Consider the following 57,671-nt stretch of genomic DNA (forward strand, 5'->3'; position numbering starts at 1 on the left):
TTATTTTTTATTCATAATTTCATTCATTACACTTAAAATTATGGAGCATCCTTCTTTTATTTCTTCTTCAGAAATGGTTAATGGTGGTGTTATCCTTATGGCGCATCCTTCAAACAATAGCCAGAATAAAATGAGGCCTTTTTCCTGACAGTTTAAAATAACCTGATTCGTTATTTCTGCTGCTTCAGTCATGGCGGCAAGCATTAATCCTTTTCCTCTAACTTCCTTTATCAAAGGGTGTACCAAAAGTGACCTAAAGAGCTTTTCTTTTTCCAGTGCTTCCTGCATTAAATTTGTCTCAGTTATTTCTTTCAAAGTAGCCAGACAGGCTGACGCAATGACAGGATGCCCGCCGAAAGTGGTGATGTGACCCAGTTTTGGATTTTCAGTTAAAAGATCCATTTTTACTGCAGAAGCGGTAAAAGCACCAACCGGCATTCCGCCTCCCATTCCTTTTCCCATAACGACAATATCCGGAATAACATCATAATTTTGAAAACCAAAAAGTTTTCCCGTTCTGCCGAATCCTGGCTGAATTTCATCTACAATCATCATGGCACCAACCTGGTCACAACGCTTGCGTACTTTTTGCAGAAAATTATCCTGTGGCTGAATAAACCCTGCGCCACCCTGAATAGTTTCCAGTAAAATTGCGGCAGTTCTGGTGGTTATTTTTTGCAAATCACTTTCATTATTAAAAGTAATAAAATCTACATCAGGAAGCAATGGCCGGAAGGCCTGTTTTCTCTCTTCAAAGCCCATTACGCTCATGGATCCCATTGTGTTTCCGTGATAGGCATTATGACACGAAATAAGCTGACTACGTCCTGTTGTTCGTTTGGCTAATTTCAAGGCGCCTTCAATTGCTTCTGTACCGGAATTAACTAAATAGGTTTTGTTTAAGGATTCGGGCAGGAGAGAAGCTAATAATTTGCAATATTGAACGGCTGGACTTTGTGAATATTCGCCATACACCATTACGTGTGAATATTTGTCTAATTGATCTTTTATAGCCTGATTCACTCTTGGATGCTGATGTCCAAGCGTACAGGCTGAAACTCCTGCAACAAAATCTAAATATTTTTTATTGCTGGTATCGTAAATGTAAGAGCCGATGGCATGCGAAACTTCCATTCCGAGTGGGTATGGAGATGTTTGTGCCTGATATTTTATAAAATCCGGATTCACTTGTTGTTTGTTTAAAAAGTTTTAAGTTAACTGAAAACTGCGACTGCGACTGAAAACTTATTTTTTAGCTTTAGGATTCTTTTTGTCGTAATTCAATGTTTCTTTCCGTACTTTCATAGGGACATTTTCTTTAGCTTTTTCTTCTTTTCCTTGTTTGACTAATTTGTCATTTAGTTCATTATCTTCTGCAGAAAAAATATCATCTTTTGATTTTATTCGTTCATCACCACGCCAGACCAGCCCTTTAAGCTTACGCGCATTTTCGGGCAGATCAATTTCGGGATAGATATCGCCATCGACATTATTGAAAAAAGTAATGGTTTCAACTGCATTGTTTTCTAAAATCATATTGATTTTACTGCTTACATTTTTATTGATTCCAATAAGTTCGTTGGCATCATTCCTCATGTAATAAATAACTTCAGTATTTTTTATCACGTCAACATCGTGTAATTTTCCTTCTTTGAATTTTCCAAATAAATTGATTCCCTTGACCTGATTGAAACCGGTGCCAAGTGTATCCCGTGAGACGAGAAAAGTGTTATTGAGTACTTTTAGGGAATCTATTTTTCTGGTTGTATTGTCACCAATTAAATGCATAAGGTCTCCTGTAATTTGGCTGTCGCCATTCCATAGTATCGGATTTCCTATTAATTTAGTTAGTGCAATTTTTGTATTGGAATGAAGTGAATCGCATTTTCCACTCATATCGGTTTTAAAAAAGCGTACATTGTGGAAGGCCCTGATAACGCGATCACCTTCTTTACCCGTGACCATCAATTTTTTGCCATGAATATAAACCGAATCATTGTCTACAAAGTTCACAGCAACAGCCCTTTTAGTTACATACATGGAGTCTTTCAGTTTGAATACTTCTGCATAATGTCCCTTTACAACGCCACGATTGACGGAATCAGTAATTTTTACGTTTCGGGTAGCGGAGGCAAATTCGGTATTTCGGTTGTAATATAAACTATCTCCTTCTATAAGCCGGTCATCATATTTTATATAGGATTTTCTTAGAAAATGAGCCAGATTCTTTTTGGTATCATAAAATCCTTTTTCCGTATAAATGTAATTGGCTTTACTTGTAATTGTGGATGGCCCAAATAAATAGGAGTGACCTGAATTACTGTAATAATCCAGATGATTTGATTTTATGACATATTTTGGATTGGTGATCGTAACTGCAGTTAAAAACTGGAATTTTTTTTGAGCGACATAATACCTTCCTGAGTTGCTTACCAAAGTGTTGTCTTTATTAACTATAGTACCTTTTGTATTGTAAAACACTTCCTGCACATTTCGGTCAAAATTAATAGTATCGGTAGCCAGGGTAGCATCAGGAGAGCTCATAACAGCATCTCCGGTGGCAAAAGCTTTTTTGACATTTCCATTGTATTCAGCATATCTGCTGTTTAAAAATAAAGTGTCACCTTGCACCAATTGAACATTTCCAAAAGCTTTAAGATAGTTTTCTTTCTGAAAAAAGTAGGCCTTGTTACAGGTTAATACGACACCATCATGGTTTACTTTAACATTTCCGGTAAGCAATGTTGCGCCTGGTGCTACCGTTTCGTTGATGTCTACAAAATCAGAATTTTCAACAATAATTTTTTTAGGTGCCTGTGCAAAAATGACTTGAGCATTTAATAAAAACAAACAACAGGATATGAAAAAGAGTGATTTCTTCAATTTATTTTTAATTTTTGTCAAATTTATAAAAAAGTTACAACCTTTACTGATATTAAGATTTATTTAATGCTAAAATTAAGTATTGACAGATTTGAATTTATCAACAAAAAAGCAAACTCCTTCGTTGTAGTTCTTTTAAAAAAGCAAACTTAGAAGTAAATCTTTCGACAAAACTTTTAATTTTTAAAATTTAACCTAATTTTAAAAAATGATTCTGATTTTGTATCTATTTAAGATATTACAAAATTGGCTAAAAAATAATAGTATGAGCAACATAAAAAAGTTTGTTTTCGTGATTTTGCTAATGATTCTGGTAACTTCCTGTAAAACAAAAGATATAAATAAGAATGCAGCTTTAGAATATTCAAACAATAACAAAATTGTTGTCTATCAGGTTTTTACACGATTGTTTGGAAATAAAAATACAACCAACAAGCCATGGGGTAGTATTGAAGAAAATGGAGTAGGAAAATTTAATGATTTTACAGATAAAGCACTGCATGAAATAAAAGATTTAGGTGCAACTCATATTTGGTACACCGGAGTTCCGCATCATGCATTAGTTAGGGATTATACAGCTTATGGAATTTTAAATGATGATCCGGAAGTAGTAAAAGGCCGTGCAGGATCTCCTTACGCAGTAAAAGATTATTATAATGTAAATCCTGATTTAGCAGTTAATCCGGCAAACAGACTGCAGGAATTTGAAACTTTAATCGCCCGTACACATAAAGCAGGTTTAAAAGTAATAATTGATATTGTTCCGAATCATATTGCAAGAAAATACGAGGGAAAAAATAATCCTGAAGGCGTAAAAGATTTTGGCAGCGATGACAATGTGAATATTGAATATGATCGTAATAATAATTTTTATTATATTCCAAATACCCGTTTTGAAATTCCTTATGGTGATTTTCCATTAAATGGAGAAAAGAATCCGCTCATTGATGGTGTATTTGATGAAAATCCTGCAAAATGGACAGGAAACGGGTCCCGTAAAGCAAAACCGGATCAAAATGACTGGTATGAAACTGTAAAAGTAAATTACGGAATTCGGCCAGATGGTTCAAAAGATTTTCCTGAACTTCCTGTTGGGTTTGATCAAAAGCCCTATCAGGAACATTTTGCTTTTTGGAAGGATAAAGACGTACCTGATTCCTGGAAAAAATTTAAATCGATTGCTTTATACTGGACAGATAAGGGAGTTGATGGTTTTAGGTATGATATGGCCGAGATGGTTCCGTACGAATTTTGGAGTTATATGAATTCTGCTGTCAAAGTTCAAGATCCGAATGCTTTTTTATTGGCAGAGGTTTATAATCCGAAAGAATATCGTAATTATATTCATTTAGGGAAAATGGATTATTTGTATGATAAAGTAGAAACTTATGATAAGTTAAAAGATATTATTCAGGGAAAATCATCTCCGGACGGACTTTCAGATATTCAAAAAGGAATGGCTGATATTGAGCATCATATGCTTCACTTTTTGGATAATCATGATGAGCAACGGTTGGCAAGTCCTGAATTTGCCGGAACGCCAGAACGAGGAAAGCCTTTAATGGTTGTTTCTACTACGATCAGTACATCTCCAACCATGGTTTATTTTGGTCAGGAAGTGGGTGAGGCCGGAAATGAAAATGCAGGCTTTGGAACCCGTTCCAGAACTTCTATTTTTGATTATATTGGAGTTCCCAATCACCAGCGTTGGATGAATGAAGGAAAATTTGATGGAGGACAACTTTCCCAATCAGAAAAAGAATTGCGTAATTTTTATAAAAGGCTTTTAAATTTCTCAATTAAAAGTTCTGCATTGATGGGGAAATTTGAGGAAATTCAAACCATAAATCGTCAAAATACAACTGGTTATGACGACCTTATTTATTCATTTACCCGTTGGTCAGAAAATCAAAAACTAATCGTTGTGGTTAATTTTTCTTCTGATAAAATAAGTGAATTTAATATAGAAATTCCACCAGAGATTATTTCAAAATGGGATTTAAAAGACGGAGAATATCAGCTTAAAGACCAGTTATATTTACAGAATACTACTTTATTGAAAATAGAAAAAGGCAAAGGAATAGCAGGAATTAAAATTTTACCTTCAGAGTCTTTTATCTATGAAGTCAAATAAATTAAAAAGCTCTTTTAAAATCACAATAGTGGATTTCAAAAGAGTTTTTTTATATAAATTAAAGCTTACCCTTTAAAGCTGCCGCATCAATATCGCTGTGTGAAACATCGTAAACAGCTTTTCCGTTTTGGATTAAAATCAATTGCGGAGATTCATGATACACATTAAATCTTTGAGCAATTTCATTCGAAATATCACGATGTGCAATTAAATCTAAAAAATAGGAGTGAACAGTATCATTTAAATCAAATTCACGCTCAAATTGTTTCAATGCCATTCGGCTAATACTGCATCTCGTGCTGTGTTTGAAAATAACAACCGGTTTTTCATTTGATATTGCTTCAATTTCCTGCAATTGGAGTATCTCTGTTAATTCTGTCCAGTTTATATTGCTTTTTGGAGAATCTGTATTCTCTGTATTTCCGAAGATTGAATTTAAAAAACTCATAATTTGTCTCGTTTTGTGACTTTTTGACATTAAAAAATGATATAAATCATAGTTTTAATGCCATTTTGTCTTTATTTTTGCTATGGAATATAATTTGAATATTTTCAGCAAAGTTATATTATTTGAGTTAAAAAAATAATGTAATAAATTTTATTTGTAATGCTATTGAATAAATATAGAACCCTAAATCATAATAAAAATGAACATAAATAAATTCACAACAAAATCACAGGAAGCTATTCAGCTCTCACAGCAATTGGCACAACGACATGGACAACAACAAATAGAAAATGAACACATTTTTAAAGCTATTTTTGAGGTTGATGAAAATGTTGCACCATTCATTTTGAAAAAACTCAATGTAAATGTGCCGTTATTTTTACAAATTTTAGATTCCACCATTCAAAGTTTTCCAAAAGTTTCAGGAGGAGATATCGTACTTTCGAGAGATGCTAATAAAGCGTTGAATGAGGCTGAAATTATTGCACAAAAAATGAGCGACGAATATGTTTCTGTCGAACATTTAATTTTGGCGATCTTTGATTCAAAAAGTAAAGTTGCCCAAATTTTAAAAGATCAGGGTGTTACCGGAAAAGCGTTGAAAGCCACAATTGAGGAACTTCGAAAAGGCGAAAGAGTAACTTCGGCTTCTGCAGAAGAAAATTATAATTCACTAAATAAATACGCTAAAAACTTAAACGAATTAGCGCGTACAGGAAAGTTGGATCCTGTTATAGGGCGTGACGAAGAAATTCGTCGTGTATTGCAAATCCTTACCCGCAGAACTAAAAACAATCCCATGTTAGTAGGTGAACCCGGAGTTGGTAAAACTGCTATTGCTGAAGGTTTAGCACATCGAATTGTAGATGGGGACGTTCCGGAGAACCTGAAAGATAAAATCGTTTTCTCATTAGATATGGGAGCGCTGATTGCGGGTGCAAAATACAAAGGCGAGTTCGAAGAGCGTTTAAAATCAGTCGTAAAAGAAGTTACGGCAGCCGAAGGTGATATCGTTTTATTTATTGATGAAATTCATACGCTTGTGGGAGCGGGTGGAGGCGAAGGCGCCATGGATGCGGCCAACATTTTAAAACCGGCTTTAGCTCGTGGAGAGTTAAGGGCGATTGGAGCAACAACATTAGATGAATATCAAAAATATTTTGAAAAAGACAAAGCCCTGGAACGTCGTTTTCAAAAGATTTTAATTGATGAACCGGATACGGAAAGCGCGATTTCTATTTTACGTGGAATCAAGGAAAAATACGAAACACATCATAAAGTTCAAATCAAAGATGAGGCGATTATTGCGGCTGTAGAACTTTCTCAACGTTATATTACAAATCGTTTTTTACCGGATAAAGCGATTGATTTAATGGATGAAGCAGCTTCTAAATTGCGAATGGAGATCAACTCGAAACCGGAAGAATTAGATGTTTTAGATCGTAAGATCATGCAGTTAGAAATCGAAATTGAAGCGATTAAACGTGAAAAAGAAGAGAGTAAGCTTAAAATCTTACGAATGGATTTGGCGAATCTGAAAGAAGACAGAAACGTAATTTATACGAAATGGAAGTCGGAAAAAGACGTTGTAGATGGGGTTCAGGCTGTAAAATTAGAAATAGAAGATTTTAAACACGAAGCAGAACGTGCAGAACGCGACGGCGATTACGGAAAAGTAGCTGAAATTCGCTACGGAAAAATCAAAGAAGCACAGGAACGCCTTGATGCTTTATTAAAACAATTACAAGAATATCAATCAGGTAATTCTCTAATAAAAGAAGAGGTAACACGTGAAGATATTGCTGAAGTCGTTGCAAAATGGACCGGAATTCCGGTAATGAAAATGCTTCAGACAGAGAGAGAAAAATTATTACATCTTGAAGACGAATTGCATAAACGTGTTGTGGGCCAGGAAGAAGCGATTGAAGCTGTCAGCGATGCTGTTCGTAGAAGTCGTGCAGGTTTACAAGATATGAAAAAGCCAGTTGGAACCTTCTTATTTTTAGGAACAACCGGGGTTGGTAAAACGGAGCTGGCAAAAGCTTTGGCCGAATATCTTTTTGATGATGAAAATGCCATGACGCGTATCGATATGAGTGAATATCAGGAACGTCATAGCGTGAGCCGCTTAGTTGGTGCACCTCCGGGATATGTTGGTTATGATGAAGGTGGTCAATTGACCGAAGCTGTTCGTAGAAAACCCTATTCTGTAATTTTGTTAGATGAGATCGAAAAAGCACATCCGGATACTTTCAATATTTTATTACAAGTTCTTGATGAAGGCCGACTAACAGATAATAAAGGACGTCTGGCTGATTTTAAGAATACCATTATCATCATGACATCTAATATGGGAAGCCAGATTATACAAGAGAAATTTGAGAATTTAAAAGGTGGGGTTGAAGCCGCAACCGAAGCTGCGAAGGTCGAGGTTTTAGGATTATTAAAGCAAACAGTTCGCCCGGAATTTATCAATCGTATTGACGAAATAGTAATGTTTACACCTTTAACGGTAGATAATATTTCTAGAATTGTGAGTTTGCAGCTTAAGAGCGTTACAAAAATGCTGGCTTTACAAGGTATCACAATGGATGCTACTCTGGAGGGTATAAAATATCTTTCAGATAAAGGTTTTGATCCTCAATTTGGTGCAAGACCAGTAAAACGTGTCATTCAGAGAGAAGTGCTGAACCAATTGTCAAAAGAAATTTTGGCAGGTAACATTATTACAGACAGTATTATTTTGATAGATGCCTTTGATGGGAAATTGGTTTTTAGAAATCAGACTCCAGTGACAGAATAATTTTTTTTTTAATTTAGCACAGCAACACCAGTCTCAAACAGGCTGGTGTTGCTATTTAAATGAATCTGTGAATCCTGAAACTTTTTTTTAAAGTAATATAAAAACAATATCTAATTAAGTTCTCAAATTTACCAACTGAAAAATAACAATAACAAAAACAAATAACATTAAAGCAAAATATTATGAATAACATTTTTAGAGGATTATTAGCAGGTTACGGTGCAAAAAAAATAGGTGGAGGATGTTTTGGTACTATTTTGGTTTTTATCATTATTTGGGTGCTTTTAGGTCAATGCAGTTAAATAATTTTATAAAAGATATTACAAAAAAGTAGTAGATTAGTGCCTGAAAAAATAATTAAAACCACATTTTAATAATTGCTCTGTACCAATTAATTATGTAGTTCTTAAAAATAAATAAAACTATAATGGCATCAGGTTTTTTCGTATTATTAGACGATATCGCAGCAATAATGGATGATGTTGCAGTAATGAGTAAGGTTGCAGCTAAAAAAACTGCTGGTATTCTGGGAGATGATTTGGCAGTTAATGCAGAAAAAGCCTCAGGATTTATTTCTTCAAGAGAGTTGCCTGTCTTATGGGCAATTACAAAAGGTTCATTCCTTAATAAATTAATCATTTTACCTATAGCATTTTTATTAAGTGCTTTTTTCCCCTTAGCAATTATTATAATTCTAATTTTAGGAGGGCTATTTTTAGCCTACGAAGGAGCAGAAAAAATATTTGAATATTTTTTTCCACATAAACATGAAGAAATTGAGATTATTACCCAGACTTTTTCAGAAGAGGAAATTTTAGCTCTTGAGAAGGAAAAAATAAAATCAGCGATTGTAACAGACTTTATTTTATCAATAGAGATCGTAATTATTGCATTAGGGACTGTATTAGAAAAGCCTCTTTTATCGCAAATTCTCGTGGTATCGATAATTGCAATAATTGCTACGGTGGGCGTTTATGGACTTGTAGCCCTCATTGTAAGAATGGACGAATTTGGACTTAAGCTTATTAAATTTAGCAGCAGAGAACGCAGTATTTCAAAAACAATAGGAAATATTCTGGTGCAGGCATTACCAAAAGTAATTAAAAGTTTAACTGTTATTGGTACAATAGCTTTGATATTAGTGTCAGGAGGTATATTCGTACATAATATTGATTATATTCATCATCTGTTTCCTCAGATCCCTTCAATACTAAAAGAATTTATAGTTGGACTTGTATTTGGATTTGTCGTTTTGGGAATTGTGAATTTATATAAAATGATTTTCAGGAAACAAGTATTACATTAAATATTATAAAAAAATCAAAAAAATACCAGCCGATCAGGAGGGCACTGAAAAACATCCCTTATTTTGATCAGGTTTATTTTTTAGACAATAAAAAAACGCTTATAACAGGATTTTAAAAGATCCGTTATAAGCGTTTTCGTTTTATACATATATTTTATTTGAAGCTCTATGCGTCTATTTTTTGGCTTATATGGCATATTTTGGATAATGCGCATTTAGCTTGTGATTTCTTATATTAATTTCAGTATTCTTTTTAAGTTAACCGTAAAAATAGCCATTGCTCCTTGCATTTGCATATTAGTGATACCATACGATAAAGCTCTATCGTAACCATGTACATTTTTTAATTCACTGTTTTTAGCCTCTATTTTGTATCGGTGTTTGGCCTTTTCTTTATAGTAGTCGGTTTCTTGAAAAGCAATTTGTTCTTGGTGTAATTCTGATTTTATCGATACCGAATATGTTTTTGTCTTTGATCCTTCTTTGTAACATCCTTCTTTTAACGGACAAGACTTGCATTTTTCGATGTCAAAATAATGGGTCTCTACTTGATTTGTTCCGACATTTTTTTTGCCCTGTTTTGATTTTCGTATTGCCATGTGCCCTGCAGGACAAACAAATCTATCGGCATCTTTATTATAATCGAATTTATCTTCGTCTTTTCTAGCCCCTTGTGCTATTGTAGAATTCAGTTTAGCTACCACTTTAATCTCTAGCTCACTTGTTCGCTTGAGATTTTCTGATCCTGTATAAGCTCCATCACCAATAATGGTATCCACATCAATTCCGTTTTGCTGACTAATCTCCAAAAGTTTAGGCAATTCTGGTCCATCTCCTTTTTCTCCTGAGGTTACTACAGCTGCTGTGATGATGCGCTCTTCAGTCATAGCTAAATGAGTCTTGTATCCAAAGAAAGAGCTATCTGCGGATTTATGACCTGTTTTTGCATCTGTATCTTTTGATAAAGTAAAATTTTCCTGAGTATCTTCTATAGTTTCTTTTAACAGGTTTAGCTTTTCTTTTACAGCAGGAATAGAACTCAAAGATTCTTCTTTTTCTATACGCTGCTCAAGTTCTTTACAATAGGCTAGTTCTTTTTCTAATTCATTGGTATCGTTCTTCTTTGGCATATGTTCCTTGAATTGGTCATCAAATAAATATACTGCTCTTCGTAGAAGTTTAGAGCGCTCTCTTAATACATCAATTGCTGAAAATGGATTGGATCTCGAGAAAGTATGTGTGGCATCAACTATAATAGACATGGATCTGATGATTCCCTTTTCAACGGCTATAGATACTGTTTTGCCAATGAGTAGATTTAATAAGTCTGTATCCTTGAGGCGAAGTTTACGGAATTTCGTCAATGAACTTGGATTAATAACACTCTCCTCTGGTGTCATTTCTAAGAAATACTTAAAAGACATATCAAAACGCGAACGCTCTACTACATCAACATCAGAAACATTATAGATTGTTTTTAAAAGCAAATACTTAAACATACGTACAGGGCTTTCTGCTGTGCGACCATTATTGGCACAGTACTTATTTAGCAACTCATCGTAGATGAATGAAAAATCTATGAGTTCGTTGATTTTTCTTAGCAGATTATCCTTTGGAACGATTAAATCATATAATGAAGAATAGGGACTAAACTGAATTTGTTGCTGTTGAATTAACATCTAAAAAACCTTATAATTACACTGAAAAGATACAAAAAAAGGAGCAGAAAACTTTTAGCTTCTATTCCTTTAATTAAAAATATATTTTTGAAAAATACTTTTTCAGTGCCCTCCCGATCAGCTGGTATTTTTTTTATCTTAAACTTGCTCCAAGTTCAGTTTCAAAAGTTTGTTGCAGTTTCGTCATGATTTTATCAATCTGAATATCTGTAAGCGTTTTTGTATTGTCCTGAATTGTAAAACTCAAAGCGTATGATTTTTTACCTTCCGGAAGTTTGTCTCCTTCATATACATCAAATAAATTGATATCTTTCAAAAGTGATTTTTCTGTTTGTTTTGCCAAATTATAGATACTTTCATAAGTAGTATTTTGGTCAATTAGCAAAGCTAAATCCCTGCGTACTTCAGGATATTTAGGTATATCAGTATATTTAATTTTTCCTGTGATTATCTTTAAAATCAAATCCCAATTGAAGTCTGCAAAAAACACATCCTGTTTGATTCCGAAATGTTTTAAAATTGATTTCTTAATAATACCCATTTCTACTAAAACATCATTGTTGTAGACCACTGCAATCCCTTCTGAGAAAATATCTGACGGAACAGGGGCGTTCAAAATTTTATCAATTCCTAAACGATTCAAAATACCGGCAACATATCCTTTTAATAAAAAGAAGTCTGTTGATTTTTGTGTATTTGTCCAGCTTTCTTTGTTTCTGTTTCCGGATATTAATAAAGTCAGGTGTTTGTGTTCTTCATATCCGTTTAAATATTTATGATATGATTTTCCAAATTCAAACAATTTCAAATCCGAATTTCTTCTGTTGATATTGTATGAAATGGCTTCTAATCCGGAAAACAACAACGATTGTCGCATTGTTGATAAATCATTGCTTAACGGATTTAGCATTGTAACATTGTGCTCCTCTTTTAAAACAGATGATAGTTTAGCATATGCAGCTGTTGTTAAAGAATTCGCCATCATTTCATTAAATCCTTGCGAGTTCAATTGCGATGCAATAGCATTTTGTACTTTATAATCCTCTGTTCTTGGAGAATTTGCAACAGTGGCATTTAATTTTGTTGAAAAGTTAATATTGTTGTATCCATATACCCTTAATATTTCCTCGATAACATCAATTTCCCTTTGTACATCAACTCTGTAAGCCGGAATTGTTAAACCCAGACCTGAATCAGAAACGCTGTTTACTTTGATATCTAAAGAAACTAATATTTTTTTGATAGTATCTTTTGGGATTTCCTGTCCGATAATTTTTGATACATTACTAAAATTTAAGAAAACAGAGAAATCTTCTACTTTTTTAGGATATACTTCTACAATATCTGATGTGATTTTTCCGCCTGCAACCTCCTGAATCAGAAGAGCTGCACGTTTCAAAGCATATTCTGTTATTGTTGGGTCAATTCCTCTTTCAAATCTAAAAGAAGCGTCAGTATTTAATTGATGTCTTTTTGCTGTTTTACGAACACTGACAGCATCAAAATATGCGCTTTCTAAGAATATAGCCGTAGTTCCTTCAGACACTCCTGATTTTTTTCCTCCAAAAACACCCGCAATACAAAGTGGGCCCTTTTCATCACAAATCATTAAATCTTCCTGGTGTAATGATCTTTCAATATCATCTAAAGTGGTAAATTTTGTACCTTCAGGAAGTGTTTTTACGATTATTTTTCCATTAATTTTTGCTGCGTCAAAAGCATGAAGAGGTTGCCCTAATTCATGTAAAACATAATTAGTAACGTCAACAATATTGTTTTTTGGGGTCAACCCGATTGCTCTTAGACGATCCCGCAGCCAACTTGGGGATTCCTCAACAGTAATTCCGGAAATGGTTACCCCGCAATATCTTGGTGCTAAAAGTGGTTCTTCAACATTCACATCAATTTTCAAGGTACGCATGTCTACTCTGAAATTGCTGACAGATGGTGTAATTAATTCTATATTTACACCATGTTGAAGCATGCCGGCCCTTAAATCACGGGCTGTTCCATAATGGCTCATGGCATCAGCGCGATTGGGTGTTAAACCAATTTCAAAAACTTCATCATTCACTACTTTAAAAACTTCTGAAGCTAGCGTTCCGGGAATAAGAGTATCATCTAAAATCATAATTCCATCATGACCTGTTCCTAAACCTAATTCATCTTCGGCACAAATCATCCCATGGCTATCCTGTCCTCTTATTTTTCCTTTTTTTATAGTAAAAGCTTCGCCATCTTTATCATATAAAACAGTTCCAATTGTTGCAACGGGAACTTTTTGTCCAGCTTCTACATTAGCAGCACCGCATACAATTTGAACAGGTGCTTCTAAACCAACATCTACAGTTGTCACTTTTAATCTGTCTGCATCCGGATGTTTCTCGCAAGTAAGAACGTGTCCTATAACAACTCCTTCCAAGCCACCTTTGACCGATTGGTATTTTTCGACAACTTCAACTTCTAATCCTAAATTTGTTAATATTTCGGATGTTTGCTCTGATGTCCAATCAGTTTTTATGAATTGTTTTAACCAGTTGTATGATATTTTCATGTTATATATTATTCTTGAATAAGGGTGTAAATATAAGGATTGATTGCGGGAGTTGGAAACAATTTTTTATTTTTTATCCCGTAATATTCTGTGCAAAACAATTTATAAAAAATAAAATAATCATGCACTTATATATTGTAAAATCGGCGGTAATTTTATTGGACTCAGATATAGTTTAAAACTATGTACTTTAGAGTATTTGCTTTAGCTTCTAAAAAAATATTAGTCACAAATTACACAAACCTTGACAAATTAATTAGTGCTAATTCGTGTAATTCGTGACTATATAAATAGTGTTACAACCTTGCACACTTTCAGTCTGCCAACCAAATCTATAGACTTTCAGTCCATGGTTAAGTTTTTGATCTAAATTAATTCTTCAACGTGTTTTTTGATGTTTTCCGCTATTTTTTGGGTAGGAAGATCGTTGGCATCGGTTCCAAACGGGTCTTCAATTTCCTCAGCAATCAATTCCAGACTTGCCAAAACATAAAATATAAAAACCACAACAGGAACTACATAATAACCTAATGCAAAAACATACCCAAAAGGCAAAGTGAGTACATAGATAAAAATGAATTTTTTTATAAAAGCACTATATGAATAGGGTATAGGGGTATTTTTTATACGTTCACAGGCTCCACAAATATCGGTAAATGAAGTGAGTTCGTTATTGAAAGTTATTAATTGGTCTCCGGAAATCTTTTTTATCGAATAAAGATCATGTATTTTTTGATACATTATTTTGGCAACCTGATTGGGCCTGTGTTTATGGTGATCGATTTCTAAATCAACATCATCAAAAAGTTGTTTGCCTGTTTCTTCATCTTTTAGATGTTTATTTAATATGGATGCATAGACCGGAATGATTTTTCTAAAAAAAGCCTTATCTTTTTCATCGGTTAAAACGGCAGAAAGTTTTATGGCAAAATTACGGCTGTTATTGACTAAATTTCCCCACATTCTTCGCCCTTCCCACCAACGGTCATAAGCAGTATTGGTTCTGTAGGCCAATAACAATGAGATTACAAAACCCAACATTGCATGCATCAATGAAATGTTTTTTACATGACTGTCTTTTGGAAGTTTCCAATATTCAATTTCGAGATAGGCAATTCCGGCAGAATATAATCCAATGAAAAACATTATAGGAATTAATTTTCTAAAGGTATCGGCTTTGCTCAGGTGAAAAATAAAGCTAAACCAGTCTTTTGGATTGTATGAAGTCATTTAAATATATTTTCAAACAAAAATAAACTAAAAACTAATATTCCCTGCTAATTCTTTTAGGGCAATTTCAGATAATTTAGCCTGATATTGAGCATTACTGTTACGCACTTTTGCATTTACATAATTTAATTGAGCTGTTCTGAATTCTAATGTTGTTATTGTTCCAATTCGGAATTTATCTAATGTTATTGATAGATTTTGTCGGGCTATTTCTTCATTATTATCTTCCAGGCCAATTAACTCAATATTGGTTAAATAGGTTTGAAAAGCAGTACTTAATTGTGTATTCAAAATCATATTTTGTTGTTCAATTGCAATTTTAGTGTTCTCAATATCTAATTTGGCAACTTTTTCATTTCGATGCTGATTGAATCCATCGAATATATTCATTGATGCACTGAAACCATAATTTAACCCCCTGGATGAAGCCTGACTGGTAAAACCCAGACTTGATTGACTTTCGGTAAAATTGTACCCTGAATTTAGCTGTATAGTAGGATAACGGCCTGCTTTTACTTGTTTCAATTGCAATTCGGCTATTCGTTTATTGATTATTTGTGCCTCTAAAACAGGATTTTGTTTTTGTGCCAAATCTAATAAATCAGCAAAAATTAATTTATTATCAACAGTAACCAGATCAGTTACTCTGAAATCAATTTTTGGATCACGCGCTAAATATTGATTGAGTAAAATTTTTGCATTGATATAAGATTCTTTTTGGCGTAACAAGGCTACCTGATCTGAATTTAAATCAACCTGGGCATTCAAAACTTCTAATTTTGAAGCTTTTCCAATAGTAAAACGATTTTGTGCCAGATCTATCCTTTGTTTTGAAATAACAATTGTTGTGTCTAAAGCCGCTAATTGCTGTTGTTGCTGTACCAGATCATAATAAGCTGAATTAACCTGCCCAATTTTTACTAAAATAGTCCTTTTTAACTCGGTATCGCCTAATTTCTGAAGCTCTTTTAATTGGTCTAATCTGGCAAACATTCTCATTCCGTCAAAGATTGTCCAATCGAGGCTTACACCATAATTCAGACTGTTGTTTTTGGCATTATCTAATGAGACATCTGTTCCGTCCTGACGTGTTTGTGATGAATTTTGAATGCTATTGTTGTCTACTACACTAGCTGTAGCAGTTGGTAACATACCGGCATTACCAATAGTTACGTTGGTTTCGTTAATTTTAGAATTATTTTTTGCAATTCTAATTTCAAAATTGTTTTCTAATGCAATTTTTATAGCATCTTCAATAGTCAAAATTTCTTGTGCACTAGTTTTTGCTATACAAAACAAAAATAAAATCAGACTTTTTAATATTGTTTTAGTTTTCATATTATGAATTATTGACTACGAATCATAATTATAAAATTAAGTTCATAGCTCTTGATATTTATTTCAAAATTAAGAATTTACGCTTTACTTTCTCTTTCATATTCTTCAATATGGTCAAATTCCGGATAATGTTTTCTGGCTTTCGACCACATCAGGTAAATTGCAGGAATTACAAAAAGGGTTAGTGCCAAAGAGAAAATAGTTCCCCCAACAATAACAACCCCCATTCCGATTCTGCTTGTAGAAGCTGCCCCAAGTGACATTGCAATTGGTAAGGCTCCTAAGGCAATTGCTAAACTCGTCATTAAAATTGGACGTAAACGCGCTTCCGAGGCTTCTAAAATTGCTTCTAATTTTGGTTTTCCCTGTTCTCGTAACTGATTGGCGAATTCCACAATCAGAATACCATTTTTGGTCACTAATCCGATAAGCATTACAGTTCCAATCTGACTGAAAATATTCCACGTCTGATTAAATAGCCATAGAGAAAACAGAGCTCCTGCTACTGCCATTGGTACAGTTAAGATGATAATTAACGGATCTATGAAACTTTCGAATTGTGCTGCAAGAATCAAAAATATCAGCAATAATGCCAATCCAAAAGCAAAAGAGGTATTGGAACTACTTTCGACAAAATCTCGTGACTCCCCACTTAAATCAGTTGTAAAACTTTCGTCCAGAATTTGGGCTTTAATCTGATTCATTGCTTGAATACCATCACTGATACTTTTTCCCGGTGCCAAACCTGCAGAAACGGTTGCGGACATATAACGGTTATTATGATACAATTGAGGAGGATTACTTTGTTCTTCAACGTTTACCACATTATCCATCTGAATCAATTCACCGTTTTTGTTTTTTACAAACATAGAAGTCAGATCCAAAGGTTTAGAACGGTCTTCCTGATCAAACTGGCCAATAACCTGATATTGTTTTCCATTTTTAATAAAATAACCAAAACGCTGTCCACTTAAAGAAAGCTGGAGGGTTTGGGCAACATCAATTATTGAAATCCCTAAACTCTCCGCTTTTTCACGGTCAATGCTTACGTTAATTTCTGGCTTATTGAATTTTAAATTTACATCAGTAATCGAGAAGACATCACTTTTACCAACTTCATTCATAAAAAGAGGAATCTTTTCCCTTAGCTTTTCAAATGTAGAAGCCTGAATAATGTACTGAATAGGTAAACCACCACGCCTGTTTACGGCAATTGTAGGCTGCTGAATTACTGATGTTTTGGCATCCGGATATTGTTTGGTCCATTTTGTTAGTTGATCCGCAATATCTTTTTGAGACCTTTCCCTCTCATCAGGTTCTTTTAGTGAAAGCCTGATAAAACCACTGTTTACTGATGAAGAACCAAATCCTGGTGAAGTAATAACCAAACTCACTTTTTTTTCCGGAATTGAATCATCAACCAATTTAGAAATTTCCTGCATGAAACGATCTGTATATTCGTAAGAGGAACCCTCTGGCGTATTCATACGCATCACAATAGAACTACGGTCATCATAAGGTGCGGTTTCTTTTGGAAGTATGGTGAAAAATAAATAGATGATACCGAAACAGGCAATCAGAATCGGAAAACTAATCCATTTTTTATCCATGAAACGTTTTAGCGAATCGGCATATCCGCTGTTTAGTTTTTCGAAAAATGGTTCGGTTTTAACGTAAAACTTCGATTTTTTCTGTTCACCGCCTTTCATTAAATAGGCATTCAGCATTGGTGTTAATGTCAGGGATACAAAGGCCGATATTAATACAGCAGAGCCAATTACGACTCCAAATTCCCGAAATAGCCGTCCTACGAAACCTTCTAAGAAAATTACAGGTAAAAATACTGCGGCAAGTGTTACTGAAATAGAAATTACTGCATAAAAAATTTCATTAGATCCTTTGATTGCTGCTTCAATTGGTGACATTCCTTCCTCAACTTTCTTAAAGATATTTTCGGTAACAACAATTCCGTCGTCGACCACCAGACCCGTTGCCAAAACTATAGCCAATAAGGTTAATACGTTGATAGAAAATCCAAACATCCACATGATAAAAAACGTAGCAATCAGCGAAACCGGAATATCTACCAAAGGCCTGAAAGCAATTGCCCAGTCCCTGAAAAACAAATAAATGATAATGATTACCAGAATAATTGAAATTCCCAGAGTTTCTGCTACTTCAAGTACTGATTTTTTTACAAAGATAGTATTATCAAGTGCAATATTGAGTTTGATATCTTTTGGTAAATCCTTTTTTAAGGCTTCATACTTTTTATAAAATTCAGATGAGATATCTAAATAATTTGCACCAGGCATTGGAACAATGGCCAAACCAACCATAGGAAGACCTGACTGACTTAATTTTGTTTCGATATTTTCAGGCCCTAATTCAGCACTTCCGATATCGCTTAGGCGAACAATTTTATCTCCTTCGGTACGAATAATGATATTGTTGAATTCTTCCGGTTTTGAAAGGTTTCCTATTGTTTTTACCGTCAATTCGGTATTGTTCCCAGTTAGTTTTCCAGAAGGTAATTCAACATTCTGTGCATTTAAGGCTGCGCGAACTTCGGCTACAGTACAGCCGTAAGCTGCTAATTTTACAGGATCTATCCATAAACGCATGGCATAACGTTTTTGCCCCCATATCTGAACGCCACTTACACCTGGAATGGTTTCCAGACGCTGTGAAATTACATTTTCGGCATAATCACTTAATTCCAGAGAGCTTCGCGAGTCACTTTGGACAGTCATCGAAATAATAGCATCACTGTCTGCATCGGCTTTAGAAACTACCGGCGGAGCATCAATATCCTGCGGTAAGCTCCTGATGGCCTGAGATACTTTATCACGCACATCATTCGCCGCTTCTTCAAGATCTTTATCCAGATTAAATTCTATGGTGATGTTACTGCTTCCCTGATTACTTGACGACGTAATGTTTCGAATTCCATCAATAGCGTTTACAGCTTTTTCTAGTGGCTCTGTAATTTGCGATTCAATAATATCAGAATTGGCTCCTGTGTAGTTGGTTCGAATAGAAACCTGTGCCGGATCAATTGACGGAAATTCACGTACACCCAGAAAAGTATAACCAATGAAACCGAATAAAATAATCAAAAGATTCAGTACAATAGTTAAAACGGGCCTTTTTATACTTGTAGTGGATAAACTCATTATGATTTGTTATTTTAGATTTTAGAGTCCAGATATTAGATTATAGAATAAAGAAAAATAGATTTTTTCTAAATTGATAATACATAACTCCTAACTCAAAACTTCTATTTTTTTACTTTAACTTTTATTGGAGCATCATTTTTTAATGACATCACACCACTTGTTATCAGCGTGTCGCCTGCTTTTAATCCGGATAAAATTAAAATCGAAGAATCTGTTCTGGTAGTAGCTTCAACCATAACTTCTTTGGCTTTGCCCATATTCGAGATAAAAACTTTTTTACCCTTTTGTACCGGAACAATAGCTTCTGATGGAACTATTATGGCATCTTTGATAGTAGTTAAAGGTAATTTTACTTCAGCAAAAGTTCCAGGAAAAAGTTTTCCATCAACATTATCAGCAATGGCGCGAATTTGTAAAGTACGGGTTGCTACGGCCACTTCGGGTTCAATAGCATATATTTTTGCATTGTAAATCTTATCTGATCCTGAAACTGTAAAATCTATTGAGGATCCTGATTTTACCTGAGAAGCATATTTTTCAGGAATTGAAAACGTAATTTTTAGTTTTCCGGTATTAACTAATTTTGCTACCAGAATAGTTGGTGTTATATATGTTCCCGGAGAAATAGAACGTAAACCAATTTTTCCTGAAAAAGGGGCTTTAACAGATGTTTTGGCAATCTGGGCTCTTATTAGTTCGCTCTGAGCCTGCATTGAAGCATAATCTGCATTTGCAACATCAAACTCTTCCTGACTGATAGCTTCTTTTTGTAAAAGTAATTTGGCTCTTCGCTGGTTTTCACCAGCTAAACCTTCTTTTGTAGAAGCTTGTCTTAACTGCGCTCTTAATTCGATATCATTAACCTTAAAAAGTACCTGCCCTTTTTTCACATTACTCCCTTCAGTAAAGTAAATTCCTTCTACAATTCCTGATACTTCACTTCTGATTTCAATTTGTTCATTGGCTTCAACAGAACCAGACAGTGCTAAATTATTATCAAACGTAGCCGTTTTTATAACAATTCCTTCTACACTAGTAGGAGTACCTTTATCACCAAACTTTTTTGACTCATCATTCTTGGCTTTATTAGATGAAATCCTGTAAGCAATAAAGCCCACAATTCCGATTATTAGTAAGGCGTAGATTAGATTTTTTACTTTCATAAAATGGGGTAATTGTGTTTTATAATATCTAGTTTAGTAAGCGTGCAAATTTAGTTTTTTGAAATGAAAACTTAAGATGTTGGCTATTATTTAACATTTGTATGTACAAGTATTTTAAGCCGGATTTTAATGTTAATTTGTTTAGACATTTCTTTTGGAAAAAGGTTTAATCAGAATATTTTTTAATTTAATTAACATGCATCAAGTAAATTAGGAAATAAAAAAAATGCAATAAAAATTTAGTATTTTATTGCATTTAATTTTTTAGTTTTCAGATTTATTAGGAATTGCTAAACTGAAGATTACTTAGATTTTTATAAATCCCGTTTTCAAGATTAATCAATTCCTGATGGGTTCCTTCCTCGGTGATTTTTCCGTTATCCAGAACTAATATTTTATCAGCATTTCTAATAGTTGACAAGCGATGGGCAATTATAATACTGGTTCTTCCTTCCATTAAAACTTCTAAAGCCTGCTGAACCAGTTTTTCGCTTTCGCTGTCTAATGATGATGTAGCCTCGTCTAAAATTAAAATACTAGGGTTTTTAAGTAAGGCCCGGGCAATTGCAATGCGCTGGCGCTGACCTCCTGATAATTTTACACCTCGTTCACCCACGAGTGTTTCAAATTTTTCAGGAAAACCTTCTACAAAATTCAGTGCATTAGCCTGTTTAGCGGCTAACATAATTTCTTCGTCAGTAGCATCTGGTTTTCCATAAGCGATGTTTTCTTTAATAGTTCCTCCAAAGAGAATTACATCCTGAGGAACGATACTCATATTTCCTCGAAGGTTTTCTAAATCATAATCGTAAATATTTTTGCCATCAACAGTAATTTCTCCTGAAGTAATGTCGTAAAAACGCAATAAAAGAGAAGAAATAGTAGATTTTCCCGCCCCACTTGGTCCTACGATAGCAATTTTTTGACCAAATTCGGCTGTGAAGTTTACATTTTTCAACACCTGGATTTCTTTACGGGAAGGATAACTAAAAGCCACATTGTTGAAAGCCACATTTCCTTTTATTTTTTCTACGGCTGATGTTTTTTGGTTTGCTTTAATATCCTCGGGAACTTCTTCTAATAATTCAAAAACACGTTCAGTAGCTCCAACTGCTTTTTGAATCTGAGCATACATTTCGGCAATCCCCCCAAAAGATGCACCGATAAAAGTGGTGTAAAGTATAAATGAAATTAAATCTCCAACGCCTTCAACTTCACCTTTAATGGTTAATGTTATTCCGTACCAGACTACAGCTACAACGCATCCAAAAAGACATAAAATAATAAACGAAGCAAAATAACCTCTGTACTGACCGCCTTTAATTGCGATTTTTACAATTTCTTTAATTTTATTCTTGTAACGTTGGATTTCGTACCATTCATTTGCAAAGGCTTTTACGTTGCTGATTCCTTGTAACGTTTCTTCAACAATTACCTGACTTTCTGCTACCTTATCTTGTGTTTTTTTTCCGTACTTACGAATAAATCTGCCAAATATTACTGCAGCAACTGCTACTATCGGTACAATAGACAACATCATCAGAGTTAATTTCGGGCTAATATTTCCTAAAATGATAAAACCACCAATAATTAAGATTAACTGGCGTAAAAACTCGGCTATTGTGGTTGTAAAAGTATCTTGTAGTTGCGAAATATCAGCACTGATCCGGCTATTAAGTTCACCAACTCGTTTTTGAGAGTAAAAGGACATAGGGAGTTTAACCAAATTTTCATACAGCGCAAAACGAATATTCGATAACGAGTTTTCGGTAAAATTCACAAAAAGAGAGATTCTGAAAAAAGAGAAAATTGCCTGGAGCATTAATATTACCAAAAGTGCTACCGCAATTTCATTGGCTCTATTGAGATTTTTATTAGTCACGCAATCTACTAACATTCCCATTAATTTAGGAAAGGCGAGGGCAGTGGCGCTGGTTAATAATAAAAAAATTAAACCCAGAAAAAACTTCCATTTATGATTTTTGCCATATTTAAAAATTCGAAGTGCTTTTTGAAGAGAGTTAGAGTCTAATTTAGCTTTAGGTAAATCATTTTCTTTGAATCGTGCCATTAGTATATACTATTTAAGGTATGCAAATGTATGATTATAGGTAATGAATACAAAAGAATATTAATATTTAGAAATAGTATTTTATTATTTAGACTTTATTTTTGAGAAAAAACATTGTTTTACCCTTAATTTAAAGAGCTGTAATAGTGCTGAATATAAAATAAGTTTGAAATTATTGGATTTTTTTTATAAATATGCTTGCAAATACAATTTCTAGCTGTATATTTGCACACCTTTAAACAAGGGCGATTAGCTCAGCTGGTTCAGAGCACCTCGTTTACACCGAGGGGGTCGGGGGTTCGAACCCCTCATCGCCCACTATGAGGGATAACAGAAATGTTATCCCTCTTTTTTTGATATATAAGGTATCCTCTTTCCTCCATTTTACTGGCATTATGAGATAACAGACCCAACATTGTAGGTGTTCGATAGATACCCTTTTCATAGTATAAATTGCCGTCGAACACCATGTTTACAAACTCGCGTTTCTGCAAAATATCTGACTTTGTATAGATATGCCTGATATCTCCTAATAAATCCAGCTTGCTGTCCAAAATCTCGAAAGCTTTCCCTTGGTTCGTATTATTATATCTTTCGATCGATGCCGTAAGGGTCAATATGTGGTCGCTGTAGGTAGAATACCACCTGTCGTAAGTGTCCTTGTTTATCTCGTCCTTAAACCACTTTTCTTCTACTGCATTTAAGCGTTGCTGTACTTCCTCCAGTTCATGTCTCTTCTCTATTGCTTTTTTCTTGTTTGCCTTTACTTCCTGTTCAAGTGTGGCGTAACAGCTATTCCTTATTTCCTTAATCCGCCTTTCAGTGACACTCATAAGGTCACATGCATTTAGGAACTGGTCATGTGCTTTTACTGCACTGATATTATTATGCTTTGAATGCTTGCATTTGTAGTAGTAGAAGTATTTTCCCGATTTCCCACGTGAAGGCGCACCTGTCAAAGGCGTTCCGCAGTGGCATTTTACAACGCCCCTCAGCGGTATTTCATCATCGACGGTTACTTTGACCTTGTCAGCCTTTTTCATTTTAGATTGTACCATTGTCCAAGTTGTCTTGTCAATAATGGCTTCATGTATCGCGGGAAAAAGACCTCCTGGCAGATCCTTGAACGGTTCAACCCTCACAAGTCCTGCATACACAGGATTTGCAAGTACGCGGTCAATAGCCATGTTTCCTTTCCTGTCAAAACCGGCCTCGTAAGCTATTTCCTTTATTTTATATAATGGCACATCGCGCTGGAACATATCATAAATCGTTTTGACAATTTTAGCTTCCTGCTCATTTACTTCAAGGTGGCGTTGTTTTCCCTCACCGACCTTGTTATAGCCGAAAGGCTTTTCCCTTGTAAGGAAACGGCCTTCTTTAGCGCGGGCTGTGTAGAGCCCGCCACGTACCTTGATGCTCCTGTTGATATTGTCCTCTTCAGCAAGCAATAATTGCAACCCTGCCCTAAAAAAACTTCCCGGCGTATCATAATCAAAGACTATCCCTTCGGTTACGCTGATGATCTGGATGCTGTATTTTCTTTGGAACCGCTTTACCATATTCATGGCTTCGCCTGCATCCCTGCTAAAGCGGTCAAGCTGATCTACGAGCAGATAATCCACTGATTTGTAATGCTTGGCAATGAATGCTTGTAATTTTATAAAATCCGGACGATCAAAGGTCTTAGCGCTTTTGCCCCTGTCGATAAAGGAATCCACCAGCTGTATATTATTATATTGCAGGTATTGGTCGGTATACAATTCCTGTCTTTCAATCGAGCCATTGCTCTGTCCCAATTGGCTAAACCTAAGATATCTGATCGCCCTCTTCATATAGTTCTTTCAATGTTAATGACATAATAATTTCAATCAATAAATTTACGAATTTTTGTTCTTTTCCCTGTTCTATCTCTTCATAAATTTTTGCGATATGTTCGTCATTATCAGTCTGTTTTGTGTCTTCGCTCTTCATTTTGCACCTCCATTTGCCTTTTGTTAAAACAATCCTTTCTAAATAGGCTATGAATTTAATGCCTCTGATGATTTAGGAGTAATTACTGTCCCACTGAGGAACTGTTTGGCGGGCTTAGTCTCAAAGCAGTATAAGTAACAGTTATAAAAAAAGAAACTCCCTTTATTTAACTTTTTTGAACTGATTGTATGACAATGCCATTCAGATTACTCTCTTCCAACCTCCCTACCATGTCCCTATTGATTTTTAAGGTGGTTTGTTTCAAATTCACTCGTAAGCTGGATGATTTTCTGAGATAAGACCACAAGCTCTGCGGTCTGCTTTTCCAGTTTATATAGATAGGCTCCGGCTTTCTTTTCAGAAAAATTGCTGTACAGTATTTTCACAACTTGATTATAATTTACCCCTATAGCTCTGAACTGGCCGTATAGTGTGGTCAGCCGCATATAAAAATCCATTGTGGCCTTGTCTATTTTTATTGTTCTAATAGTTTTTTGAAAGATACAGGCAGTAATAAAGTGTGCCATTACATTCATTCCTGATTGTTCAAACAAAGAAAGAAATCGGGCATTTTCTTCAGCGTTCAGGCTGATGGAATAGCGGAAAATGGCAGGATCTTTCTTTAGATGCCTTCCACCTTTTTTTTGACGAGAGTTATTACTATTTTCTTCCATACTTAAATCAATTCTTACAACATAAGCTAATTTACTTTGTGGACTGCCTCAGGTAGCATTTGTAGAACCGAAAGGAAGTATTTGGCTTTTACTGTCCGGGTAGAGAGTATACATTCAATGTACAACAAACATTATAGCTATAGAATTTTATGGCTTCATTTAACAGGATTGTCTAAGGTTATGGACGGATTGATTTTATGTTTTTCTAAAAAAATAAAAGATAAATAATAAAAAGAAAACGAAGGTAGGACGGGGTTGCTTGGCTATCCAAAAGACTACGGCATAATGTCTTGATCGTGCCTCACAATCCACCCTTCGGGACTTATTCCGTTTCCTTTTGGCCTGCCTGCATCCCGTCCTGTAAAATTGCTTTCTTTTTCTTTTTTCCGTTTTTCTGTTTTCTTTGGAAAAATATATTTTTTTACTTGTACAGGCTCGGCGATGTCCGTGAGGTCTGGCAAGGCAAATCTGCAAAGGTTCCCGAATCTCCGCTAAAGCATAAAAGTATTTTTTATAGTTTTAAAAGCATATTTATTTATATGTATGTATGTAGTTATGTAGGCAAGTATGTAAGCATGTAAGCAGGCTTGTAGGCTTGTAGGTAGGTAAACCTGTAGTTAAGTACTACTTTGTTTATAGCAGTAAACTTTTATTATTGAAATATGTCTGTAGAACACATCCCAGATGCACTATATTCTCATTAGACATAAAGGGGTGCTGGCGGGCAGCCTGAAGGCTACCGAAAGTTACACCTGTTTTAATTATCCGGAAAGGACTCCGATAATATTAGCCTTGTATGGTTACCTTACCAATCCAAAAAAAAGGGCTTCAAGCCCTTTCAATTAAAATCCATCTGTAATAATGTTTTCGCGGGAAAACGGCAAGTTGTGTTCTGAGCTGCTTGAAATACTTTCCGCAGCTCAAAACCACTTGCCCTTGCAGGGGCTGGAAAAAAACTCCAAAGTCGTTTTTTATTAGTTGTATCGAATGTTTTCAGTGTTAGAACAAATATTCCGGTAAATAAACAGCCTAACATAAATTAGTTTAATATCTTTTTCTAAATTACCACGGAAATACCTCACCAGATTGAGAAAAAGTTCCTGTTGGACCATTATCATCAAGTAAAGCTAATGCAACTCCTGTCTTTGCACCTTCTTCCGGTGTAAGTGGTGCCTGATCTGATCCAATGGATGTTTTAACCCATCCCGGACTTGCAGCGTTTACTTTGACATTGGTTTCCTTCAATGCATTGGCAAGAAATACGGTAAACTGATTGAGTGCTGTTTTCGAAGCACTGTACGCATAAGGCTTTAATTTATATAGCCAATGATTTTCATCAAGATGAACTCCAAATGAACCAGATAAACTGCTGATATTTACAATACGACCTGCATTACTTTTTTTAATTAGCGGCAACAATGCCTGTGTAAGTTCGACTGTCCCAAAGTAATTGATATCAAAGGTGTCGCGAAGTATTTTCATAGGTACCGATTCCACATTATTGCCGAACCACTCGCCGTCAAGAAATACTGCGGCGTTATTGACCAAAATGTCCAACACACCATACTCGCTTTCAATATAACTTTTAACAGTCGCTATATCTTCTGAATCACTGATGTCCAGTTTTACGTAGGTAACATCTAATGATAAATCGCGTAAAACCGCTTCTGCCTTTTTTCCTTCGGTTTCATTTCTTGCTCCTAATAAAACCTTGATGTTCTTTTGTGCAAGTTGTTTTGCTGTTTCAAAACCAATGCCTTTATTGGCACCGGTCACTAATGCTATCTTTGTCATTTTCAATTATTTTAAAATTATAAGACAAAGGTCGCACTAATGATAGTTCGATTTATAGCGTAATTAAAACCAATCCTTGCCTAAATCAAACTTTTTAGTTTAAAAAGTGCATAATGGCTAATCTCTTTTTAGTTTTCTATAATCTGTAGGAGCTGCCTTAGTATGCTTTTTGAAGAATGTATTAAAATGGGAAGGCTCTTCAAAGCCTAATGAGTTTGCAATTTCTGCAATATTCCAATTGGTCAGTTTCAGTAGAATCTTTGCTTCCTGTTCGATTCTTGCATTAATGATATCGCTAACGGTTCTTCCTTTTGACAGCTTCACCTGACGGTTCAAATAATTAGGGTGCAACGCTAAATGTTCTGCAAATTCGCCGGCAGTTTTTAGTTTAACAACATCTTGCGGATTGTCAATAGGAAACTGTGATTCCAATAGTCTTATAAATGAGCAGGCTATCTCTTCAGTGGTATTATTTTTCTTGATGTAGGACGCTACAGGGTCAAGCTTTTGGGCATTAAAAATAAGTTCAAGAAGGTAGTTGCGTTGCAGACTTTCTTTATAGTGACCATTATCGAGCTTTTCATCGAAAACCTTGGCATAAATGGCTGTAAAATTTTCTGCTTGGTCATCGGTCAGTGAATAAATATTTTGCCTGCCTGGTTTGTATATTGGAAATTCCAGCAAACGGTAACCACTGTTATTTTTAGTTATAAAATCTTCTTTGAAAATACAGCTGATACCTTTATAAATTCCATTTGATGTATTAATACCAAAAGGAATTTTGGAAGTTGTAAATAGCAGCGTATTGCCCGTTAGCTCAATTTTTTCATCTTCAAATTCAATATTATATTCTCCTTGTAACAAGGTGGCTGTGTAGAATGTCTTTCGGGAATAATTGAAGGAAAAAAAATGATTGTTATCCAAATTACTTAAATCGAGAATTTCAAAATTATCGACAAAACTCATCGGGTTTTCTGATGTACGATCCCCATTGTTTTTAAGTGGGATAGCCTTGCCTGGTTTAAGTTCCATGATTTAGTTTGTTTGTGCTAATTTAATAAAAAATCTGTTTGCTGGGATCTTTGTGAAAGCCATTTTTCTGTTGTAAGCGATGTTAAGGTCAATTAAAGGAGGGTTTATAGAAAATGTAACTAAGATGCTTGAAAGCTAAATTGTCATTTCTTATTTTAATCTGTGCAAAAAACACTAAATTATCATTTAGTATTTTTTTATGTTTAAGTAAAAATGACTTAAAAAAATATGCTTTTTAATGATTTTCTCTTCAAACTTAAATTTATTCTTCAACATCATCATATCCTCACTCACTTTTCTATCCAACACTTTGGCGTAGTGTTGGGTAGTTCTTAAATTTTTATGTCCTAACATTTGCTTGCACTTTCAATTGGAACTCCATTAGTTAAAGTTACTGTTGTTGCAAAAGTATGTCGAGCAATATTGAAAGTTAATTCTTTTTCAATTTCACAAATTCCAGCTATTTCCTTTAAATTAGGTATTCATTTTTTTGGTTTGATAGAATAGGAAGAATTTACCTTCATTCAAACATTGTGGATGATTTTCATATTTATTGATTATCATTTGAGTTACTGGAAGGATTGGAATTCTGTTTAGCTGCAAAATACAATACAACAATTATAAAAATCTCTACTACTAATGGTGGCATTATTGCATCTGACCAGCCATCAATTATTATGCTGTATATTCTACCAAAAAGCACTACTGATGTCAATAAAATAGTAGAATGATACCAAGTTTTATTTTTAGTGAACAGCCCCATAAGTAACATCAATCCAATTCCTACAAGTGTACCGCTTATTGCTCCCCGAAAGGTATTATGGATTAATACTCCCTTTAAATCTATGCCATACAATTCTGTGGTTTCTGAAGGAAAAAACATGTTTTTAATCCCTAATAGTAATACTGTAATACTACTTATCACTACTAAAACATTAATTATTTTTTTCATAATTTTTGTTATTTTATTTTAATAACAACCTTTCCTTTTGCTCGACCACTTGAAACATAAGCCATTGCTTCGTTTAATTCTTCAAATGGAAATACTTTATCAACTACAGGACGAATAGCATTTGTTTCTATCAATGTTCCAATTTCAGACAACTGCTTTCCATTCGCTTGCATAAATAAAAACGAATAATCTATGTTTAATTTTTTTGCTTTTTGTTTGATTTTAAAACTCAACAAACGCATTACAATTTTCAAAAACCACGATAAACCCGCCTCATTAGCATAAGCCAAATCTGGTGGACCAGCAATTGAGACTACTTTTCCGCCAGATTTTAAAATCTTTAAAGATTTTTCCAATGTTTTTTCATCTTGGCTATTCAACACCAAATCGTAATCTTTCAAAATAGTTTCAAAATCTTGTGTTTTGTAATCAATGACAACATCAGCCCCAAGATTTTTTACCAAATCAAAATTACTGACACTTGTTGTTGTAGTGACTGTTGCACCTAAATATTTTGCCAACTGAATAGCAATCGTACCTACACCACCCGAACCTGCTTGAATAAATACTTTTTGTCCATTTTTGAGCTTTGCTTTTTCTACAAAGGCTTGCCAAACCGTTAATGCAACTAATGGAATGGAAGCTGCCTCCTCCATTGAACTATTTTTTGGCTTTAAAGCCAAATCATTTTCATTGACAGCAATATATTCTGCAAATGTCCCTATTCGGAAATCGGCAGCACGAGCAAATACTTCATCGCCAACTTTGAAGCGACTCACTTTTGAACCAATTTTTGTTATAATTCCTGCAACATCGTGTCCTAAAACCAAAGGAAATTTATACGGCAAAATCATTTTAAATTCGCCACTTTTTATTTTTACATCTAATGGATTAATACTTGATGCGTGAATTTCTACCAAAACTTCATTTTCCTTCAGAATAGGTTCTGCTATTTCGGTAAGTTGGAAAGTTTCAGTTTTGCTGTATTTATTGATTATAAATGCTTTCATAATTTATTATTTTTGATATGCAGTAAGTTCTTTTCCGTTTTTTACAAATGTTAAGGTTTCTCCTATTTCATAGGCGTGAACTGCCGAACAAAAAAGGGCAATTCTATCTGATAATTTTTTCAAGTTTTCACTCTTAAAGAATTTTTCCATTTCGTTTTTATCAGTAAAGCCCAATATCAATGAAGCCTGAAACTGCACTTCTTTTGCATTATCGTGTGCTACATTGGGCGTATTCCATTGTTTTTGTTTCCAAGGGTTATACAATTTGCTTCGCAATTCTTTCAGTACACCAGTGTTTGCCATACTTGGAGCAAGTTCTTCATTGAAAAATTTATTAAAATCTTTTTCAGAAACGCCTTCCTTTTTTCTAAAAAAAAACATACTTCGAGCATCAATTTTTTCGGTTGTTTCTGCTACATTATACCATTTGGAATTTTTGGGAAAGGCTGCATAAAGTATTGTTCGTTTAAAAATATTTATTTCGTCTGCAAACGCCAATTTGTTTTGCTTTTTACCTCTAAAAATAGATAATAAATTTTTTAAAGTAACGTCAGCAACACCATCAATTTTTCGGTCGCTTGGTATTTTTGTTTCCACGCCATCAATATTATTCCACATACCAGTATTTTGTTCTGCAAAATGTATTTGTCGGTATTCATACAAACCTTTATTGACAGAAATTATTTTGGCATGAGGCCCTTTCCACCTGTCCATGCCTGCCTGACGAGGTTTGTCTGTTCGCATCCATAACAAAATTGAAGACGATAAATGTTTTTCAGACTTAACAGAGGTAACAACTTTATTCGGCTGTACACTCTGATTTTGTGCAAATACTCCTTTTACTCCTAGAAGAACTATTAGCAGTATTGAATATGTTTTTTTCATCTTACTATTTATTTAGAAACTCAATAGCTTGTGGTATAAACTCTTCATGGTATTGGAAAATACCACCATGACCAGAGTTTGGATATATTTTCAAAATGGCATTAGGAAAACGGTTTGCCATATCATGAGAGTTTGGTGTTGGCACCATTCTGTCTGCATCGCCATTAGCAATAAAAACAGGAAGTTTGAAAACACTCAAATCGGCTGGTTGTTCATGTCCCCAATCTTTAATAGCTTTTAGTTGAGCTTTCAACACACTTAATTTTACTTTTTTGTCTCGGTTTTCTGTTCTTTCTTTTAATCGTTTCAGAAAATCACGAGCAGCATCTTTACCTACTTTATTTTGTGTAAAGAATAAATAAAATTTAGGATCTCTGAATGTAAATAGTCCTTTAAAAATATCCTTATAAGTTAATCCGACCACATCACTCACGCCTTCACCACCTCTTGGACCCGTACCTGCCAGTATGGCCTTACGAACCAAAGTAGGTTCTACCAAAAGTATTTCTTGCGTAATAAAGCCACCCATCGAGAATGCCACAATATCTACTTGTTTGTAGCCCAAAGCGTGAATAAATACAATGCAGTCTTTTGCCATATCAGCAATACTTGTTCCTTGCTTGCCAGTTGTAGCACCAACGCCTCGATAGTCAAAGGAAATAATTTGACGGTGTGCGGCAATTGCATCCATAATTCTTGGGTCGCAATTATCAAGGTTTGCTGTTAAGTGATTGAAATAAATTACGGGTATATCACTTGCCTTGCCATAAGAACGATAAGCAAATTTTATTCCGTTAGCTTCCACAAACTGAGTGGGAACTGTTGCGTAAGAATAGTTTACACTTTGTGCATTTGATGTTGTCATTTTTAAGAGCATTAAAATTGTTAGAAAAAATATATTCTTCATTTTATTTCTTGTCTATAGAATTTATTAATGTATTAATATTAATGGTTGTTATTATTTGTTTTAGAAAAATAAAAGTTTGAAACGAAAAGGAATACCAAGAAGAAAAACGGCATTACTATGTTTGTAGTTGGGTCGTTTGCTGCATAATGTGCAAGTGCGGCAGCAATAAAAGTAATGCCAAAACCTGCATAAGCCCATTCTTTTATTTTACTTGGAAAGGCAGGGACAAGTAATACAATGGCTCCTATTATTTTAGCTATTGCAAGTTCTCTTCTGAAAAAGTCAGTAAAGCCTAAGTGTCTAAAACCTTCTATCATTTTAGGGGCTGTAAAATACATGTATGCATTCATAAACATTAATGCACTAAATAAACCAGTTGTTGCCCAGTAAATAATTTTGTCTTTTTTCATTTTATTTTTTGTTTATAGAATTAATAAATGCATTAATATAAGCTGTGGTCAACTCAGGGTATTGGTAATGCAGTGCATGCCCAGAATCTTGTAAAATTATATGTTGCAGTGTTGGAGCATTTTTTAAAAGCGGAAACCAATTTTCTACTGCAAATGATATATCATTATCGGAAGAAATAGCTAACACAGGTATTTGTAACGTTTTATATGCTTCTCTGAAATTATCTGTATCTTCTTCTAATTGAGTGGTAACAGCAAAATAACGTTGGAATATTTCGGGAGTAGCTGGCACTTTTGATTGGTCAAGTCTTTGAGCAATACGAACTGCTGATTCTTGAGCTGCTATTCGGCTCTTTTCAGATGTTGGTTCATAGAATAGTGTAATTATATCTTCTAAATCATAATCAGGCTTTAAAGCTTTTTCCAAAAATAATGGAGAAAGAGGGACTTCATTTTTACCCATAGGATTACTACCAATTACTATTGTGCCTAATACTCTTGTTGGATATAAAAAAGTAGTGTATTGTGAAATTAAACCGCCATAAGACCAACCTCCTACAACAAATTTATCATAGTTTAGGTAATCTGCTATTTTCACAACTTCTGCTGCTACTTCATGTAAATTAAGGGGTAACTCACCTTCGGAGTAACCAATACCTGAATAATCGAAAGTAATTACCGTATTTTTTTCTGCTAATAAATCAAGGAAAAGAGGATCCCAAGTATCTAATGTACCTCTAAATCGATTTGCTAAAATTATCGGAGTGCCATTTCCAAATTTGCGGTAAGCAATTTGTTTATTATCAATATTTGCATATTGAGTTTCTGTTGTTAATGCTTTATTTTCCATTTTATCATTATTTAATTGTTCTATTAATTCCATTGTTTAAAAATTATTTTTAAATTTGCTTGCGTTTTGCAAGTACAAATATAAATACAATTACTTGCAATATGCAAGTAATTATTAAATTATTTTTATGAAAGAAGTAAAAAAAAGGTCTGATTGCCCAATTAGCTGCACTTTAGACGTGTTTGGTGATAAGTGGTCTTTTTTAATTATTAGAGACTTACTATTCGCAAAAGAGTGTACTTATGGTGATTTTTTGAAATCAGCAGAAGGAATTGCAACTAATATATTAGCTTCTAGGCTACTTATGTTGGAGGAGAATAAAGTTATCAAGAAATTAGAGCACCCAGACAGTAAGGCAAAAGTATTATACAAGCTTACTAGAAAAGGGATTGATTTATTACCAGTATTAATTGAAATGCATTTGTGGTTTGATAAATATGATACCACTCCAGAAGACAAACGTGAAATGCTTGAAATGGTTAAGAAAGATAAAGCAGGCTTTATAGAAAATGTAACTAAGATGCTTGAAAGCTAAATTGTCATTTTTTTCTTTTAATGTGCAGTAAGGTTTCTATATTTTAAAGAATTATAGTGGTTTCCGAATCATAAAAAAGTCTGAAAAATCTTAATCTTTTTAGGCTTTTTACATTTAGTAGGCCGTTTTCTTCATTTAAAGATTATATCAAGCTTTGGAAAAACGTCAAGATAGGTATTAAGCATCTAGAGTTATGTGCCTTTTATTAGATAAATACTAACATACAAAATTAAATGATTTATAAAGAGTTTCAGCCCGACACATTACTGACCGACTTCGTTAAGAATTATTGGTGGTTTGAAAATTCTACAACCGAACAACTTGACTTTACAATTTTGCCAGACGGTTGTTTTGACCTTATAATTTCGTTTAACAACTACAAACAAGAAGAAATTTCGCTAACAGGACTTTGGACTAAACAAGTTGAAGTTTCTATTGAACCAAACAGACAGCTTTTCGGAATACGCTTTAAATTATTAGCGGTTGATTATATTTTACAACAAAACATTTCAGCTTTTTGCGACAGTGAACAAATAAAAGAAAATGACTTTTGGAGATTAGACAAGGCTTTATTTACAGATTTAGAAATTGAAACAGAAAAGTTGGATAAAATTATGCTTTCAATTTTAGATATTCATAAAGGCATTGACAGCAGAAAGCAAAATCTATTCAACTTGTTATACGGAACAAACGGAGAAAAAACGATTGAACAATATTCACAACAAGTATTTTGGACAAGTAGACAAATTAACCGTTATTTCAAAGACAGATTTGGTATTTCTTTAAAATCATACTGCAAGATTTTAAGATGCTATGCTTCATTCAAGCAAATTAAAAAAGGACAACTTTATCCCGAACAAAATTATTTTGACCAATCACATTTCATAAAAGACCTCAAAAAATATACAGGAAATAATCCAAGTGAACTTTTTGAAAACAAAAACGACCGATTTTTACAATTGGCAACAATGAAAGAAAATTAGTTTTGCATCATTAATAACATAAAAAAACAGCAAAATGAAATTCAGTAACATCAGACTTTTAGTGAATGACTTTGACAAGTCTTTCACTTTTTATAAGAACATTCTTGGTTTAGAATGTACTTGGGGTAAACTTGGCGATAATTTCGCCAGTTTCAACATTGGCTATCCATCAGGACTTGCATTGTTTAAAGCCGAACTAATGAATATAGCCATCAACAACGCAGAAGCAAAGCAAAATGAAATTTTACAAGACAAAATTGCAATCATTGTTCAAGTGAATAACGTAAACGAAACTTATAATTCGTTACAAAGTAAGGGCATCAAATTCTTGACAGAGCCGAAAGATATGACAGCTTGGGGAATTAGAGTTACACATTTTAGAGACCCCGAGAATAATTTAATTGAATTGTTTTCTGACTTGCCAAATGAAAAATGAGATGATCATTTAGCATAAGACGAAAAATATTTTTAAAAAAGTAAATGATAAAAAGAGCAAAACATAATCTCTCTTTCAAATATCTCATTTTATATTTTCGAAAAATGTCAGAACAGGTATTAAGTGTTCGATTGTGAACCCTGACAGCCCACACAAAGACAAACAAAGCCATTGGATTCCAATGGCTTTTTCGTTTAAATAACTTATAGTAAACAGTCACACTCTCTTTTATGTTTAATCTGTTACTTTTAAATGTTGAATTTGCCCATCAACAATATCAAAGTGAAATTTTAGCGTGATAGAGCTTCCTGGAAATGTTCCTGAACATTCTGCAGTTAAGATGCATGTTGTACCATTTTCGGTATATTCCAATGGTTTCATCACTGCTTGGTAATTCTTGTTTGAGTGATCGATCCAACGCTCTATTTCAAGTCTTCCTTTATGCGTTTTACCTTCGTCAAACACTTCTGCAGTTTCTGAAAACAAATTGGCATAAGTCACGGCGTCAAATTCGTTCTGTGCTTTAATCAAGTCTGTTAATACTTTTGGTAAGTTCATTGTTATTATTTTTAAAGATTATTAAATTGTTGGCACAGTACCGCCATCGATTACATATTCAGTTCCTGATAAATAACTAGCTCTCGGAGAAACAAGAAAACCAACCAATTCAGCTACTTCTTCCGGCTCAGCGGGTCTGCCGTATGGTATTCCACCCAATGCTTCCATTACACCTTGCTGCGCTTCTTCTACAGTGCTATTGGCGTTTCTTGCAATCTCAGCCAGCCAAACTTTCGATGCTCCTGTATTGATCCATCCAGGAGAAACAGTCAGCACCCGAACACCTTTAGGCGAAACTTCATTCGATAAACTTTTACTATAGTTTCTTAAACCTGCTTTTGCAGCCGCATAAGGCAAAGTGGAGTCATACAGTGGCAGTATTCCTTGGATAGAAGCTATATGAATAATAACTCCGTTTTTTCGATCTATCATTTGAGGTAAAAACCCTCTGTCCAGTCGAACCGGAGCAAGCAAATTAGCCTGTAGGGTTGATTCCCAATCTTCATCAGATAATGCAGTAAAGCCACCAGCAGGTGTTGTTGAAGAACCAAGATTGTTCACCAAAATGTCAAGCCTTCCGTAAGCCGACAGCACTTCGCTGACAACTTTTTGTGTTCCTTCTGCTTTACTCAAGTCGGACGGAATGAAATGCAGCTTGCTGTTTTCTTTTTCCGGTGCGTTTCTTGCAGTGATAATAACCGTTGCCCCAGCTTGTAGCAGCCTTTCTGAAATTGCTCTTCCGGCTCCTTTTGTGCCTCCTGTTACTAAGGCAATCTTCCCTGATAATTCATTTTGATAATCCATATTATATTGTATTTTAAATTTCTATTGTACAAATCTCGGAAGTATGTTACTTCCTCACAAGTACGGAGTTACGATTCATATAGGGATAAATTATTCCCCTATTGTACATATAGGAACATAGGATTACTTTTGTATTATGTATGAAAGAAAAATAATACCTAACTTAAACTGCGGGCTTGACCTAATAGGTGAAGTACTTTACGGCAAATGGAAGATACGTTTGCTTTGGTTTATTAATGAAGGCCATAAAAGGCCAAGTGAATTGCAGCGTAAAATACCAGATGCTTCACGCAGGGTTTTAAATATTCAGCTGAAGGAGTTAGAGGAACATGAACTTGTTTCAAAAATTATTTACCCTGTTGTGCCTCCTAAAGTCGAATATAGCCTGACAGATTTTGGAAAAACACTAATTCCTGTAATTGCAGCTATTGGGAATTGGGGAGAGGAGCATGAAGAACGTTTGCGATCACTTATTTTAAAACGTTTAGGTTAAAATTAAGATGTAGAAAAACTGATACTCATTTTGTTTTACCCTCAGTTCACTTTTTCGATCTGCACAGAGCTTATCATTCTTTAGATCAGCAATTTATGAAGGTTTAAATCTGTGGCAAAAACGTGATCTGCTAATCACTTTAGGCCTTTAAAAAACGTCAGAATTACAATTAAGTGTTCGATTGCAATCCCTGAAAGCCCACTTAAAGACAAAAAACGCCAATGGAAGACATTGGCGTTTTTTTTTCTCTAAATCGGATCAAAATTAATTACAGATTTAGGGGATCAAAATTTAGCAGTTTTGTACGCAAAGTCCTCCATTATTTTACTTTTATGGTTTATAAAAACCAAAATTACCCTGAAAATTAATTTAAAATTAATTTTACCCCCACTAAACCAATTTTACCCCAAAAGCAAATAATAAAATAGTTTGGATCAATACGAAAACCTGTGGAGTGGTAAAAATTAAGCATAAATATTAGTTAGTCTGAAAAGGAAAAATTCTACATTCCTTACCCCTCTGAATTGCGATCTAAAAGCTTTTATTTTTGCATTGAAAGATTCTGCCGAAGCATTTGGTGTTAAATCAAAACAATTTTACCCTTTTTTTGATAATAAAAACTAAATTTACCTTTATGAAATTAGTTTTACCTCAAAAAACAGAAAGTAAATGAAAAAAGTAGGGTTTACATGGCTTAAGGAAAAACTAAATATTCAAGGTTTTCAACTGACGCATGAATCATATATCGGAACAACGGATAAGACCGAATTAAGTTCAACAAATTCCGTTGTACGAACATTCAAATCGAAATATGATGTAAATATTGACCATCCAATGTCTCACTTAGAATTCGCATTGAAATATGATGATTTTAACCTCGCATTCATCAAGGAAATTTTCACCTCTGTTGATCACCAAATTATAGTTGACTACATCAGAGAAAATCCAAATAGAAAATATCCAAGAATCATTGGTTACTTATATGAGTTTACTGGAGGTAAATCTATTGAAATTGAAATTACTGCAACTAATTACGAGAATATATTAAACTCATCTCGATATATAACTGGAGATATTACAAAAATAACTAAATGGAAAGTAAATGATAATCTTCTAGGGCAAAACAAATTCTGCCCTATAATAAGAAGAACTGCTGAACTTAGCGAATTACTCGATTGGAATATTGAAGAAGCTATTGAAAATCTAAAACACGAATATTCTCCAGAAATTTTTAAACGAGCAAGCTATTATCTTTATAAAAAAGAATCAAAATCTTCCAGTGAAATAGAGAAAGAAGAACCATCACAAGACAGAATGGAAAAGTTCATAGCATTACTGGAAGAAGCAGGACAAAAAACTTTTGAAGAATCATTATCAGAAACCGAATTGGTACGTTTACAAAACATCATAGTTGATCCTAGATATGCAGATGATAGTTTTAGGAACTTTCAAAACTATATTGGTCAAACAATGAGAGACTATACACAGAAAGTACATTACGTATGCCCTCCTCCAGAATATGTAAAATCTCTGATGCAAGGGATACTCAACTTAAATAAAAAAAACAGTTCTACTAAAACAATTATAAAAGCCTCAATGGTATCATTTGGATATGTATATATCCATCCATTTGAAGATGGTAACGGAAGGATTCATCGTTTTCTTATTCATGATATTCTGGTACGTGACGGTATTGTACCTAATGGAACGATACTTCCTGTTTCTGCTCAAATACTTGCCAATATGGGTGAATACGACACTATTTTAGAGTTACTTTCTAAATTGATTGAACGAAAGGTAAAATATAATCTTGATGATACAGGAAAGATGATTGTTAATAACGCTTCAGAAATAGAAGCGATATATCGATTTCCAGATCTAACCAATCATACCGTGTTTTTGGCAAGAGCAATACAAGCTACAGTTAATAATGATATTCCAGAAGAACTGTATTTTCTTCAATGCTATGATAAACTTAAAGACGATATACAAAACATAGTTGATATGCCCGATAATAAAGTTGACCGTATGATTTTGTTTCTTCATCAAAACAAAGGAAAACTGGCAAGTCGTAAACGTGATTTTTACAAGGAGCTGAGTGATGATGAAATAGAGCAAATGCAACAAGCTTATGATCAAGTATTCTTAAAGAAAAACACATAAACGAATAAAACATTTGATCAAATAACACTATAAATCATTAGGTATTTTTAAATTCTAGAGATCAAACAATGTCTTCATCAACACCACTAGATACAACTCAACTATTCAAATCTATTTTTATGGGTAGAGAAGATGTATTTGCTGTTCGTTGGGAGAAGTCAGGAAAGTCAGGCTATACACCAGCTTATCAATATGATCCATATCATTATCGAGTACATAAAATGAATGGAGGAACTTTTCAAAATTATCCTCATAAAACTTATTTGACTTTTAACGAAAACGAAATCCAAAAACATTTAGAAGGTATTCAGCAAATAGGAGTTTACCCATTACTCACAAATAACACTTCATGGTTTTTGGTAGCTGATTTTGATAAACAAAATTGGAAAGAAGAAGCTGTAAATTTCCTAAATGCTTGTAATGAAAAAAATATTCCCGTCTATTTGGAGCGTTCACGCTCAGGCAATGGTGGGCACGTTTGGATATTTTTTGATAAGCCATATCCTGCGATCAGAAGTAGAAAGGTTTTCATTTCTATTTTGGAACAATCAGGAGCTTTTTCAATGTTTGATAAAAGCTCTAGTTTTGACCGATTGTTTCCCAATCAAGATTTTCTTTCGGGAAAAGGTTTAGGAAATCTGATTGCTTTACCACTTTTTAAACCTGCATTGAAAAAAGGAAATAGTTGTTTTATAAAACCAGAAACTTTTGAACCTTATCCTGATCAATGGCAATTTTTGAAGGAAATTGAAAGAGTTACAATAGATGTATTGGAACATTTATATCGGGAAATTTCAATGGTGCATAATTTACCCATCGCAAATAACACTGAAAAACTGACGGTTTCGCTCAAACAAAATATCTGTATTCAACGAGACAAATTAACCACTTCATTAATCAACTTTCTGAAAGAAGAACTGAATTTTGCTAATTCAGAATTTTTTATCAAAAAGAATTCTGGGAAAAAAACATTTGGAACGGAACGTTATTTTAAACTTGTTGAAGAAACAGAAAATGAAGTCATTATTCCAAGAGGTTTTATTGGAAAACTTTTGCGTTTTTGCAAAGAACAAAATCTTGATTTCGACTTTAAAGACCAAAGAAAACTAAAAGAATCTATAAATTTTTCTTTCAATGCTATTTTGAGAAATCACCAGAATAAAGCCATTGAAGCTGTTTCAAAAAAGGAATTTGGCGTTATTGTTGCTCCGCCAGGTTCAGGAAAAACACTTATCGGATTGAAGATTATTGCAGAGAAAAAACAGCCCGCTTTAATCGTTGTTCACCGTAAACAATTATTAGAGCAATGGCAGGAACGAATCCAGACATTCCTAGGAATACCTAAACACGAAATTGGCATTATTGGACAAGGAAAAGCAAAAATTGGAAAGCAAATTACTATTGCCACAATTCAAAGCTTGCCAAAACAAATAGAACAAGTTCAAAATCAGTTCGGAACTATCCTTGTCGATGAATGCCATCATATTCCAGCAGAAACATTTCGAAATACTATTGAAAAATTAGAAACGGTTTATCTCTATGGATTGACGGCAACACCATTCAGGAAATACAACGACGGAAAATTGATTTTTACTTTTATTGGTGAGATAATTTGTGAGATTGCAAGTAGCGAAATTGAAAACTTTAAACACGCTCAAGTCATTGTTAGAAATACCAATTTGGATGTTCCCTTCAATTCCAAAACTGATAATTTTGAGACGCTTTCAAAAATCCTAGTTCACGATTCAGAACGAAATAAACTTATCCTGAATGATATCAAATCAGAACTTTCCAAAGGTAAACGAATTGCTATTATTACTGAAAAAAAAGAACACATTGACACACTTTATCTTTTTCTAAAACAATCTTATGAAATCATTACCCTTAGTGGAGAAGATTCAGAAAGTAGTACAAAATCAAAATGGCAAATCTTACTACAAGGCAATTTTCAGATATTAATAACTACAGGGCAATATTTCGGAGAAGGTTCTGATTTGTCAAATATTAACTCCTTGTTTTTGGCATATCCTTTTTCGTTTAAAGGTAAATTGATTCAATACATTGGTCGTGTACAACGCTCAGAAATCAATCCGACTATTTATGATTATCGGGACATCAAAATTGATTACCTGAATAAGCTTTTTTTGAAACGAAACATCTATTACCGACAAATAGCCCGACAAGCAAGTTTGTTTGATGAGCCAACAGAATTTATTCCAGAAAATCAAAATTTGGTAATCGATAGGCAGATCAAAATATCTATAGAAGTTTTGGATTTTAGATATGGTACTATTGGTTTTGAATATATTGATAAAGAAAGTAATCAACGATTTGATTTTGAAATAGAAAATGAAGAATTTCGACCAGAGTTTGAAGTGCTTAAACCGTATTTTATTAATGTTTTAAAATCAAAATCGGTAATAATTAACATTTTTGCAGAAATAGCAAACGGTGTCATTCTTTCACAGTTAGCAACTTCCTTAGACATTGAAAACATCAACAAGGAAATTGTTGAAAATGTAAAATTTCAATTTCTTAATAAAAGTTTTATTGGTCAGAGTCCTATTTCAAAAGCAAATATTCTAACGCCTGATGAATTACCGATGGACAAAAATATTTATTCAAATACGGAGGACATATTAGAAGATTTACTAAAAGGTAGACAATACAAACATTCTAAACATATTCAGTTTTTTGCAGATAAACACGAAAGGAATGTGATGAAATTAAGGTTTGTCTTGCAACCTTTTTCATTTGTTTTTTGGTTGTTGGAGAACAAAAATATTATATTGTTTTAGAAACATTAGACACAGAGGAAGCTACTTATATTTGGCATATTCCCAAAAGTAAATCTGTACTAATTGATACTGTAAAACAAATTGACAAAGAACTAAACATTATCAGAGAAAAAGGACGACAAGCTTATTTAGAAACAAATCCACAAAATTTTTTAAGAATTGTTCACGACTATTCAGACAATAATAAAGGATATATAGTTTGGAAAGCACAAATAGAAGAAAGATTAATCTAAATATCATTGCTAATGATTTCAAAATTTTAAATCATTTTAGACTTTCAAAAAAAGTCAAAATGGGTATCAAGTGTTCGATTGTAGCCCCTGACAGCCCACATAAAGACAAATAACGCCATTGGAAGACAATGGCGTTATTTTTTGTTAATATACTTCACGAATCACTTTGTATAATTTTTTATTGTCTCAAAAACCAAATCTCAATTTATTAAAAACATCAATCGTAGTATTCCGGTTTGTGTACTATTTTAAAAACTTTTTCCTGATAGAGTAACGCATAGACATAGATGAAGAGATACATAGACGCTATATAATAGCAAGTGTATACAAGTTTTGCATGATTTTAAAAACGACAACTCTAAAAAATCATATATATCGCAGATAATAAAACCTTAAAATATGACTGCAATTGTTGGTGTACTTAATTCGCAAGGAATAGCCATTGCTGCTGACAGTGCAGTGACTGTTAGTGGAAATAATGTTAAAAAAGTATATAATCGAAGTAATAAAATATTTACGCTTTCAAAATTTCATCCAATAGGAATATCAATTTATAATCGGGCTGATTATATGGGAATGCCTTTGGAAACTATAATTAAAATGTATAGAAAGCAATTGAAAGATAAATCTTTTGGTACTGTTGCGGAATATTAGAACGATTTTTTAGCATTTTTAAAAATTCAATTAAAAAATGTTAGCACTGAACAACGTGCAGGTATTAATCGTACTACCTTGTATCATATTGAAAAAGGAAGCTCGAGCGTTTCTATTGGAGGCTATTTTAATGTATTGAGGGTACTTGGATTACAGAATGATATTTTGAAACTAGCAGCCGACGGTGAATTCGGAAGAAAATTACAGGATTTAAAACTTATAGGAAATAAAGACAATGGCTGATACAACAGATGTATGGGTAGATGCTGATTGGAAAGGTTTGGATGAGCCTAAATGTATTGGTATACTGTCTGCATAACAAGCAAAAGGTAAGAAAGCATTTAGTTTTTCTTATGATAACAAATGGATTGCTTCGCATGAGTAATTATTATTAGATCCTGACATTGTTTGGTATAGTGGGAAGCAATATCCAAACGGAAAAGAAAACTTTGGCGTTTTTTTAGATTCAATGCCGGGTACCTGGGTATATTAGGTTTCTAAAAGGTGAGCCTTGGTCTCAACCGCTAAAGCCTTCAGACGGCTATGGTGAATTGAAATCAAGGTTTCACAATTGTTGAAATATACTTTCCTAAAGATAAACCGCTTTAAAATTAATGTACAATATATTATATTCTATATCCGCCAGAAACTTCAATGCGTTGGGCATTAATCCATTTGGAATCATCTGAACAAAGGAAAGCTATGACACTTCCAATATCATCTGGCAAACCCACTCTTCCCAAAGCGGCTTCTGAAGATAAATATTTATTTACCTCTGGTATATCGCGAACAACACCACCATCAAAATCTGTTTCAATTGCACCTGGAGCAAGCGCATTGACTCTTATCTTTCTACCACCTAGTTCTAGAGCTTGATATCTGGATAATGCATCGATCGCAGCCTTCATAGCGCCATAAGCAGAGTACCCTGGAGATGAAAATCTTGCCAAACCCGAAGAAATATTCACGATACTGCTTCCTTCATTTAATAATGGTAATAGTTTCTGCGTTAAGAAATAAGGTCCTTTAAAATGAATATTTGTCATTAAATCGACGATTTCTTCCGTCATAATTTCAAAGCTCTGGTTGATTCCTATGCCTGCGTTGTTTACCAGTGCATCCAGTTTTGCAAAAGAAAATTGTGTATCCAAAATATTTTTCACTTCCGCTGTGAATTGATCAAAACCAGCCGTTGTTGAGATATCAAGGGATAATGCAAATGCTTTTTGTCCGATACTTTCAATTTCCGTTACCACCTCATCTGCAAATTCTTTTTTGGTTTGATAAGTAAGGATAATATCAAACCCTTTTTTTGCCAGTTGCAAAACTGAATCTTTACCAAGTCCTCGGCTTGCGCCTGTTACCAATGCTATTTTACTTGCCATTTTTATTGTTTTATTTGTTTTTTATAAAGTTTAAATTAGAGTATTTATATAAATCAAAAGATCAATAACCTTCTGGTTATTTAGGCTATCAAATGTGCTTCAGAACTTATTGGTATGTTCAATACTTTAGAAATTAAGCAATTTTTCTCAGCATCTTTTGTAATGGTTTTAAATTCATCTGCACTAATACCAGATACAGCCCCAGAGATTGAAAGATGCATTCCTGTTATTGCAAGACCTTCCATTGTCAAAGTAGCTTCGGTATCCAATGATGTTGGATTTAGTCCTTTTTCTGTTAATGCAAAACTAACCGCCATAGTAAAACATGCAGAATGTGCCGCGGCCAACAATTCTTCAGGATTTGTTCCTTTTTGATGTTCTTCAAGACGGGTTTTGAAACTGTAATTTGTCCTGTTTAGAATTTCACTTTGGGTGGTCAACTCCCCTTTACCTTCTTTTATAGTGCCAGACCAATGTGCTTTTGCTGTACGTTTCATCCTTTATGATATTAGATTTATAGGTCATTGTTGCCCGCTGCTATTGTTAGTTTAAGAAGCTTCCTCTGAATTGATTAGGGGTGGCACCTACTTCTTTTTTAAACAGACGGGAAAAATAAGTTGTGTTTTCAAAGCCTAACAGGTACGAAATTTCAGAGATATTGAGTTCTCCTTCAGTCAATAAATTTTTGGCTTCGCCGATTAAAAAAAGATGGATTAGCTCTAATGCTGTCTTACCTGTTTCCTCTTTAAGTAAATCGGTTAAATAACGGGACGATATATGCAGCTTTTCTGCCATTAGCGCTACCGTGGGCAATCCAATGTCTTTCGTTTTTCTTTCTTCAAAATTTGCGACAAGCAGTGCATTAAACTTCGTTACCGTTGAACCTGCTAATTGCTTTCGGTTGATAAACTGTCTTTTATAAAAACGTTGCGCATATTTTAACAAAGATTCCAAGTGGCTGATAATTATAGATTTGCTTAGCTCGTCCGTATTATTATTGTACTCTTTTTCGATATTGAAATACAAATTCCATATGATGTCCTCCTCGGAGGGCGAGAGGTGTAATGCCTCATTGACTTCATAATCGAAATAACCGTATTTCTTTATTTCGTTGTAAAGGACTGTTCCCGGCAGAAAGTCTTCATGGATAAGGATCAGAAATCCCTTCTCCTCTAGTTCCACATTTTTAAAGACCACTTTTTGATGGGGCTTTACAAAAGACATCGAACCACGGTCATGGTCATATTTTGTCTTTCCATATTGCATGCTGCCAGATTTCAGCTTCTTAAAACCTATGATGTAAAATGCCGAAGAAAATTCGATTACAGTATTACCGTCACAGCTCTCCCGTTCACCGTATGCCACGCTAAAAAGAGGATGCTCTGGTGGCTTTATGCCAAGCGCTTCGTGCAGTTCGCTTATTTTTTTAAAGTGATTCATTTTTTTTATCAATTGTAACAGCAGAACCTACAAATCCAGGTCATGCTAATTAAACTTCTGTTAACCATGTGCCGCTACTGAAACGTCCTGCCATGATTCCCATGTTTTAAGACGTTCCTCATAGGTATGCTTAACCCAAGGGTAGGTTGTTTTACCCAACAACAATCGCAATGGAGGATTTTCTGAATCCACCAGGCTAAAAACAGCTTGGACAGTTGCCTCAGGATTACCGGAATCCTGTTCATTGGCATGCTCATAAAAATCCTTTCTTATCTCATCGTAAGCATTTACAGTTGCACTTAATGCCAGCGAATTGGTACCGAAGAAATCTGTGGAGAAACCACCAGGTTCGAGTATGGTTACCTTGATACCAAAACCACTTACTTCGCCAGCCAATGTTTCAGTAAGGCCTTCGACCGCAAACTTAGATGCACTGTACAGTCCCATCAATGATACTGTGTTCAAGCCCAAAGCACTGGAAAGCTGAATAATCTGCCCCGATTGCTGCTCTCGCATGATGGGCAGAACTGCCTGTACAGTCCACAATGAACCCAGTACGTTGGTTTCAAATTGTGCCCTTACATCTTTCTCATCTAGCTCTTCTACAGCTCCAACGTGCCCAAAACCTGCATTATTTATTAATACATCGATTGTTCCAAAATGTTTTTTTGCAGCTTCAATTGCTTCAAAACTTGCTTTTTTATCAGTAACATCAAGTTTTAGAACCAATAAGTTTGATGGAAATTCTTTACTCAATGCTGTTAATACATCAAGGTTACGAACTGTTGCCACTACATTATCGCCACGTTTTAGAAATGCTTCCGTCCAAATCCTTCCGAATCCACGGGATGCTCCTGTTATAAAAATTGTCTTTGCCATTATTTTATTTTTTAGCTATTTGATATAGGCAAAATTATGTAGTTAATAAGCACTATAGTGATACAGAAGTAGGCAATAATGAAACATTTTAACGAAATGCTGCTTCTTTGATAATTCTATATTTTAATTTGTCCTAGGATTTTTTCTAGCAATGCTCTGTTAATTTAACAACATCTGGATGAGATGAATAGCTTGACATTGCTGAAAGGTCGGCAATTGAAATATTGACAATAAATCCTTGACCTGCTTTTAGCATCGAAGGAATGACTGATTTCATTCCTAAAAATACACCATCACTATTCACGCGCATTTTTTTTTGTATTCGTTGCAATCAAGATTGGCTACGTTTGCAAATTTACCTGCAATACCTTGCGTTGTTGACCAGGACAGAAATGTTGCCAAAATGCTTTTCAGCATCGGAGTGACGAACGGGTGCAGTTGCAATTGCGTCACTACTTTAAAAATAAATGGCTTTCCCGATGAAGGATAGAAGTGCCTTTTAATTTCATAGCCATTAAATGACATTAGCTGCCAATCAACGGTAGTAAAATAAAATGGATTATAAGAGAGAGATGGAACTATTGGTTAGACTCTGGTTAATTATAAATACCTGTACTTTTAAATACAGGTATGTAAATTATAGCAATGCGTATAGTGCATAAATCTTCTACACCAAATCTTCTATAAAAACGGACGAATTGACTCGTCGGCCATTTCAAGATATTGAGCACGCTTGCTTACATCAGCTTCTTGTAATGCGGCTGCTAAAGCTTCCTTATCAAGATCCTTGCAATAGGCGGGAGTACCGGGCTGTTGTCTCCAGGATTCGGAAAGCAATCCACCATCAATAGCGTCAAAACCAATTTCATTAATAAGTGCCTTAACGATCTGTTTATGTCCCTCTTCATTACCTGCAACAGATAAAGCTACTCGGTCAGGGCTTTCTACAGGCGTTGATTTTGAAGCCAAACTTGACGAAAGAATATTGTTGAAAGCTTTGATTACAGGGTGACCAAATACTTTTGCTGCCCATTCACTGTCCGTCAATCCATCCTTCAGGTTAACATTCTCTCCGTCACGTGATGGATAGTAATTACCGGTATCTATGATAATCGCCCGTGAGGCGGACAAAATAGCAACCGGAAGCTTTTCCATCGCCGTTGGAGGTACAGCGACAATTATGATGTCTTTAGCTTCTGCCGCTTCTTCTACTGTGGCCGGCGTTGCACCACTTTTTTTAGCGACTTCTACCAATGATTCCGGTCCTCGCGAATTTGCAATTTTTACCGTATGCCCCAAGGCGGTCAAGTGTCCGGCTAGTGTACTTCCAATGTTACCGGATCCGATTATTCCTATTTCCATTTTAATATATATTTAATTTATTTGTTATTTTTCGTGATTATTTTAAATACGCGGCCAGTTCTACATTTCGCAACGAGCACTTACTCTTGCGTACTTACCTGTCTTCCCTTTGCCATTATTTTATTTTGCTATTTGATATAGGCAAAATTATGGCGTTAATAAGCATTATAGTGATACAGAAGTAGGCAATAATGAAACATTTTAACGAAATGCCGCTCCTCTGATAATTCTATATTTTATTTTGTCCTAGGATTTTTTTTAAACAATGCTCTATTAAATTTAACAACATCGTGATGGGATGGATAGGATGGTAACGCAGAAAGTTCTGCAATAGCCTTGTCTCTCAAAACAGGTGCATCTTCTTTCACACCATCTGCCAATGCCTGTTTTAATTCCTCAGCATTAAGTTCTGTGCAGTAAGCAGGAGTTCCTGGCTGATGTCTCCAAGATTCAGAAAGTTTGCCGGAGTCAACTACATCGTAACCGGCATCATTAACCAATGTGGCAATTACTTTTTTCGCTTGCGGATCATCACCCGCTACAGCCATTGCTATTCTGTCTTCAGCACCAGTTTTTTTCCCACCGCTTGCCAGTGTTTCTGCCAATAAATTATTGAAAGCTTTTACTACAGGCCTTCCCAATTGTTCAGATACCCAGATACTTTCTACTTTTCCGTTTTTGATCTCTTCAATGTCGGCATCACGGAAAGGATAGTAATTTGATGTATCAACCACAATTACATTTTCCGGAACGTCTGCGAACAAATCTTCGGGCAAAGTTGGGATTGCTATCGTTGGCACCGATAATATGATGACATCTACATCCTTTACAACATCTTTCTTATTTGCAGCCGTTACACCTAATTCCTCAGCACGTGCATTTAATTTATTTGCGTCATCCGAATTATTAATTTTTACACTGTGACCTGCTTCAGCCATTTTCCTTGCGATTGTACCGCCTATTGCACCGGTACCTATGATTCCTATTTTCATTACTGTGTTATTTTAAATTGATTATTTTGCAGTCATACCACCGTCTACTTTGTATTCAGCAGCAGTAAGGTATGATGATTCATCAGAAGCCAGAAATAAGGAAACGTATGCCACCTCAATAGGTGTAGCTAATCTACCCAACGGGGTTGGTTCTAGAATTTTAGGATCGTCAAATAATTTGGGATCTACAATTCCAGTTTTCACGCCGCCCGGATGTACCGAATTAACTCTGATATTTCGGGTCGCATATTCCAAAGCTGCCATTTTTGTAAGACCTGTGACCGCAAACTTACTTCCTACATAAGCGGCATTTGGGGATCCGGGGGCAACCTGCAATCCTGAAACAGAGGAAATATTGACAATAGACCCTTGACCTGCCTTAAGCATCGAAGGAATAACTGATTTCATCCCTAAAAATACACCATCACTATTTACTGCCATCACCTTTTTGTATTCATTGAAATCAAGATCGGCAACATTGGCAAATTTACCTGCGATACCTGCGTTGTTGACCAGGACAGTAATGTTGCCAAAATGCTTTTCAGTAGTTTCCACTATTCTCATCCATCCTTCTTCGCTTGTAACATCGTGTTTTATAAAAATGGCGTTATCCCCTAATGATTCTGCCAAAGCAACTCCTTCATCTTCAAGCACATCAGTAATAATAACTTTAGCTCCGTGCTCAACAAATAACCTAGCGTGAGCTTCTCCCATTCCTCTTGCGCCACCTGTGATGATGGCAACTTTACCCTCTAATCTTTTCATTTTATTTTTATTTTATGTTGATTGATAACTAATTTAAATTAATCAGCCATTCCATTTTGGTATAGAAGACTTATATGATCTTTTGATGTAGATCCCTCACATTCATTATGGTTTTTTTCGATTTAAACCCGAAGATCAATTCCATACTGATTCGGAGCACCAAGGTGTTCACGTAGAGTATTGCCTTCGTAATCCTGATGGAAAAGTCCACGCTTCTGTAAAATAGGAACCACTTCGTCCACAAAAGCATCAATTCCATCGAAATTAACATCCGGCGAAATCCAAAATCCATCGGCAGCACCTGCTTCAAACCATTCTTGCATATGATTTGCCGCTTCAATTCCCGGACCTACAATTACGGGATGATAATCGATAACGCCGTGAGCAAGAATATCACGAAGGCTCCAGCCTTCTTCTGCGATTTTTAATGCGTTTGCAGAACGTGGGTCGTATCGAGACGGACGAGCATTTTCTAACAAGGATTTTGATATTGGCTCGTTTAACTGAGCAGCATCAAGCGGAATACCCAACATTTGTTGCAGATAGCTGATTCTTTGAGGAAAGTGATGTTCTGTTAATTGAATGCGACGGTCGAGTGCGGTACGCCTATCTTTTGCAATGGTGGTCATCAAACCAGCGATATATTTAATTTCATCGGGGTTACGACCGAAACTTTTTGCCGATTCTCTAAAAGCATTTCGTTGAGCACGAGCATCTTCAATGGTAAAAGCTGCACCAATAACCACATTGGCAAAACGCCCTGCCAATTCGTGTGCATTCGGACTCCCACCTGCGTGAAAAATAATGGGCTGACCTTGCTCCGATGGCGGAATATAAAGCGGTCCTCTTGAGCCTACATATTTGCCTTGTAGATTAATCGGAAGGATTTGGTCTATGTTTGCAAACTGTCCGGTTTGCTGATTATGAATCCAGGCATCCTTTCCCCAACTGCTCCAAAGAGACTGGATTAATTGGATAACCTCATGCGCACGGCCATAACGGTCTTCGCTTGATGGAATTTTTCGTCCGTAATTTGCTGCAACATCTTCTCCACTGGAAGTGATCGCATTCCAACCAGCACGACCGTGGCTCATCACATCCAATGCCTTAAACTGTCTTGCCAGATTGAAAGGTTCATTAAAAGTGGTAGAACCCGTTGCTACCAAACCAATACGTTCGGTTTCGCGTGCGACCGCTGCTAGAGTCATCATCACATCTAGATTAAAGTTTGGCGATTCGGTTTCTATATCGGCCATAATCGCCCCTGGGCCATCAGGCAAAAATATAAACTGAAATTTACCTCGTTCCGCAGCTTGGGCCTGTTTTACACGAGTATCAAAACTGGTGTAGCTTTCGGGGTCAACCCCAGGAAAACGCCAGGCTCCAGATTGGGAACCATATCCATTACCGAGATGTAGACCAATGAGCATTTTTTTATCTATTTCCATAATTTGTAAATTTCGAACCGACTGTGTTGCAAAATTAAACAAAATTACTTTCCTTTGTATAGTGCTTTCCAAAAGGAAAGCAGTTTTAAGAATTGTTATGGCGAAAAAGAAAGTTTACTGCGAGTGTCTAAATACTGTGAAACCGGTTAGAGACACACTTGAAGTTATTAATGGCAAATGGAAATTACCCATCATTATTTCGATAAGTGTTGGTAATAGCCGATTTACGGACATTCAGGAAAGCATTCCTGGATTGACACCGAAGGTGTTGGCTAAAGAACTCAAAGACCTTGAGCAACACAAATTGATTAAAAGAAACATAGTTGAAGATTATCCAGTGAAAATTTCTTACCATCTTGAGCCTTATGCAGATACCTTGACGCCAATAATCTATGCAATGAAAGACTGGGGGATAAACCACCGTCAGAAAATTTTTCACGATGTAAAATCAATAAGCTTGCAAAACAGTTTTGAAAAGTCTTGATTTTGCAGAATTCAAAAAAGATTATTCGGAATGTTGGAATTCTTATGAAAAGAAATATTGTAAAACTGTTTACAATATTTCTTTTCCCTTGTTATCTAAGGATCGAAACAAATTTTAATCAAATGATTCCTCGAGGCTCTGCCTCGGGGTTATTCATTTAACGTAGAAACGTATAAATTTAAGGGAGGATCTCATGGAGGATTGTATATATATGAGAAAATTGAAGGGCATTGGAAAATGTATTAAGCCCTCTATAGCTGGGATGGGCTTTTGGTTTTTGATAGAGGAAATTATACCCTTAGGTTTAATTACGTCTTTACGGTATTTAACTGGTCTATTAAAATGTTCTCTCTTAACGAAGATTCACATGGGGAAAGATATCTTCCCTGTGAATGTTACATTCGTCGATCTTTATCTTTTTATCAATCCTTTTTTAAAGCCTTTATCAATATTGTATGGAGCTGTGCCATTGCTACATTTGACAGGAGGAATTTAGTTGTCCTGTTTTAAAGAAACAAATTTTAAGAATAGCTAATTATTAACCTCTACGATTTCTGACCTGCACTTTTAAGGTTAAGACAGATAATATATATTTACGCTAAGTTTAAAACTTGAATCATGAATAACCAATTTGTGTTCGATAGAACCCTCACACATTAAATGTACACGAATTAAACCTGATTTTAATAGTGATCAAAATGAGTTCTATAAAAAAGTACTCTATAGAGTAGCGCAAAGTATAAACAGTGACATAAAAAAAATCACTTATAAAACATTGTTAATTAGTATATTATATATTTTAAAACTCATTAAACAGAGTCAAAATCGGCACAAGGTGTTCGACTGTGATCCCTGACAGCCCACTAAGAAAAACCTCAATGAAAATTGAGGTTTTTTTATACCGAAAACCCAATAAATACAGGCCTTCACTCAAATCCCCACAAACAAGAAATATGCATATTTTTGAAAAGATAACATGCTGTAAATTAGTAGTTTGTGTGTTTTTAGTTTACATCAAAACTTCTATTATTTGTAAAAACACCTAAAAAATTGTGGCACTTTTTTGAGGATTTTCTTTGCTTTAAAAAGTTTAAAAGTTATATTTTAATATGGCAATTCCGGTGTATTGGTATTCGATTATTCAGTATGCTAATAATCTATATTTAGAAATTTTTTAAATACCTAAAAATGCAATTCCCTATCCATTTTTGTAACTTGGATTTTGATATCCTAGTTTTTTTGGAGCGTTGAAGGAGTGGCAATAGCATCCAAAACGCTGTCATTTAAACCATTTTTTAGGGTTGTATTTAACGCGAGAGAGTATTTGGTGAAGCTATTTATTAAAGTGCTTGAAGTAAGGTTTTTGCATAACTTGAAGGTAATTCGCTGTTTTCTAATGTTTTTACAACTTTTTCGATATCATATTTTACACGAATAAATTTGACATTTATACTTTCTTTATTTGAACAGTTGCTTTTTTTATTGATTGTGATTATAGCATAACAACTTTTGATATTACCGTCTTTAGGTTTGCCTACAGAACCGGCATTGATTGCATGATAGTATTTGTTAGTTTGATTTTTACTTTCAATAATTCTATGATAGGGAATGTGCGTATGTCCGCAAACTAAAATATCTGTTCCTGTTTTTTGAAAAATGTCAAGTAGCTCTTTCTCGTCTTTATTTTCAAATAAATATTCTGTATTACTAAATGGACTTCCGTGAACAAATAGCATTGTAAGCATTTGATTGTTTAACGTGAATTCTAGTTTAATGTGAGCTGGTAAATCTGAAAGATACTCAATATTGTTTTTTGCAATCATTTTATAAGCAATAGTAGTAGTGTCACCTACTATTTCGTTTTTGTGAATTTCAACCGCTTTGACATCATGGTTGCCAGCTATGGTTGGAATTTTACGTTTCCTTATTTCATTAATTACAGCATTTGGCCAAATATTATATCCTACTAAATCACCCAAGCAATAGATTGCATCTACTTCATTTTCTTCAATGCTTTTTAATGTTTCCTCGAAAGCAGGAAGATTGGCATGTATGTCAGATATTATAGCAATTTTCATTTAAATTCCTTTTCTCAGACTTTCAGCATAGGCATTTGGCAATGGGCTGTCTTCAACTGCTTTTGCTGCTTTTTCAACATCGTACTCAAAGCGAATAAATTCAGAAGTAATACTATTTTTGTTATTTATAGAACTGTTTTCGTTTATTGTGAGCATAACATATCCGCCTCTTGAGTCACCATCCTTTGGTTTGCCTATTGAACCAATGTTTATAGCATGACGAAAATGATTTTGGCCGTCAACTCCAGAATTTAATATGCGATGGTATGGCTTATGGGTATGTCCAAAACACATGATATCTGCATCGGCATTTTCCATAATACGCAACATGCTTTTTTCATCGCGATCTTCGAAGAGGTACTCATTAATTTTTCTTGGGCTTCCGTGAACCAACAATAAATTTAGTTTGTCGTTATTTAATTGAAATTCTAATTTAATATGAGCAGGAAGTGAACGCAAATACTGTCTTTCATCATTATTAACAATTGAATTGGTATATGAAATAGAAACTGCACCATTGGCTTTTTCATCATCAGTCTTGTAAGCACAACCACAATCATCGCTGGATCTACCAATACCAAAATCATAATTTCCCGCAATGGTTGGAATGCCTCTTTTTCGTATTTCATTTATTACTTCATTAGGCCAGATATTATAGCCAACTAAATCCCCTAAACAATAGATGGCATTGGGTTTTACTTTTTCAACATCTTTAAAGAAAGCTTCCAATGCCGGTAAATTAGCGTGAATGTCACTGAATAATACTATTTTCATAAGACTTTTATTTATTGTTTAAAAATTCCATTATTTCCTGAATGGCTTGTTTTGCATTTCTGTTTATTCCGATTAAAGTTGCTGATGCGTAACCTGTCCATCCGCCGTAGCCGACAAGCCATAATCCAGGAACTTCAATTGCTTTACTTTCTTTGGTTTTTACAATACCTCTTTCATCAGCAGCAACCAACTCTTTTAAGAAGGATGTTGCGTAGCCAAAACCCGTACACCAAATTATAGCATCAAAATCTTCTTTTGTACCATCGGACCAGACAACTCCATTTTCGTAAAGACTTTCAAAGTTCCCACTCGAATTCAGTACACCTCGTGAACGTGCTTCTTTTACAGGAGGAACCATGACTATATTTCCTAAATCGTAATTAGCTGCATTGAATGGAATTCCTTGTTTTTCGGCATTGTATTTGGCGGAAGCTACATTGAACAGATAAAAACCGTCTACTTCATCAGGCAAATACTGAGGTGGTTTTTTGGTAGACCATTTTACATCTGTCACTTTTGATACTTCGGCTACTATTTGTGCTCCCGAATTTCCTTCACCGACTACCAAAACTTTTTTATTTTTGAATGGTTCTGCATTTTATAGTTTGCTGAATGGACTTGAATTCCTTTGAAAGACTCAATGCCTTTTACTTTTGGTATAAATGGATTGCTCCAAGTACCTGTTGCCGCTATAATAGCTTTGGCAAAATAATCTCCTCTGTTTGTACTAATTTTGAATGTTTTATCTTCTGATGTTATTTTTTCTACTGCAATATTACGTTCTATGGGTAATTGATAGTGTTGCTCGTATTGGCACAAATAATCTATTACTTCCTGTTTTAACGGAAATAGATTTTCAGATTTTGGCATTAGCCAACCGGGCAATGAACTGTGCTGTGCCGGTGAAAAAAGTGTCAGGCTATCCCAAGCATTGTGCCAAGCACCACCGCACTGTGGCTGTTTGTCTAAAATGAGGTAATCTAGTTTACTTCGCCGTAAATAATAACCACAAGCCAGGCCACTTTGACCACCACCAACTATAATGACATCATAGATTTTATTCATTTTATTTTGTTGTACTGAATTTTGGAGTGTAACTAATATAAACTAAACCATAATGTACGTCTTGAAAAGAAAATCATTTATCGTAAATGAAGTTATCAGTAAGACAATAAGACATTCTCGAAGAAGCTAGGTTAGCATATTTTATTTGGTTTTATTTCTAAACTATTTTTGTATAGTATTTTTTTCTAAACCAAAAAGCTAAATTGACTAAAGCAATTAATGCCGGAACTTCTACTAAAGGTCCAATAACACCAGCAAAAGCCTGCCCGCTATTGATACCGAATACACCAATAGCTACCGCAATGGCTAACTCGAAATTATTTCCTGTTGCAGTAAAAGCTATTGCAGTTGATTTAGAATAATCGGCACCGAAATATTTACCCACGAAGAAACTTATAACAAACATGATTAAAAAGTAAATCACTAATGGAATAGCAATTCGAACCACATCCATAGGAATTTGAACTATCAATTCTCCTTTTAAACTAAACATTAATACAATTGTAAATAATAGTGCAATTAATGTTATTGGTGAGATAATTGGAACGTATTTGTTTTGAAACCATTCTTCCCCTTTAAGACTAATTAAGGCGTAACGGCTTATAATTCCTAATGCAAACGGAATACCTAAATAAATCCCAACACTTTCTGCAATTTGACCAATACTGATGTTTACTTCAAAACCCTCATAACCAAAATATGGCGGTAAAATTGTAATAAAAAAGTAAGCATATACACTGTATAATAAAACTTGGAAAATACTGTTTAAAGCAATTAAGCCTGCGCCATATTCACGGTTTCCTTCTGCCAAATCGTTCCACACTACTACCATTGCAATACAACGAGCCAAACCAATTAGAATTACTCCAATCATGTATTCCGGATAACCATTTAGGAAGAATAATGCCAACACAAACATTAAAACCGGACCAATAATCCAATTTAATAATAAAGAGGCGCCCAATACCTTAGTGTTTTTAAACACTTCTCCCATTTTGGAATAATTCACTTTAGCCAATGGCGGGTACATCATTAAAATTAATCCAATTGCCAATGGAATATTAGTTGTTCCACTTGAAAATGAATTGATAAAACCACTGCTTGAAGGAATGAAATAACCAACTCCTACACCAATAGCCATGGCAAGGAATATCCAAAGGGTTAAAAATCGATCCAGGAAACCTAATTTCTTTCTTTCTACTACCGGTGCACAATTGTTTGCTGACATAATTATTTTTTTATTTGGGAGAATACATAAAACATTTCGGTTGCAATTTGCAAACTGCGTTCTTCGTATTTTTCTGATTGCTGCGTTGTATTATCAAATGCTTTTGGGTCTTCAAAAGTTATTGGTATGCGTTTTTCTGCTCCGGCAATAAACGGACAACCACCATCAGCCTGCGAGCAGGTCATAATAGCTGCAAATTCACTTTCGGGGTTAAATTCATCGTCATATTTCTTTGAAAAACCAATTACTGGGTGCTCATTTGGAGCGTATTTGATGGCATACACAGGATTATCTCCGCTCATGGCTGTCAAAACATTAAATCCGGAATTTGCTAAAGTTTTTGCCACCATTGGAAATAAAGACGTGGCTTCGGTACCACCTGAATAACAAAACACATTATTAATTTGAAAAAAAGCGGCTGCTGTTTGCGCCCATACTTGAGATAAATGACTTCTTCTTGAATTGTGTGTGCAAATGAAATTAATCCGGATTTGTTTTTGATGATCCACTTTATTTTGAATGTATGCTACTAATGGTTGCAATATTTCTTTGCGTTCGCCTGAAATACTGTTTAGGTTGATGCTTTTTAGATATTCTGCTAAAGCAGGAAATACCTGTGTTTTTTCTGTAATCATCTTATTTTAGTTATTGATTAGACACATTTTAACAACAGTTACCATCCGGAGTGCAGCAAGGTTCATTATTCATATCCGACAATCTTACTTTTTGTTTTTCAGCAGGAATACCACATTGGTCTTGCGCCAGGCAGGCGGTTTGTTTGTTTAGTAATACAAAATCGTTTCCATCAAAATCCAAATCGTATTTGCCGATAGTAGTG

General features: G+C 34.7%; 53 protein-coding genes, 1 tRNA gene and 1 pseudogene (1 of these 55 only partly in view). 14 read left to right on the forward strand and 41 right to left on the reverse strand.

Annotation, left to right across the window (positions count from 1 at the left end):
- Positions 1 to 1,188, reverse strand: coding sequence for an aspartate aminotransferase family protein (locus J2W48_RS10365; protein ID WP_310280986.1), 1,188 nt, complete (start codon positions 1,186 to 1,188; stop codon positions 1 to 3).
- Positions 1,189 to 1,245: 57 nt separating this feature from the next.
- Positions 1,246 to 2,883 carry an OstA-like protein gene (locus tag J2W48_RS10370; RefSeq protein ID WP_310280988.1) on the reverse strand — a complete coding sequence of 546 codons (1,638 nt, stop codon included), beginning with the start codon at positions 2,881 to 2,883 and terminating at the stop codon, positions 1,246 to 1,248.
- A 265-nt stretch (positions 2,884 to 3,148) separates the two neighbouring features.
- On the opposite strand from J2W48_RS10370, the gene J2W48_RS10375 reads away from it, so the two are divergent.
- Positions 3,149 to 5,017, forward strand: coding sequence for an alpha-amylase family protein (locus J2W48_RS10375; RefSeq protein ID WP_310280990.1), 1,869 nt, complete (start codon positions 3,149 to 3,151; stop codon positions 5,015 to 5,017).
- A gap of 58 nt (positions 5,018 to 5,075) precedes the next feature.
- Here J2W48_RS10375 and ytxJ read toward each other — a convergent pair whose 3' ends face one another.
- The gene (ytxJ, locus tag J2W48_RS10380) at positions 5,076 to 5,465 is read right to left on the reverse strand and encodes a bacillithiol system redox-active protein YtxJ (RefSeq protein WP_310280993.1); all 390 of its coding nucleotides are present in this window, start codon (positions 5,463 to 5,465) and stop codon (positions 5,076 to 5,078) included.
- Positions 5,466 to 5,664: 199 nt separating this feature from the next.
- Here ytxJ and clpB point away from each other — a divergent pair, with 199 nt between their 5' ends.
- A complete protein-coding gene (gene clpB / locus J2W48_RS10385; protein ID WP_310280995.1) occupies positions 5,665 to 8,268 on the forward strand; it encodes an ATP-dependent chaperone ClpB in 2,604 nt (867 codons plus the stop codon).
- A 427-nt stretch (positions 8,269 to 8,695) separates the two neighbouring features.
- Positions 8,696 to 9,574, forward strand: a complete 879-nt coding sequence (locus J2W48_RS10390) for a DUF808 domain-containing protein (protein WP_310280997.1) — start codon at positions 8,696 to 8,698, stop codon at positions 9,572 to 9,574.
- Between the two features lie 230 nt (positions 9,575 to 9,804).
- Here J2W48_RS10390 and J2W48_RS10395 read toward each other — a convergent pair whose 3' ends face one another.
- The 7 genes from J2W48_RS10395 to J2W48_RS10425 all read right to left on the reverse strand — a co-directional run bounded on the left by J2W48_RS10395 (position 9,805) and on the right by J2W48_RS10425 (position 22,788).
- Positions 9,805 to 11,253, reverse strand: coding sequence for an IS1182 family transposase (locus J2W48_RS10395; RefSeq protein ID WP_310280998.1), 1,449 nt, complete (start codon positions 11,251 to 11,253; stop codon positions 9,805 to 9,807).
- 133 nt (positions 11,254 to 11,386) lie between these two features.
- The gene (pheT, locus tag J2W48_RS10400) at positions 11,387 to 13,807 is read right to left on the reverse strand and encodes a phenylalanine--tRNA ligase subunit beta (RefSeq protein WP_310281000.1); all 2,421 of its coding nucleotides are present in this window, start codon (positions 13,805 to 13,807) and stop codon (positions 11,387 to 11,389) included.
- 366 nt (positions 13,808 to 14,173) lie between these two features.
- Positions 14,174 to 15,037, reverse strand: a complete 864-nt coding sequence (locus J2W48_RS10405) for a bestrophin family protein (RefSeq protein ID WP_310281003.1) — start codon at positions 15,035 to 15,037, stop codon at positions 14,174 to 14,176.
- 27 nt (positions 15,038 to 15,064) lie between these two features.
- The gene (locus J2W48_RS10410; protein ID WP_310281005.1) at positions 15,065 to 16,375 is read right to left on the reverse strand and encodes a TolC family protein; all 1,311 of its coding nucleotides are present in this window, start codon (positions 16,373 to 16,375) and stop codon (positions 15,065 to 15,067) included.
- 77 nt (positions 16,376 to 16,452) lie between these two features.
- Entirely contained in the window at positions 16,453 to 19,551 is a 3,099-nt protein-coding gene (locus J2W48_RS10415) for an efflux RND transporter permease subunit (RefSeq protein ID WP_310281007.1), read from the reverse strand.
- A 104-nt stretch (positions 19,552 to 19,655) separates the two neighbouring features.
- Complete coding sequence (locus J2W48_RS10420) at positions 19,656 to 20,717, reverse strand: efflux RND transporter periplasmic adaptor subunit (RefSeq protein WP_310281009.1); 1,062 nt, start codon at positions 20,715 to 20,717, stop codon at positions 19,656 to 19,658.
- Between the two features lie 280 nt (positions 20,718 to 20,997).
- Entirely contained in the window at positions 20,998 to 22,788 is a 1,791-nt protein-coding gene (locus tag J2W48_RS10425) for an ABC transporter ATP-binding protein (RefSeq protein ID WP_310281011.1), read from the reverse strand.
- A gap of 243 nt (positions 22,789 to 23,031) precedes the next feature.
- On the opposite strand from J2W48_RS10425, the gene J2W48_RS10430 reads away from it, so the two are divergent.
- Positions 23,032 to 23,106, forward strand: a tRNA-Val gene (locus J2W48_RS10430).
- Here J2W48_RS10430 and J2W48_RS10435 read toward each other — a convergent pair.
- The 12 genes from J2W48_RS10435 to J2W48_RS10490 all read right to left on the reverse strand — a co-directional run bounded on the left by J2W48_RS10435 (position 23,097) and on the right by J2W48_RS10490 (position 33,309).
- The gene (locus tag J2W48_RS10435; protein ID WP_310281012.1) at positions 23,097 to 24,623 is read right to left on the reverse strand and encodes a recombinase family protein; all 1,527 of its coding nucleotides are present in this window, start codon (positions 24,621 to 24,623) and stop codon (positions 23,097 to 23,099) included. The two genes, J2W48_RS10430 and J2W48_RS10435, sit on opposite strands and share 10 nt — an antisense overlap.
- Positions 24,598 to 24,762, reverse strand: a complete 165-nt coding sequence (locus tag J2W48_RS10440) for a hypothetical protein (RefSeq protein ID WP_310281014.1) — start codon at positions 24,760 to 24,762, stop codon at positions 24,598 to 24,600. The genes J2W48_RS10435 and J2W48_RS10440 overlap by 26 nt, the downstream gene beginning before the upstream one ends.
- 236 nt (positions 24,763 to 24,998) lie before the next feature.
- Positions 24,999 to 25,436 carry a conjugal transfer protein MobA gene (mobA, locus tag J2W48_RS10445; protein ID WP_310281015.1) on the reverse strand — a complete coding sequence of 146 codons (438 nt, stop codon included), beginning with the start codon at positions 25,434 to 25,436 and terminating at the stop codon, positions 24,999 to 25,001.
- Positions 25,437 to 25,711: 275 nt separating this feature from the next.
- On the reverse strand, positions 25,712 to 25,897 hold the full coding sequence (locus J2W48_RS10450) for a hypothetical protein (protein WP_310281017.1): 186 nt from the start codon (positions 25,895 to 25,897) through the stop codon (positions 25,712 to 25,714).
- A 601-nt stretch (positions 25,898 to 26,498) separates the two neighbouring features.
- Positions 26,499 to 27,230, reverse strand: a complete 732-nt coding sequence (locus J2W48_RS10455) for an SDR family oxidoreductase (protein WP_310281019.1) — start codon at positions 27,228 to 27,230, stop codon at positions 26,499 to 26,501.
- A gap of 117 nt (positions 27,231 to 27,347) precedes the next feature.
- The gene (locus J2W48_RS10460; protein ID WP_310281021.1) at positions 27,348 to 28,262 is read right to left on the reverse strand and encodes an AraC family transcriptional regulator; all 915 of its coding nucleotides are present in this window, start codon (positions 28,260 to 28,262) and stop codon (positions 27,348 to 27,350) included.
- A gap of 550 nt (positions 28,263 to 28,812) precedes the next feature.
- The gene (locus J2W48_RS10465) at positions 28,813 to 29,214 is read right to left on the reverse strand and encodes a DUF4345 family protein (protein ID WP_310281023.1); all 402 of its coding nucleotides are present in this window, start codon (positions 29,212 to 29,214) and stop codon (positions 28,813 to 28,815) included.
- A gap of 8 nt (positions 29,215 to 29,222) precedes the next feature.
- Positions 29,223 to 30,224: an NADP-dependent oxidoreductase gene (locus J2W48_RS10470; protein WP_310281025.1), complete on the reverse strand. Its 1,002-nt coding sequence runs from the start codon at positions 30,222 to 30,224 to the stop codon at positions 29,223 to 29,225.
- Positions 30,225 to 30,230: 6 nt separating this feature from the next.
- Positions 30,231 to 31,109: a hypothetical protein gene (locus J2W48_RS10475; protein ID WP_310281027.1), complete on the reverse strand. Its 879-nt coding sequence runs from the start codon at positions 31,107 to 31,109 to the stop codon at positions 30,231 to 30,233.
- Positions 31,110 to 31,113: 4 nt separating this feature from the next.
- Complete coding sequence (locus J2W48_RS10480; RefSeq protein ID WP_310281028.1) at positions 31,114 to 31,974, reverse strand: alpha/beta fold hydrolase; 861 nt, start codon at positions 31,972 to 31,974, stop codon at positions 31,114 to 31,116.
- A gap of 80 nt (positions 31,975 to 32,054) precedes the next feature.
- Positions 32,055 to 32,426 (reverse strand): DoxX family protein, encoded by a 372-nt coding sequence (locus tag J2W48_RS10485; protein ID WP_310281030.1) that lies wholly within the window; start codon positions 32,424 to 32,426, stop codon positions 32,055 to 32,057.
- 1 nt (position 32,427) lies between these two features.
- Positions 32,428 to 33,309 (reverse strand): alpha/beta fold hydrolase, encoded by an 882-nt coding sequence (locus tag J2W48_RS10490; RefSeq protein ID WP_310281032.1) that lies wholly within the window; start codon positions 33,307 to 33,309, stop codon positions 32,428 to 32,430.
- 94 nt (positions 33,310 to 33,403) lie between these two features.
- On the opposite strand from J2W48_RS10490, the gene J2W48_RS10495 reads away from it, so the two are divergent.
- The 3 genes from J2W48_RS10495 (at position 33,404) to J2W48_RS10505 (ending at position 35,230) form a co-directional block, all read left to right on the forward strand.
- Positions 33,404 to 33,811 (forward strand): winged helix-turn-helix transcriptional regulator, encoded by a 408-nt coding sequence (locus J2W48_RS10495; RefSeq protein WP_310281034.1) that lies wholly within the window; start codon positions 33,404 to 33,406, stop codon positions 33,809 to 33,811.
- 233 nt (positions 33,812 to 34,044) lie between these two features.
- Positions 34,045 to 34,794, forward strand: a complete 750-nt coding sequence (locus tag J2W48_RS10500) for a DUF6597 domain-containing transcriptional factor (protein ID WP_310281036.1) — start codon at positions 34,045 to 34,047, stop codon at positions 34,792 to 34,794.
- Between the two features lie 34 nt (positions 34,795 to 34,828).
- On the forward strand, positions 34,829 to 35,230 hold the full coding sequence (locus tag J2W48_RS10505) for a VOC family protein (protein WP_310281038.1): 402 nt from the start codon (positions 34,829 to 34,831) through the stop codon (positions 35,228 to 35,230).
- A 234-nt stretch (positions 35,231 to 35,464) separates the two neighbouring features.
- On the opposite strand, the gene J2W48_RS10510 is transcribed toward J2W48_RS10505, so the two are convergent.
- Both J2W48_RS10510 and J2W48_RS10515 read right to left on the reverse strand, forming a co-directional pair.
- Positions 35,465 to 35,788 carry a nuclear transport factor 2 family protein gene (locus tag J2W48_RS10510; RefSeq protein WP_310281040.1) on the reverse strand — a complete coding sequence of 108 codons (324 nt, stop codon included), beginning with the start codon at positions 35,786 to 35,788 and terminating at the stop codon, positions 35,465 to 35,467.
- Between the two features lie 21 nt (positions 35,789 to 35,809).
- Complete coding sequence (locus J2W48_RS10515; RefSeq protein ID WP_310281042.1) at positions 35,810 to 36,592, reverse strand: SDR family oxidoreductase; 783 nt, start codon at positions 36,590 to 36,592, stop codon at positions 35,810 to 35,812.
- Between the two features lie 136 nt (positions 36,593 to 36,728).
- Between J2W48_RS10515 and J2W48_RS10520 the strand changes: the two genes are divergently transcribed.
- The gene (locus J2W48_RS10520) at positions 36,729 to 37,085 is read left to right on the forward strand and encodes a winged helix-turn-helix transcriptional regulator (RefSeq protein ID WP_310281044.1); all 357 of its coding nucleotides are present in this window, start codon (positions 36,729 to 36,731) and stop codon (positions 37,083 to 37,085) included.
- Positions 37,086 to 37,549: 464 nt separating this feature from the next.
- Here J2W48_RS10520 and J2W48_RS10525 read toward each other — a convergent pair.
- Positions 37,550 to 37,669, reverse strand: a pseudogene (locus J2W48_RS10525) (transposase); the annotation flags it as partial.
- Positions 37,670 to 37,754: 85 nt separating this feature from the next.
- Between J2W48_RS10525 and J2W48_RS10530 the strand changes: the two are divergent.
- From J2W48_RS10530 to J2W48_RS10550, 5 genes are all read left to right on the forward strand, one after another.
- Entirely contained in the window at positions 37,755 to 39,248 is a 1,494-nt protein-coding gene (locus tag J2W48_RS10530) for a Fic family protein (protein ID WP_310281046.1), read from the forward strand.
- 119 nt (positions 39,249 to 39,367) lie between these two features.
- Positions 39,368 to 42,046: a TOTE conflict system archaeo-eukaryotic primase domain-containing protein gene (locus J2W48_RS10535; protein ID WP_310281048.1), complete on the forward strand. Its 2,679-nt coding sequence runs from the start codon at positions 39,368 to 39,370 to the stop codon at positions 42,044 to 42,046.
- Positions 42,010 to 42,279, forward strand: coding sequence for a hypothetical protein (locus J2W48_RS10540; protein ID WP_310281051.1), 270 nt, complete (start codon positions 42,010 to 42,012; stop codon positions 42,277 to 42,279). The genes J2W48_RS10535 and J2W48_RS10540 overlap by 37 nt, the downstream gene beginning before the upstream one ends.
- Positions 42,280 to 42,678: 399 nt before the next feature.
- Entirely contained in the window at positions 42,679 to 42,933 is a 255-nt protein-coding gene (locus J2W48_RS10545) for a hypothetical protein (protein ID WP_310281053.1), read from the forward strand.
- A gap of 78 nt (positions 42,934 to 43,011) precedes the next feature.
- Entirely contained in the window at positions 43,012 to 43,176 is a 165-nt protein-coding gene (locus J2W48_RS10550; RefSeq protein WP_310281055.1) for a hypothetical protein, read from the forward strand.
- Positions 43,177 to 43,559: 383 nt separating this feature from the next.
- Here J2W48_RS10550 and J2W48_RS10555 read toward each other — a convergent pair whose 3' ends face one another.
- The 9 genes from J2W48_RS10555 to J2W48_RS10595 form a co-directional block, all read right to left on the reverse strand.
- A complete protein-coding gene (locus J2W48_RS10555; RefSeq protein ID WP_310281056.1) occupies positions 43,560 to 44,318 on the reverse strand; it encodes an SDR family NAD(P)-dependent oxidoreductase in 759 nt (252 codons plus the stop codon).
- 80 nt (positions 44,319 to 44,398) lie between these two features.
- On the reverse strand, positions 44,399 to 44,815 hold the full coding sequence (locus J2W48_RS10560) for an OsmC family peroxiredoxin (protein ID WP_310281058.1): 417 nt from the start codon (positions 44,813 to 44,815) through the stop codon (positions 44,399 to 44,401).
- Between the two features lie 46 nt (positions 44,816 to 44,861).
- Entirely contained in the window at positions 44,862 to 45,758 is an 897-nt protein-coding gene (locus J2W48_RS10565; protein ID WP_310281060.1) for a helix-turn-helix domain-containing protein, read from the reverse strand.
- Positions 45,759 to 45,818: 60 nt separating this feature from the next.
- Entirely contained in the window at positions 45,819 to 46,637 is an 819-nt protein-coding gene (locus tag J2W48_RS10570; RefSeq protein WP_310281062.1) for an SDR family NAD(P)-dependent oxidoreductase, read from the reverse strand.
- Between the two features lie 145 nt (positions 46,638 to 46,782).
- Positions 46,783 to 46,968 carry an SDR family NAD(P)-dependent oxidoreductase gene (locus tag J2W48_RS10575; protein ID WP_310281064.1) on the reverse strand — a complete coding sequence of 62 codons (186 nt, stop codon included), beginning with the start codon at positions 46,966 to 46,968 and terminating at the stop codon, positions 46,783 to 46,785.
- Positions 46,969 to 47,318: 350 nt separating this feature from the next.
- On the reverse strand, positions 47,319 to 47,999 hold the full coding sequence (locus tag J2W48_RS10580) for an NADPH-dependent F420 reductase (protein WP_310281065.1): 681 nt from the start codon (positions 47,997 to 47,999) through the stop codon (positions 47,319 to 47,321).
- 236 nt (positions 48,000 to 48,235) lie between these two features.
- A complete protein-coding gene (locus tag J2W48_RS10585; protein ID WP_310281067.1) occupies positions 48,236 to 48,991 on the reverse strand; it encodes an NADPH-dependent F420 reductase in 756 nt (251 codons plus the stop codon).
- 21 nt (positions 48,992 to 49,012) lie between these two features.
- Positions 49,013 to 49,756: a glucose 1-dehydrogenase gene (locus J2W48_RS10590; protein ID WP_310281069.1), complete on the reverse strand. Its 744-nt coding sequence runs from the start codon at positions 49,754 to 49,756 to the stop codon at positions 49,013 to 49,015.
- A 122-nt stretch (positions 49,757 to 49,878) separates the two neighbouring features.
- A complete protein-coding gene (locus J2W48_RS10595; protein WP_310281071.1) occupies positions 49,879 to 51,276 on the reverse strand; it encodes an NtaA/DmoA family FMN-dependent monooxygenase in 1,398 nt (465 codons plus the stop codon).
- A 64-nt stretch (positions 51,277 to 51,340) separates the two neighbouring features.
- Between J2W48_RS10595 and J2W48_RS10600 the strand changes: the two genes are divergently transcribed.
- Positions 51,341 to 51,688: a winged helix-turn-helix transcriptional regulator gene (locus tag J2W48_RS10600; protein WP_310281073.1), complete on the forward strand. Its 348-nt coding sequence runs from the start codon at positions 51,341 to 51,343 to the stop codon at positions 51,686 to 51,688.
- A gap of 1,340 nt (positions 51,689 to 53,028) precedes the next feature.
- Here J2W48_RS10600 and J2W48_RS10605 read toward each other — a convergent pair.
- From J2W48_RS10605 to J2W48_RS10635, 7 genes are all read right to left on the reverse strand, one after another.
- The gene (locus tag J2W48_RS10605) at positions 53,029 to 53,766 is read right to left on the reverse strand and encodes a metallophosphoesterase family protein (RefSeq protein ID WP_310281075.1); all 738 of its coding nucleotides are present in this window, start codon (positions 53,764 to 53,766) and stop codon (positions 53,029 to 53,031) included.
- Positions 53,767 to 54,540 (reverse strand): metallophosphoesterase family protein, encoded by a 774-nt coding sequence (locus J2W48_RS10610; protein ID WP_310281077.1) that lies wholly within the window; start codon positions 54,538 to 54,540, stop codon positions 53,767 to 53,769.
- 7 nt (positions 54,541 to 54,547) lie between these two features.
- Positions 54,548 to 55,108 (reverse strand): hypothetical protein, encoded by a 561-nt coding sequence (locus J2W48_RS10615; protein ID WP_310281079.1) that lies wholly within the window; start codon positions 55,106 to 55,108, stop codon positions 54,548 to 54,550.
- A complete protein-coding gene (locus tag J2W48_RS10620) occupies positions 55,102 to 55,605 on the reverse strand; it encodes an FAD-dependent oxidoreductase (protein ID WP_310281081.1) in 504 nt (167 codons plus the stop codon). The genes J2W48_RS10615 and J2W48_RS10620 overlap by 7 nt, the downstream gene beginning before the upstream one ends.
- Positions 55,606 to 55,762: 157 nt before the next feature.
- Positions 55,763 to 56,833, reverse strand: a complete 1,071-nt coding sequence (arsB, locus tag J2W48_RS10625; RefSeq protein WP_310281083.1) for an ACR3 family arsenite efflux transporter — start codon at positions 56,831 to 56,833, stop codon at positions 55,763 to 55,765.
- A 2-nt stretch (positions 56,834 to 56,835) separates the two neighbouring features.
- A complete protein-coding gene (locus J2W48_RS10630; RefSeq protein WP_310281084.1) occupies positions 56,836 to 57,468 on the reverse strand; it encodes an arsenate-mycothiol transferase ArsC in 633 nt (210 codons plus the stop codon).
- 28 nt (positions 57,469 to 57,496) lie between these two features.
- Positions 57,497 to 57,671, reverse strand: the final stretch of a protein-coding gene (locus J2W48_RS10635) for a DUF6428 family protein (RefSeq protein ID WP_310281086.1). Its footprint extends 293 nt past the window's final position; only the last 175 of its 468 coding nucleotides appear in the window; its start codon lies beyond the right edge, outside the window; its stop codon occupies positions 57,497 to 57,499.

This window comes from Flavobacterium piscis (genome assembly GCF_031457575.1).
Lineage (GTDB): Bacteria > Bacteroidota > Bacteroidia > Flavobacteriales > Flavobacteriaceae > Flavobacterium > Flavobacterium piscis_A.

Coding starts and splice junctions, on each gene's coding strand:
- J2W48_RS10375 (WP_310280990.1), top strand. CDS start 3,149: ATGAGCAACATAAAAAAGTTTGTTTTCGTGATTTTGCTAATGATTCTG.
- ytxJ (WP_310280993.1), bottom strand. CDS start 5,465: ATGAGTTTTTTAAATTCAATCTTCGGAAATACAGAGAATACAGATTCT.
- clpB (WP_310280995.1), top strand. CDS start 5,665: ATGAACATAAATAAATTCACAACAAAATCACAGGAAGCTATTCAGCTC.
- J2W48_RS10390 (WP_310280997.1), top strand. CDS start 8,696: ATGGCATCAGGTTTTTTCGTATTATTAGACGATATCGCAGCAATAATG.
- J2W48_RS10395 (WP_310280998.1), bottom strand. CDS start 11,253: ATGTTAATTCAACAGCAACAAATTCAGTTTAGTCCCTATTCTTCATTA.
- pheT (WP_310281000.1), bottom strand. CDS start 13,807: ATGAAAATATCATACAACTGGTTAAAACAATTCATAAAAACTGATTGG.
- J2W48_RS10405 (WP_310281003.1), bottom strand. CDS start 15,037: ATGACTTCATACAATCCAAAAGACTGGTTTAGCTTTATTTTTCACCTG.
- J2W48_RS10410 (WP_310281005.1), bottom strand. CDS start 16,375: ATGAAAACTAAAACAATATTAAAAAGTCTGATTTTATTTTTGTTTTGT.
- J2W48_RS10415 (WP_310281007.1), bottom strand. CDS start 19,551: ATGAGTTTATCCACTACAAGTATAAAAAGGCCCGTTTTAACTATTGTA.
- J2W48_RS10420 (WP_310281009.1), bottom strand. CDS start 20,717: ATGAAAGTAAAAAATCTAATCTACGCCTTACTAATAATCGGAATTGTG.
- J2W48_RS10425 (WP_310281011.1), bottom strand. CDS start 22,788: ATGGCACGATTCAAAGAAAATGATTTACCTAAAGCTAAATTAGACTCT.
- J2W48_RS10435 (WP_310281012.1), bottom strand. CDS start 24,623: ATGAAGAGGGCGATCAGATATCTTAGGTTTAGCCAATTGGGACAGAGC.
- J2W48_RS10440 (WP_310281014.1), bottom strand. CDS start 24,762: ATGAAGAGCGAAGACACAAAACAGACTGATAATGACGAACATATCGCA.
- mobA (WP_310281015.1), bottom strand. CDS start 25,436: ATGGAAGAAAATAGTAATAACTCTCGTCAAAAAAAAGGTGGAAGGCAT.
- J2W48_RS10455 (WP_310281019.1), bottom strand. CDS start 27,230: ATGACAAAGATAGCATTAGTGACCGGTGCCAATAAAGGCATTGGTTTT.
- J2W48_RS10460 (WP_310281021.1), bottom strand. CDS start 28,262: ATGGAACTTAAACCAGGCAAGGCTATCCCACTTAAAAACAATGGGGAT.
- J2W48_RS10465 (WP_310281023.1), bottom strand. CDS start 29,214: ATGAAAAAAATAATTAATGTTTTAGTAGTGATAAGTAGTATTACAGTA.
- J2W48_RS10470 (WP_310281025.1), bottom strand. CDS start 30,224: ATGAAAGCATTTATAATCAATAAATACAGCAAAACTGAAACTTTCCAA.
- J2W48_RS10475 (WP_310281027.1), bottom strand. CDS start 31,109: ATGAAAAAAACATATTCAATACTGCTAATAGTTCTTCTAGGAGTAAAA.
- J2W48_RS10480 (WP_310281028.1), bottom strand. CDS start 31,974: ATGACAACATCAAATGCACAAAGTGTAAACTATTCTTACGCAACAGTT.
- J2W48_RS10485 (WP_310281030.1), bottom strand. CDS start 32,426: ATGAAAAAAGACAAAATTATTTACTGGGCAACAACTGGTTTATTTAGT.
- J2W48_RS10490 (WP_310281032.1), bottom strand. CDS start 33,309: ATGGAATTAATAGAACAATTAAATAATGATAAAATGGAAAATAAAGCA.
- J2W48_RS10495 (WP_310281034.1), top strand. CDS start 33,404: ATGAAAGAAGTAAAAAAAAGGTCTGATTGCCCAATTAGCTGCACTTTA.
- J2W48_RS10500 (WP_310281036.1), top strand. CDS start 34,045: ATGATTTATAAAGAGTTTCAGCCCGACACATTACTGACCGACTTCGTT.
- J2W48_RS10505 (WP_310281038.1), top strand. CDS start 34,829: ATGAAATTCAGTAACATCAGACTTTTAGTGAATGACTTTGACAAGTCT.
- J2W48_RS10510 (WP_310281040.1), bottom strand. CDS start 35,788: ATGAACTTACCAAAAGTATTAACAGACTTGATTAAAGCACAGAACGAA.
- J2W48_RS10515 (WP_310281042.1), bottom strand. CDS start 36,592: ATGGATTATCAAAATGAATTATCAGGGAAGATTGCCTTAGTAACAGGA.
- J2W48_RS10520 (WP_310281044.1), top strand. CDS start 36,729: ATGTATGAAAGAAAAATAATACCTAACTTAAACTGCGGGCTTGACCTA.
- J2W48_RS10530 (WP_310281046.1), top strand. CDS start 37,755: ATGAAAAAAGTAGGGTTTACATGGCTTAAGGAAAAACTAAATATTCAA.
- J2W48_RS10535 (WP_310281048.1), top strand. CDS start 39,368: ATGGGTAGAGAAGATGTATTTGCTGTTCGTTGGGAGAAGTCAGGAAAG.
- J2W48_RS10545 (WP_310281053.1), top strand. CDS start 42,679: ATGACTGCAATTGTTGGTGTACTTAATTCGCAAGGAATAGCCATTGCT.
- J2W48_RS10555 (WP_310281056.1), bottom strand. CDS start 44,318: ATGGCAAGTAAAATAGCATTGGTAACAGGCGCAAGCCGAGGACTTGGT.
- J2W48_RS10560 (WP_310281058.1), bottom strand. CDS start 44,815: ATGAAACGTACAGCAAAAGCACATTGGTCTGGCACTATAAAAGAAGGT.
- J2W48_RS10565 (WP_310281060.1), bottom strand. CDS start 45,758: ATGAATCACTTTAAAAAAATAAGCGAACTGCACGAAGCGCTTGGCATA.
- J2W48_RS10570 (WP_310281062.1), bottom strand. CDS start 46,637: ATGGCAAAGACAATTTTTATAACAGGAGCATCCCGTGGATTCGGAAGG.
- J2W48_RS10580 (WP_310281065.1), bottom strand. CDS start 47,999: ATGGAAATAGGAATAATCGGATCCGGTAACATTGGAAGTACACTAGCC.
- J2W48_RS10585 (WP_310281067.1), bottom strand. CDS start 48,991: ATGAAAATAGGAATCATAGGTACCGGTGCAATAGGCGGTACAATCGCA.
- J2W48_RS10590 (WP_310281069.1), bottom strand. CDS start 49,756: ATGAAAAGATTAGAGGGTAAAGTTGCCATCATCACAGGTGGCGCAAGA.
- J2W48_RS10605 (WP_310281075.1), bottom strand. CDS start 53,766: ATGAAAATTGCTATAATATCTGACATACATGCCAATCTTCCTGCTTTC.
- J2W48_RS10610 (WP_310281077.1), bottom strand. CDS start 54,540: ATGAAAATAGTATTATTCAGTGACATTCACGCTAATTTACCGGCATTG.
- J2W48_RS10620 (WP_310281081.1), bottom strand. CDS start 55,605: ATGAATAAAATCTATGATGTCATTATAGTTGGTGGTGGTCAAAGTGGC.
- arsB (WP_310281083.1), bottom strand. CDS start 56,833: ATGTCAGCAAACAATTGTGCACCGGTAGTAGAAAGAAAGAAATTAGGT.
- J2W48_RS10630 (WP_310281084.1), bottom strand. CDS start 57,468: ATGATTACAGAAAAAACACAGGTATTTCCTGCTTTAGCAGAATATCTA.